This is a genomic window from Microbacterium enclense, from assembly GCF_001456955.1.
GTDB lineage: Bacteria > Actinomycetota > Actinomycetes > Actinomycetales > Microbacteriaceae > Microbacterium > Microbacterium enclense.
The window spans coordinates 113,949-169,739 of the sequence record NZ_KQ758467.1; the positions used below are offsets into that span (position 1 = coordinate 113,949).

The 55,791-nt window shown below is 70.7% G+C and carries 57 protein-coding genes (2 of these 57 running past the window's edge); 24 read left to right on the plus strand and 33 right to left on the minus strand.

The features are described 5' to 3' along the window. The 5 genes from AS029_RS00505 to purS all read right to left on the minus strand — a co-directional run. Positions 1-1,317 carry the 5' portion of an FAD-dependent oxidoreductase gene (locus tag AS029_RS00505; RefSeq protein ID WP_194293687.1) on the minus strand. It extends 123 nt beyond the left edge of the window, so the window shows 1,317 of its 1,440 coding nt (coding positions 1-1,317); the start codon lies at positions 1,315-1,317; the stop codon falls past the left edge of the window. 2 nt (positions 1,318-1,319) lie between these two features. After that, positions 1,320-1,814, minus strand: a complete 495-nt coding sequence (locus tag AS029_RS00510) for an ureidoglycolate lyase (protein WP_058230667.1) — start codon at positions 1,812-1,814, stop codon at positions 1,320-1,322. A gap of 474 nt (positions 1,815-2,288) precedes the next feature. Continuing rightward, entirely contained in the window at positions 2,289-3,002 is a 714-nt protein-coding gene (locus tag AS029_RS00515) for a GntR family transcriptional regulator (protein WP_058230668.1), read from the minus strand. 162 nt (positions 3,003-3,164) lie between these two features. After that, positions 3,165-3,872 (minus strand): phosphoribosylformylglycinamidine synthase subunit PurQ, encoded by a 708-nt coding sequence (gene purQ, locus AS029_RS00520; RefSeq protein WP_058230669.1) that lies wholly within the window; start codon positions 3,870-3,872, stop codon positions 3,165-3,167. Next, a complete protein-coding gene (purS, locus tag AS029_RS00525; RefSeq protein ID WP_058230670.1) occupies positions 3,869-4,117 on the minus strand; it encodes a phosphoribosylformylglycinamidine synthase subunit PurS in 249 nt (82 codons plus the stop codon). Before purS ends, purQ begins: the two co-directional genes overlap by 4 nt. Before the next feature lie 627 nt (positions 4,118-4,744). On the opposite strand from purS, the gene AS029_RS00530 reads away from it, so the two are divergent. From AS029_RS00530 to AS029_RS00550, 5 genes are all read left to right on the plus strand, one after another. Continuing rightward, positions 4,745-6,022 carry an ABC transporter substrate-binding protein gene (locus tag AS029_RS00530; RefSeq protein ID WP_058230671.1) on the plus strand — a complete coding sequence of 426 codons (1,278 nt, stop codon included), beginning with the start codon at positions 4,745-4,747 and terminating at the stop codon, positions 6,020-6,022. Positions 6,023-6,117: 95 nt separating this feature from the next. Further along, entirely contained in the window at positions 6,118-7,230 is a 1,113-nt protein-coding gene (locus AS029_RS00535) for a carbohydrate ABC transporter permease (protein WP_058230672.1), read from the plus strand. Beyond that, positions 7,227-8,129 carry a carbohydrate ABC transporter permease gene (locus AS029_RS00540; protein WP_058230673.1) on the plus strand — a complete coding sequence of 301 codons (903 nt, stop codon included), beginning with the start codon at positions 7,227-7,229 and terminating at the stop codon, positions 8,127-8,129. The genes AS029_RS00535 and AS029_RS00540 overlap by 4 nt, the downstream gene beginning before the upstream one ends. Positions 8,130-8,158: 29 nt before the next feature. After that, positions 8,159-9,613 (plus strand): glycoside hydrolase family 1 protein, encoded by a 1,455-nt coding sequence (locus tag AS029_RS00545; RefSeq protein ID WP_058230674.1) that lies wholly within the window; start codon positions 8,159-8,161, stop codon positions 9,611-9,613. Between the two features lie 32 nt (positions 9,614-9,645). Further along, complete coding sequence (locus AS029_RS00550) at positions 9,646-10,659, plus strand: LacI family DNA-binding transcriptional regulator (protein ID WP_058230675.1); 1,014 nt, start codon at positions 9,646-9,648, stop codon at positions 10,657-10,659. Positions 10,660-10,998: 339 nt separating this feature from the next. On the opposite strand, the gene nhaA is transcribed toward AS029_RS00550, so the two are convergent. The 5 genes from nhaA to AS029_RS17460 all read right to left on the minus strand — a co-directional run bounded on the left by nhaA (position 10,999) and on the right by AS029_RS17460 (position 13,992). Continuing rightward, entirely contained in the window at positions 10,999-12,330 is a 1,332-nt protein-coding gene (gene nhaA, locus AS029_RS00555) for a Na+/H+ antiporter NhaA (RefSeq protein WP_058230676.1), read from the minus strand. 221 nt (positions 12,331-12,551) lie between these two features. Next, positions 12,552-12,785 (minus strand): hypothetical protein, encoded by a 234-nt coding sequence (locus AS029_RS00560; protein ID WP_058230677.1) that lies wholly within the window; start codon positions 12,783-12,785, stop codon positions 12,552-12,554. Between the two features lie 211 nt (positions 12,786-12,996). Further along, complete coding sequence (locus AS029_RS00565) at positions 12,997-13,374, minus strand: hypothetical protein (protein ID WP_058230678.1); 378 nt, start codon at positions 13,372-13,374, stop codon at positions 12,997-12,999. 76 nt (positions 13,375-13,450) lie between these two features. Further along, a complete protein-coding gene (locus AS029_RS00570; RefSeq protein WP_058230679.1) occupies positions 13,451-13,792 on the minus strand; it encodes a DUF7882 family protein in 342 nt (113 codons plus the stop codon). Positions 13,793-13,824: 32 nt separating this feature from the next. Next, positions 13,825-13,992, minus strand: coding sequence for a hypothetical protein (locus AS029_RS17460; RefSeq protein WP_167345212.1), 168 nt, complete (start codon positions 13,990-13,992; stop codon positions 13,825-13,827). Positions 13,993-14,180: 188 nt separating this feature from the next. Here AS029_RS17460 and AS029_RS00575 point away from each other — a divergent pair, with 188 nt between their 5' ends. Then, a complete protein-coding gene (locus AS029_RS00575) occupies positions 14,181-14,666 on the plus strand; it encodes a MarR family winged helix-turn-helix transcriptional regulator (protein ID WP_082642078.1) in 486 nt (161 codons plus the stop codon). On the opposite strand, the gene AS029_RS00580 is transcribed toward AS029_RS00575, so the two are convergent. From AS029_RS00580 to AS029_RS00620, 9 genes are all read right to left on the minus strand, one after another. After that, entirely contained in the window at positions 14,667-15,023 is a 357-nt protein-coding gene (locus AS029_RS00580) for a hypothetical protein (protein ID WP_074615788.1), read from the minus strand. Positions 15,024-15,199: 176 nt separating this feature from the next. Beyond that, the gene (locus AS029_RS00585) at positions 15,200-16,168 is read right to left on the minus strand and encodes a glycoside hydrolase family protein (protein WP_058230682.1); all 969 of its coding nucleotides are present in this window, start codon (positions 16,166-16,168) and stop codon (positions 15,200-15,202) included. Position 16,169: 1 nt separating this feature from the next. After that, complete coding sequence (locus tag AS029_RS00590; protein ID WP_058230683.1) at positions 16,170-17,108, minus strand: carbohydrate kinase family protein; 939 nt, start codon at positions 17,106-17,108, stop codon at positions 16,170-16,172. Further along, a complete protein-coding gene (locus AS029_RS00595; protein ID WP_058230684.1) occupies positions 17,105-18,076 on the minus strand; it encodes a carbohydrate ABC transporter permease in 972 nt (323 codons plus the stop codon). Before AS029_RS00595 ends, AS029_RS00590 begins: the two co-directional genes overlap by 4 nt. A 1-nt stretch (position 18,077) precedes the next feature. Continuing rightward, complete coding sequence (locus AS029_RS00600; RefSeq protein WP_139167975.1) at positions 18,078-19,019, minus strand: carbohydrate ABC transporter permease; 942 nt, start codon at positions 19,017-19,019, stop codon at positions 18,078-18,080. A 63-nt stretch (positions 19,020-19,082) separates the two neighbouring features. Next, positions 19,083-20,375, minus strand: coding sequence for a sugar ABC transporter substrate-binding protein (locus AS029_RS00605; RefSeq protein WP_058230686.1), 1,293 nt, complete (start codon positions 20,373-20,375; stop codon positions 19,083-19,085). Positions 20,376-20,438: 63 nt separating this feature from the next. Further along, positions 20,439-21,491, minus strand: a complete 1,053-nt coding sequence (locus tag AS029_RS00610; RefSeq protein ID WP_058230687.1) for a LacI family DNA-binding transcriptional regulator — start codon at positions 21,489-21,491, stop codon at positions 20,439-20,441. A gap of 531 nt (positions 21,492-22,022) precedes the next feature. Next, positions 22,023-23,360, minus strand: a complete 1,338-nt coding sequence (locus AS029_RS00615; protein WP_058230688.1) for a uracil-xanthine permease family protein — start codon at positions 23,358-23,360, stop codon at positions 22,023-22,025. 200 nt (positions 23,361-23,560) lie between these two features. Next, entirely contained in the window at positions 23,561-24,493 is a 933-nt protein-coding gene (locus AS029_RS00620) for a phosphoribosylaminoimidazolesuccinocarboxamide synthase (RefSeq protein ID WP_058230689.1), read from the minus strand. 110 nt (positions 24,494-24,603) lie between these two features. Here AS029_RS00620 and AS029_RS00625 point away from each other — a divergent pair, with 110 nt between their 5' ends. From AS029_RS00625 to AS029_RS00655, 7 genes are all read left to right on the plus strand, one after another. Continuing rightward, the gene (locus tag AS029_RS00625; RefSeq protein WP_058230690.1) at positions 24,604-26,325 is read left to right on the plus strand and encodes a BCCT family transporter; all 1,722 of its coding nucleotides are present in this window, start codon (positions 24,604-24,606) and stop codon (positions 26,323-26,325) included. A 512-nt stretch (positions 26,326-26,837) separates the two neighbouring features. Next, complete coding sequence (locus AS029_RS00630; protein WP_058230691.1) at positions 26,838-27,461, plus strand: PadR family transcriptional regulator; 624 nt, start codon at positions 26,838-26,840, stop codon at positions 27,459-27,461. Continuing rightward, positions 27,458-29,002, plus strand: a complete 1,545-nt coding sequence (locus tag AS029_RS00635; RefSeq protein WP_058230692.1) for a DHA2 family efflux MFS transporter permease subunit — start codon at positions 27,458-27,460, stop codon at positions 29,000-29,002. Before AS029_RS00630 ends, AS029_RS00635 begins: the two co-directional genes overlap by 4 nt. 167 nt (positions 29,003-29,169) lie before the next feature. Further along, on the plus strand, positions 29,170-29,832 hold the full coding sequence (locus tag AS029_RS00640; RefSeq protein WP_058230693.1) for a hypothetical protein: 663 nt from the start codon (positions 29,170-29,172) through the stop codon (positions 29,830-29,832). Between the two features lie 10 nt (positions 29,833-29,842). Next, the gene (locus AS029_RS00645) at positions 29,843-30,472 is read left to right on the plus strand and encodes a TetR/AcrR family transcriptional regulator (RefSeq protein WP_058230694.1); all 630 of its coding nucleotides are present in this window, start codon (positions 29,843-29,845) and stop codon (positions 30,470-30,472) included. 49 nt (positions 30,473-30,521) lie between these two features. Further along, positions 30,522-31,526 carry a glycosyltransferase gene (locus tag AS029_RS00650; RefSeq protein ID WP_139167976.1) on the plus strand — a complete coding sequence of 335 codons (1,005 nt, stop codon included), beginning with the start codon at positions 30,522-30,524 and terminating at the stop codon, positions 31,524-31,526. 6 nt (positions 31,527-31,532) lie between these two features. Continuing rightward, positions 31,533-31,808: a glycosyltransferase gene (locus AS029_RS00655; RefSeq protein WP_414683031.1), complete on the plus strand. Its 276-nt coding sequence runs from the start codon at positions 31,533-31,535 to the stop codon at positions 31,806-31,808. A gap of 131 nt (positions 31,809-31,939) precedes the next feature. On the opposite strand, the gene AS029_RS00660 is transcribed toward AS029_RS00655, so the two are convergent. The 3 genes from AS029_RS00660 to purD form a co-directional block, all read right to left on the minus strand. After that, positions 31,940-32,536, minus strand: a complete 597-nt coding sequence (locus tag AS029_RS00660) for a class I SAM-dependent methyltransferase (protein WP_058230697.1) — start codon at positions 32,534-32,536, stop codon at positions 31,940-31,942. A gap of 9 nt (positions 32,537-32,545) precedes the next feature. Next, positions 32,546-32,887 (minus strand): hypothetical protein, encoded by a 342-nt coding sequence (locus tag AS029_RS00665; protein ID WP_058230698.1) that lies wholly within the window; start codon positions 32,885-32,887, stop codon positions 32,546-32,548. Between the two features lie 186 nt (positions 32,888-33,073). Further along, complete coding sequence (gene purD, locus AS029_RS00670; RefSeq protein WP_058230699.1) at positions 33,074-34,345, minus strand: phosphoribosylamine--glycine ligase; 1,272 nt, start codon at positions 34,343-34,345, stop codon at positions 33,074-33,076. Positions 34,346-34,662: 317 nt separating this feature from the next. Here purD and AS029_RS00675 point away from each other — a divergent pair, with 317 nt between their 5' ends. Next, positions 34,663-35,019: a sterol carrier family protein gene (locus tag AS029_RS00675; RefSeq protein WP_058230700.1), complete on the plus strand. Its 357-nt coding sequence runs from the start codon at positions 34,663-34,665 to the stop codon at positions 35,017-35,019. A gap of 176 nt (positions 35,020-35,195) precedes the next feature. Here the strand turns inward: AS029_RS00675 and AS029_RS00680 are convergent, their stop codons facing one another. The 6 genes from AS029_RS00680 to AS029_RS00705 all read right to left on the minus strand — a co-directional run bounded on the left by AS029_RS00680 (position 35,196) and on the right by AS029_RS00705 (position 42,230). Beyond that, positions 35,196-36,128 carry a sugar kinase gene (locus AS029_RS00680; protein ID WP_058230701.1) on the minus strand — a complete coding sequence of 311 codons (933 nt, stop codon included), beginning with the start codon at positions 36,126-36,128 and terminating at the stop codon, positions 35,196-35,198. A gap of 148 nt (positions 36,129-36,276) precedes the next feature. Then, positions 36,277-36,909, minus strand: coding sequence for a bifunctional 4-hydroxy-2-oxoglutarate aldolase/2-dehydro-3-deoxy-phosphogluconate aldolase (locus AS029_RS00685; protein WP_058231159.1), 633 nt, complete (start codon positions 36,907-36,909; stop codon positions 36,277-36,279). After that, positions 36,899-38,125, minus strand: a complete 1,227-nt coding sequence (gene manD, locus AS029_RS00690; RefSeq protein ID WP_058230702.1) for a D-mannonate dehydratase ManD — start codon at positions 38,123-38,125, stop codon at positions 36,899-36,901. The genes AS029_RS00685 and manD overlap by 11 nt, the downstream gene beginning before the upstream one ends. A 125-nt stretch (positions 38,126-38,250) precedes the next feature. Beyond that, on the minus strand, positions 38,251-39,651 hold the full coding sequence (locus AS029_RS00695; RefSeq protein WP_058230703.1) for an MFS transporter: 1,401 nt from the start codon (positions 39,649-39,651) through the stop codon (positions 38,251-38,253). Between the two features lie 35 nt (positions 39,652-39,686). Next, positions 39,687-40,691 (minus strand): zinc-binding dehydrogenase, encoded by a 1,005-nt coding sequence (locus AS029_RS00700; RefSeq protein WP_058230704.1) that lies wholly within the window; start codon positions 40,689-40,691, stop codon positions 39,687-39,689. A 42-nt stretch (positions 40,692-40,733) separates the two neighbouring features. Continuing rightward, a complete protein-coding gene (locus tag AS029_RS00705) occupies positions 40,734-42,230 on the minus strand; it encodes a mannitol dehydrogenase family protein (RefSeq protein ID WP_058230705.1) in 1,497 nt (498 codons plus the stop codon). A gap of 148 nt (positions 42,231-42,378) precedes the next feature. Between AS029_RS00705 and AS029_RS00710 the strand changes: the two genes are divergently transcribed. After that, the gene (locus tag AS029_RS00710; RefSeq protein ID WP_058230706.1) at positions 42,379-43,350 is read left to right on the plus strand and encodes a LacI family DNA-binding transcriptional regulator; all 972 of its coding nucleotides are present in this window, start codon (positions 42,379-42,381) and stop codon (positions 43,348-43,350) included. An 87-nt stretch (positions 43,351-43,437) separates the two neighbouring features. Further along, positions 43,438-43,773 (plus strand): hypothetical protein, encoded by a 336-nt coding sequence (locus AS029_RS00715; protein WP_058230707.1) that lies wholly within the window; start codon positions 43,438-43,440, stop codon positions 43,771-43,773. A 3-nt stretch (positions 43,774-43,776) separates the two neighbouring features. Here the strand turns inward: AS029_RS00715 and AS029_RS00720 are convergent, their stop codons facing one another. After that, on the minus strand, positions 43,777-44,388 hold the full coding sequence (locus AS029_RS00720) for a hypothetical protein (protein ID WP_058230708.1): 612 nt from the start codon (positions 44,386-44,388) through the stop codon (positions 43,777-43,779). Positions 44,389-44,802: 414 nt separating this feature from the next. Between AS029_RS00720 and AS029_RS00725 the strand changes: the two genes are divergently transcribed. The 5 genes from AS029_RS00725 to AS029_RS00745 all read left to right on the plus strand — a co-directional run bounded on the left by AS029_RS00725 (position 44,803) and on the right by AS029_RS00745 (position 51,554). Continuing rightward, positions 44,803-45,657 carry an endonuclease domain-containing protein gene (locus tag AS029_RS00725; protein ID WP_058230709.1) on the plus strand — a complete coding sequence of 285 codons (855 nt, stop codon included), beginning with the start codon at positions 44,803-44,805 and terminating at the stop codon, positions 45,655-45,657. A gap of 413 nt (positions 45,658-46,070) precedes the next feature. Next, complete coding sequence (gene purM / locus AS029_RS00730) at positions 46,071-47,213, plus strand: phosphoribosylformylglycinamidine cyclo-ligase (protein WP_058230710.1); 1,143 nt, start codon at positions 46,071-46,073, stop codon at positions 47,211-47,213. A gap of 6 nt (positions 47,214-47,219) precedes the next feature. Beyond that, positions 47,220-48,695 carry an amidophosphoribosyltransferase gene (gene purF, locus AS029_RS00735; RefSeq protein WP_058230711.1) on the plus strand — a complete coding sequence of 492 codons (1,476 nt, stop codon included), beginning with the start codon at positions 47,220-47,222 and terminating at the stop codon, positions 48,693-48,695. Beyond that, the gene (locus AS029_RS00740; protein ID WP_058230712.1) at positions 48,692-49,909 is read left to right on the plus strand and encodes an MFS transporter; all 1,218 of its coding nucleotides are present in this window, start codon (positions 48,692-48,694) and stop codon (positions 49,907-49,909) included. Before purF ends, AS029_RS00740 begins: the two co-directional genes overlap by 4 nt. Positions 49,910-50,165: 256 nt before the next feature. Further along, positions 50,166-51,554: a hypothetical protein gene (locus AS029_RS00745; protein WP_058230713.1), complete on the plus strand. Its 1,389-nt coding sequence runs from the start codon at positions 50,166-50,168 to the stop codon at positions 51,552-51,554. A gap of 170 nt (positions 51,555-51,724) precedes the next feature. Here the strand turns inward: AS029_RS00745 and AS029_RS00750 are convergent, their stop codons facing one another. Further along, positions 51,725-51,907, minus strand: coding sequence for a DUF3073 family protein (locus tag AS029_RS00750; RefSeq protein ID WP_058230714.1), 183 nt, complete (start codon positions 51,905-51,907; stop codon positions 51,725-51,727). Positions 51,908-52,070: 163 nt separating this feature from the next. On the opposite strand from AS029_RS00750, the gene AS029_RS00755 reads away from it, so the two are divergent. After that, on the plus strand, positions 52,071-52,583 hold the full coding sequence (locus AS029_RS00755; RefSeq protein WP_058230715.1) for a universal stress protein: 513 nt from the start codon (positions 52,071-52,073) through the stop codon (positions 52,581-52,583). A gap of 4 nt (positions 52,584-52,587) precedes the next feature. Here the strand turns inward: AS029_RS00755 and AS029_RS00760 are convergent, their stop codons facing one another. From AS029_RS00760 to AS029_RS17465, 3 genes are all read right to left on the minus strand, one after another. After that, complete coding sequence (locus tag AS029_RS00760; protein WP_058230716.1) at positions 52,588-53,193, minus strand: PadR family transcriptional regulator; 606 nt, start codon at positions 53,191-53,193, stop codon at positions 52,588-52,590. Further along, on the minus strand, positions 53,193-54,038 hold the full coding sequence (locus tag AS029_RS00765) for a DUF4097 family beta strand repeat-containing protein (RefSeq protein WP_058230717.1): 846 nt from the start codon (positions 54,036-54,038) through the stop codon (positions 53,193-53,195). The genes AS029_RS00760 and AS029_RS00765 overlap by 1 nt, the downstream gene beginning before the upstream one ends. A gap of 400 nt (positions 54,039-54,438) precedes the next feature. After that, entirely contained in the window at positions 54,439-54,603 is a 165-nt protein-coding gene (locus tag AS029_RS17465) for a hypothetical protein (protein ID WP_167345213.1), read from the minus strand. 194 nt (positions 54,604-54,797) lie between these two features. On the opposite strand from AS029_RS17465, the gene AS029_RS00770 reads away from it, so the two are divergent. Then, positions 54,798-55,067, plus strand: a complete 270-nt coding sequence (locus AS029_RS00770; RefSeq protein ID WP_058230718.1) for a DUF7218 family protein — start codon at positions 54,798-54,800, stop codon at positions 55,065-55,067. Positions 55,068-55,071: 4 nt separating this feature from the next. Then, on the plus strand, positions 55,072-55,791 hold the 5' portion of the coding sequence (locus AS029_RS00775; protein ID WP_058230719.1) for a DNA topoisomerase IB. The gene runs 246 nt beyond the window's last position; only the first 720 of its 966 coding nucleotides appear in the window; its start codon is at positions 55,072-55,074; its stop codon lies beyond the right edge, outside the window.

Below are 55,791 nucleotides of genomic sequence, written 5' to 3' on the forward strand. Positions count from 1 at the left end.
GGCGAGCTTCGTCGCTCCCCCGACGAGACCGGGGATCTGGTGACTCAGCATGCCCTGGCTGATGCGCGCGCCGTGGTTGAACATGTGGATGCGCGACATCGCCTCCCCGCCCCGGCGGTCGACGAGCCCGAAGTCGTCATCGAGGTACGGGAAGGCAGCCAGCCCGGGGTTCTGCGCGGCATCGGCCGGGGTCAGACGGTCGCTCCAGAGCACGGCATCCCGAGCCACCGTCGCCAGCTCGGGGCGGCGAACGAGGTCGGCGGCGATCCCCGTCGCGGCGAGCACGACGTCGTAGCGATGGATGCCATGCGGCGTCGTCACGGCGATCTCGCCTCCGGTCCACTCGACGTGCTGCCACGGTGATGCGGTGAGGAAGCGGAACTCGTCGAACGCGTGCGCGCGCCACAGGGCGTTCTGGGTGGCGGGCTGATCGACGGCCGACAGGTGCACGTTGAACGCCCACTTCTGCGCATCGGTGAACGAGCCGTAGTTCTCGATCAGACCGGCGAACTCCATCCACCGGTACGGGCTGATCTGTGGCATGGCGGGACGGCGCATGTGCACGTCGACGCTGGCCGCCCCGTGTTCGAGCGCGGTCGCGGCGTTGTCGAACGCGCCGGTGCCCGCGCCCAGGATGCCGATGCGCCGTCCCGCGAGAGCGGCGAAGTCGATGTCGTCGTGCGTGTGGTGCACGCGGTCGGCGGGGAGCCCGTCGAGGAGGGCCGGAATGTGGCGACCGCCGGCACCCTCGATGCCAGTGGCCAGCACGACGTGACGGGCGGGGAGCAGCCACTGTCCGTCGGGGCCGTCGAGGTGCAGCTCCAGGGGAGCATCGTCGGTCGTGGTCAGCAGCCGCGTGACGCGGGTGGAGGGGACGACGGTGATGTCGGACACCTCGCGGTACCACTGCAGGAAGCCCTGCCACGCGGTGGTGGGGAAGTACTCGATCGCGTCCCACGCCTCCGCGCCGTACACCGCTTCGAACCAGGCGCGCGGGCTCACCGCGGGGGTTCCCCAGGTGGGCCACGCGATGTCCTTCGGGGTGCGCAGCGTGTGCATCCGGGCGTAGGTGGTCCAGGGGCCGGCGGCGCCCGCGGGTGCGGCGTCGAGCACGACGACGTCGTCGATCCCGCGGCGACGCAGGCCGCGGGCCAAGACGAGCCCGGCCTGCCCGGCGCCCACGATGACGACGGGCCGCACACCGTCGCGGGCGGACACCCACGATCGCCCGTCGCCGGCGCTGAGCGCGGCCTGGTGCGCCGCCTCGCGCTCGAGGGCCGCGAGGCGGGCGGCGGCGTCGGGCAGCTCGGACAGCACGTTCACTCCCCGTCGATGACGACGCGCACGCCGAAAGCGTCGTCGAGCCGGTGGTTGTGGTGGTCGGTCACGTTGGTGTCGTCGAGCTCGAGGTTGACGAAGTCCATGCTCGGCTCGGCGAAGAAGGGCCCCGCGTGCCAGGTGCCCTTGCGCATCGTGATGGCGGTGCGCGGCGGGATGCGGAACGCGCGCAGGTCGTCGAGCCCGGGCTCGTCGATGCCGGGCGCAGCCACGGCGATCGTCCACTCGACGTCGCCGACCGCCATCAGCGTCTGCGTGGTCTCGAGGTGGCGCGTCACGCGGACGAACGTGGCCGGCTTGTCTTCGAGGTGCATGAGGTAGAAGCGCGGGATGCCGTTCGACACGTCGAGCACGGCCTCTTCGGCGGTGAACGGGGTGCCGTCCTCCATCGGGGTCAGCACGACACCGTAGGGCTCGAAGCCCACGGGGGTGACGGTGTCGGAGGTCAGGGCGTGGGCGGTGAGGGTGTCGGACACGGCGGCTCGCTTTCATCGGGTGAAGCGATCGTATGCTTGTCCAACAAGTTTGCCGCGTCTTGTTGGACATGTTTACTCCGGCGTTACGATCGCGAAACGCTGCCGCGAGCCCCGTCGGCTCTCTGCTGCCCGGCGCGTTCCTGCCACTCCCCTCGGGGTTCGCCCCGACTCGTCGCGGCGTGACTTGCGCCTTGTGCTCGCGCGACGGGGCGCGAGGCGCGCGTAAGGCGCGAGTCACCGGGGTGGGTGGGCGCGCGGCGGGGGAGTTGGCTTCGACTTGTTGTGGCGTGACTTGCGCCTTGTGCTCGCGCGACGGGGCGCGAGGCGCGCGTAAGGCGCGAGTCACCGGGGTGGGTGGGCGCGCGGCGGGGGATTTGGCTCCGACTCGTTGTGGCGTGACTTGCGCCTTGTGCTCGCGGGGCGGGGCTTGGGGCGCGCGCAAGGCGCGAGTCACCCGGGTGGGCGGGCGCGGGCTCAGGAGCGGACGCGGCGGATCAGCGCGTTGCGCAGCCCCGCAGGCGCGGGCAGCTGCACCTCGCGCGACCAGTACCCGATGCGGTCGTCAGCGCCGTATCCGCAGTAGGTCATCTCGATCACGGGGGTGCCGGTCTCGGCATCCAGGATCTTCGCGCGCTTCGCGTCGAGGCGGATCGCGTCGATCCACATGGTCTCCCAGGCGACCCGGATGCCGTTGGCGGTTTCGGCGAGATCGAACACCGGCCGGCGCGGGTCGAGCTCGACGTCGCGGGCGAGGGGCACGAGGTCTTCGGCGAGAGCGTACGGGGCGCCGTCGACGCGCCACATCTTGCGCGTGCGCAGCACCTCGGTGCCGTCGGGCAGGTCGTCGTATCGAGCACCGTCGGGTGCCAGGGCGAAGCGGTCGGCCGCGACGACCTCGAGGGTGGGCTCATAGCCGGCGGCGCGGATCGACAGGGAGTGATCGAACTGCTCGTCGATGCGCCGGCCCACCCCCGGCAGGCGCCGGTTGGGCGAGGTGCGCGCGCCCTGCGTCCGGTGCACGTACCCGCGCTCCTCGAGGCGGATCAGCGCCTCGCGCACGGAGTTCCGGCTCGCGCCGGTCAGCTCGGCCAGACGCGGTTCGGACGGCAGCGTTTCGGCATCCGCTCGCCAAAGGTGCAGGATGCGGTCGATGAGCGCGTCCTGATCAGGGGCGCGCTCGTCGGTCACGTGCTCACGCTACCGCGCGGGCTGCGGGTCACGGCACGGGCCGCGGCGAGGACGCGAGATCCCTCGACGATGTCGAGATCACCCCGGATTCGACGGCATCGCGGGTCATCTCGGCACGGGCATGATCTCAGCGCCGGCAGGCGGGCCGCGAAAGGAGGCGCGTCAGGCCGCGGCGCCCACCACGGCGGCGATCGCCGAGGTGAAGAAGCCCAGACCGTCGACGCCCGAGCGCATCGCGGCGCTCGTGCCGGGACCGAAGCCGGGCTCGACCGCGTGCTCGGGGTGCGGCATGAGGCCCACGACGTTGCCGCGCTCGTTCGTGAGGCCGGCGATGTCGTCGAGCGAGCCGTTGGGGTTCACGCCGAGGTAGCGGAACGTCACCAGGCCCTCGCCGTTCACGCGGGCCAGGGTCTCGGCATCCGCAATGTAGCCGCCGTCGGCGTTCTTCAACGGGATGACGATCTCGTCGCCGGCGGTGAAGTCGCTCGTCCACGCGGTCGAGGCGTTCTCGACGCGCAGGCGCTGGTCGCGGCGGATGAACTGCTGGTGCGCGTTGCGGATGAGGCCGCCGGGCAGCAGGTGCGCCTCGACGAGCATCTGGAAGCCGTTGCAGATACCGAGCACGGGCATGCCCTTGGCTGCGGCGTCTTTGACCTCGGCCATGATCGGCGCGAACGCGGCGATGGCGCCCGCGCGCAGGTAGTCGCCGTAGCTGAAGCCACCGGGCAGAACGAGGGCGTCGACGCCCTGGAGGTCGTGCTCGCCGTGCCAGAGGGCGACGGGCTCGCCGCCCGCGAGACGGATCGCGCGCTGCGCGTCGCGGTCGTCGAGCGAACCCGGGAAGGTGATGACGCCGATGCGGGCGGTCACTCCACGACCTCGATGTTCACCACGTCTTCGATGACGGCGTTCGAGAGCATCTCGTCGGCGAGCTCGCGCGCGCGGGCGAGGGTGGCGTCGTCGACCTCGCCGTCGACGGTGAGCTCGAAGCGCTTGCCGATGCGCACATCGGAGAACCGCTGCTCACCGAGACGCGACAGGGCGCCGGCCACGGCCTTTCCCTGCGGGTCGAGAAGCTCGGCCTTGGGCATGACGTCGACGACGATGGTGGGCACTGCAGCTCCAGGGAGTCGGGTGGCGTTGTGCCCCCAGTCTACGCGAGCGGGCCTTCGCGCACCGTCGCAGTAGGGGCGCTTCCTGCGCTCTGCGGTCCCGCGCCCCGCGCCCCGACGGTCGAGCTCGTGCCGGCCGAGCCCGTGCCGGCCGGGCCCGTGCCGGCCGAGCCCGTGACGGCGGCGCCGGCCGCATTCCGCGATAAACGCGATTCACTGGGGGAAACGCTTTGTCCCCGCGTTTGCTCCCGCGGAAAGCGTTTATCGCCGAGACCCCGCCCGGCCGGCCGCACCCCCGCGACGGCCCCACCCCCGCGACGGCCCCACCCCCGCGCCTGCCCCACCCCCGCGACGGCCGCATCCCCACGCTGCCCGCGCCCGCGCGCGCCGCGCCGGCCCCACCCCCGACAAACGCGATCCGCAGCGAAAAACGCCTCGCCCCCGCGTTTGCTCCCGCGGGGAGCGTTTGTCGCCGACACGCCGCACCGGGGCGCACCGTATGGGAGCGCTCCCTTGACGCCATGGGAGCGATCCCATACAGTCGGTCCCGATCGGTTGGGAGCGCTCCCACACACGCTCAACGTATGGGCTTCGCCGCGCCGATCCACAGCCACCACAAAGGAGTGAACCGTGAATTCTCGTGCCCTGCGTCGGACCGCGCTCGTCGCCGCCGTCGCCTCCACCTCCGCCCTCATGCTCGCCGGCTGCTCCGGCGCCGGGGGGTCCGCCTCGGGCGGTTCCGACGGCGAGGTCACCCTGACCATCGCCACCTTCAACGACTTCGGGTACACCGATGCGCTCCTGCAGGAGTACATGGACGCCCACCCGAACGTGAAGATCGTGCACAACAAGGCCGCGACCAGCAACGAGGCGCGGGAGAACTACTTCCAGAAGCTCGGCAAGACCGGCCTCGCCGACATCGAGGCCATCGAGGTCGACTGGCTGCCCGAGGTCATGGAGTACGCCGACCTGCTCGCGCCCGTGCCCGACGACCTCAAGAGCCGGTGGCTCGACTACAAGGTCGAGGCCGCCACCAGTCCCGAGGGTCAGCTCGTCGGCTACGGCACCGACATCGGCCCCGAGGGTGTCTGCTACCGCTCCGACCTGTTCGCGGCGGCGGGCCTGCCCACCGACCGCGCGGAGGTCGCCAAGCTGCTCGAGGGCGATTGGTCGACGTACTTCTCGGTCGGCGACCAGTACGTCGCCGCGACCGGCAAGGCGTTCTTCGACTCCGCCGGCGGCACCTACCAAGGCGCGATCAATCAGGTCGAAGCGGCCTACGAGAACCCCGACGACGGCAGCATCATCGCCACGAAGAACCGCGAGGTCAAAGACATCTACGACGAGGTGCTGAAGGCCAGCGCCACGCAGTCGGCGCACCTCGGACAGTGGTCGGACGACTGGTTCGCGGGGCTCTCGAACGGCGCCTTCGCCACCATGCTCTGCCCCGGCTGGATGCTCGGCGTCATCGAGGGCAACGCCCCCGAGGTCACCGGTTGGGACATCGCGAACGTCTTCCCCGGCGGCGCGGGCAACTGGGGCGGGTCGTACCTGACCGTCCCCGGCAACGGCGCCAACGTCGAGGCCGCGCAGGAGCTCGCCGACTGGCTGACCGACCCCGAGACCCAGGTCAAGGCGTTCGAGAACGCCGGCACCTTCCCGAGCCAGACCGACGCGCTGAGCGCCGCGGCCCTCACCGGCAGCACCAACGCGTACTTCAACGACGCCCCCGTCGGCGAGATGCTCTCCGAGCGCGCGCAGGCCGTGAAGGTCTCGCCCTTCAAGGGCCAGTTCTACTTCCAGATCAACGACGCGATGCAGAAGGCCCTGACCCGCGTCGAAGACGGAACCCAGGATGCCGCGACCTCGTGGCAGCAGTGGGCGTCCGAGGTCGACGCCCTGTCCTGACGACCGTCCTCTCGCGTGAGGGGTCGAGGAACGTCGCCCAGCGGAGGCCGAGGCGACAGATTCCGACCCCTCACGCGCTCGGAAAAGGAGACACCGTGACCAGCACACTCGAGCGGGCCGCGACGACGACGCCGTCGACGGCGGAGCGCGCGCCGCGCCGTCTCGGCTTCGGCCGGCGCCGCAGCGCGTGGGACCTGAAGCTTTCGCCCTACCTCTACATCTCGCCGTTCTTCATCCTGTTCGCGATCACGGGGCTGTTCCCCATCGCCTACACCGCCGTGATCTCGTTCATGGACTGGGACCTGGTCCGAGGCTCCGGCGAGTTCATCGGCTTCGATCAGTACGCCTGGGTGCTGTCGCAGCCCAAGTTCTGGATCGCGCTGCGCAACACCTTCAGCATCTTCCTGCTCTCGAGCGTGCCGCAGCTGATCGTCGCGATCTTCATCGCCGCGATGCTCGATCAGAACATCCGCGCCAAGACGTTCTGGCGCATGAGCGTGCTCGTGCCGTACGTCATGGCGCCCGTCGCCGTCGCCCTCATCTTCAGCAACATGTTCGGCGACCAGTACGGCGTCGTGAACACCACGCTGCAGAACCTCGGCCTGCCGGCCGTGCCGTGGCACTCCGACGCCTTCGCCAGTCACCTCGCCATCGCGACGATGGTCAACTTCCGCTGGACCGGCTACAACACCCTCATCCTGCTCGCCGCGATGCAGGCCATCCCGCGCGAGTACTACGAGGCTGCGACCGTCGACGGTGCCGGCAAGATCCGTCAGTTCTTCTCCATCACCCTGCCGAGCCTGAAGCCCACCCTCGTCTTCGTCATCATCACCGCCACCATCGGCGGCCTGCAGATCTTCGACGAGCCGCGGATGTACGACCAGTACGGCACGGGCGGCGCCGACAACCAGTGGCTCACCGTCACCCTCTGGCTCTACAACATCGGCTGGGGCGAATGGAACTTCGGCCGCGCCGCGGCCCTGGCCTGGATCCTGTTCCTGCTCATCCTCGCGATCGGCGCGATCAACCTGTTCATCACGCGTTCGCTCGTGCGTGACGAGGGCGGTCGCGGCGACGCCCGCTCCCGCCGCGAGATCCGCGCCCAGGCGCGTGCCGCGAAGAAACGTCTGGCGATGGATGCCGAGCCCTCGCCGTCGCGCCACGTGCCGGCATCCACGTCCCCGAGTCGAGAGGAGACGGGCCGATGACCGCCGTCACCGCCGCCCCCATCCCGGTCGCCGACCGCGACCCCGCCGGCCGCCCCCGTCGCCCGCGCCCCGTGCGCGGCGCCCGTCCCGGGTGGATCGTCTACGCCTGCCTCGGCGCGGTGCTGCTGGCGAGCCTGTTCCCCTTCTACTGGTCGCTGCTGATCGGTTCGGGCGACTCGTCCACCATCCGCGACGCCGAGCGCTCCTGGATCCCCGGCGGCAACTTCTTCGCCAACGCCGCGTCGGTGATCGGCGATCCGGCCGTGAATTTCTGGCCCGCGCTGCTGAACTCGATCGTCAGCTCGGGACTCATCGCGGCATCCGTCGTCTTCTTCTCCACCCTCGCCGGGTGGGCGTTCGCGAAACTGCGGTTCCGCGGCGGACCGTGGCTGCTCGTCTTCGTCGTGGGCACGATGGCCGTACCGACGCAGCTGGGTGTCGTGCCGCTGTACATCCTGTTCAGCGAGCTGGGGTGGACCGGCCAGCTCGGGGCGATCATCGTCCCCGCGCTCACGAGCGCCTTCGGGGTGTTCTGGATGACGCAGTACCTGCGCCAATCGGTGCCCGACGAGCTGATCGAGGCCGCGCGCGTCGACGGGGCGAGCTCGTTCCGCACGTTCCTCACCGTGGGGGTTCCGGCCGCGCGCCCCGCCGCCGCGATGCTCGGCCTGTTCACGTTCGTCAGCGCCTGGAACAACTTCTTCTGGCCGTTCATCGTGCTCGACCGCCAGAACCCGACGCTGCCGGTGGCCCTGTCGCTGCTGCAGTCCAACTACTTCGTCGACTACTCGATCGTCCTCGCGGGCGTGCTGCTGTCGACGATCCCGCTGCTGCTGCTGTTCGTGTTCGCGGGCAGGCAACTCGTCAGTGGCATCATGCAAGGGGCGGTCAAGGGATGACCCTCGCGCCCACGGAAGGAACCCGAACCATGTCCCAGTCCCGTTCGTTCCCCGAACGCTTCCTCTTCGGCGCGGCCACCGCCGCCTACCAGATCGAGGGCGCCGCCTTCGAGGACGGCCGCACGGCATCCATCTGGGACGCGTTCAGCCGCGTGCCCGACGCCGTCATCAACGGCGACAACGGCGACGTCGCCTGCGATCACTACCATCGCTACGCCGGCGACGTGCAGCTCATGAAAGAGCTCGGGCTGCAGACCTACCGCTTCTCGACCTCGTGGTCGCGCGTGCGTCCCGACGGCGGCGCCCTCAATCCGAAGGGCGTCGACTTCTACAAGCGCCTCGTCGACGAGCTTCTGGATGCCGGCATCCTGCCCTGGTTGACGCTGTATCACTGGGACCTCCCGCAGGCGCTGCAGGAGAAGGGCGGCTGGACCGTCCGCGAGACGAGCGAGCGCTTCACCGAGTACGCGCTCGACATGCACGACGCCCTCGGCGATCGCGTCGACGTGTGGACGACACTGAACGAGCCGTGGTGCTCGTCGTTCCTCAGCTACACCGCCGGTGCCCACGCGCCCGGGCATTACTCGCAGGCCGAGGGCATGCTCGCCGCCCACCACCTGCTGCTGGGCCACGGCCAGACCGTGCGGGAGCTGCGCGCCCGTGACTCCTCGGTCAACCTGGGGCTGACGCTGAACCTCACGGTGGCGGATGCCGTGGATCCGGCGAATCCCGCCGACCTCGACGCCGCGCGCCGCATCGACGGGCAGTTCAACCGGTGGTTCCTCGACCCGGTGTTCCGCGGGCAGTACCCGGCCGACATCATCAAGGACTTCCGCGACACCGACGCCGAGGCCGTCGCCCGCTGGCAGGACGCCGTTCAGCCCGGCGACCTCGACATCATCTCGACCCCCATCGACTCGCTCGGTGTGAACTACTACCACGGCGAGCTCGTCGGCGGCACGCCGCCGGAGGTCGACCCGCCCGCCGGCGATGCCCCCACCCCGCGCCCGATCGGCAAGCCCTTCCCCGCGCACGAGAACCTCTACTGGCACGACCGGGGACTCTCGCGCACGAACATGGGCTGGGAGGTGCAGCCCGAGGGGCTCACCCGCCTGCTCGAGCGGGTGAGCGAGGAATACGCCGCCCCGGTCGGCACCGCGCTGTACGTCACCGAGAACGGCGCGTCGTACGACGACGAGGTCGTGACCGACGACGGCGAGAAGCGCGTGCACGACACCGAGCGCGTCGAATTCGTCGAGGCGCACCTGGCGGCGGTCCTGGATGCCGTGGAGAAGGGCGTCGACGTGCGCGGCTACTTCTACTGGTCGCTGCTCGACAACTTCGAGTGGGCGTGGGGCTACGCCAAGCGTTTCGGGATCGTCGCGGTCGATTACCAGACTCAGGAGCGCACCATCAAGGACTCCGGCCGGCAGTACGCTCGCATCATCGCCGAGCGCGCACTGGCCACCGAACCCGCGGTGTGACCTTCGCGCGAGGGCCCCGAGGAGGCAGCGCGATGGAACTCGCACCCGTTCGAGGTACCGCAACGATCGAAGAGGTGGCGGCGCGCGCCGGCGTCTCGAGATCGACTGTCTCACGTGTGGTCAACGGTTCCACCGCGGTCTCGCCCGCGGCCCTCGAGGCGGTGCGCCGCGCGATCGACGAACTGCAGTACGTCCCCAATCGCGCGGCGCGCTCGCTCGCCAGCAGACAGACCCGCGCCATCGCGCTGGTCATCCCCGAGCAGACCGACCGGTTCTTCGGCGACCCGTTCTTCGCGTCGATCGTCGCCGGGATCGGCGAGGTGATCGGCGAGAGCGACTACATCATGAACATGCTGATCGCGAGCGACGACGCCAGCGCGAAGGCGCTCGCGTACCTGCGCGGCGGCAGCGTCGACGGCGCGATCGTCGCCTCGCACCACACCAGTGACACCTTCCTCGATCGCCTGGCCGACGTGGTGCCCGTCGTCTACGGCGGGCGCCCGGCGCGCGTGCGCGCCGAGGACTACTACGTCGACGTCGACAACGTCGCGGGCGGCCAAGCGGCGACCGGGTATCTGATCGCCCGCGGGCACCGCCGCATCGCGACCGTCTCGGGACCGCCCGACATGCCGGCCGGCATCGATCGCCTGCAGGGGTTCCGCGATGAGATGGCCGCGGCCGGTCTCGAACCCGTCGCCGTCGAGAACGGCGATTTCACCGAGATGGGCGGGGCGCTCGCGATGAACCGCATCCTCTCGACCGGAGCCGAACTCGACGCGCTCTTCGTCGCGAGCGACCTCATGGCCCGCGGGGCGTACACCGCGCTGCGCGAGAAGGGGATCGAGCCGGGGCGCGACGTCGCCGTCATCGGCTTCGACGACTCTTCGGTGTCGACCGCCCTGACACCCGCGCTCACCACCGTGCGTCAGCCGTCGCTCACGCAGGGGCGACACATGGCATCCGTTCTGCTCGACATGCTCGCCGGACGGCCGGCGGTGCACGCGACGATCCTGCCGACCGAGATCGTGGAGCGCGCGTCGGCCTGATGCGACGCCCTGGTGGGGCGGGGCCCAGCACGCTGCCGCGTCGGGCGGGCGACCCCGCGGCGCTTCGCGCTGCCACGAGAACAGGGGGATGCAACGAGAACAGGCCGTTGCGGCGGCGATGGTCCTGTCCTCGGGCGCGCAGCCTGTTCTCGTGACGCTCACACCAGAAAGCGGAGTCGCCCGTCTCGCCGAGCAGGGGGGGTGCCCGCCGGCGAGCCGACGTCGGGTGAGCGGTTCCGGCCGGCCGCCCCGAGAACAGGGGATGCCACCAGTACAGGCCATCAGCGCTCGGATCCTCCTGTTGCGGGCGCATCGCCTGTTCTCGTCGCGGCGGGCGGATCAGCGCGGGCCGGGATGCGGCTGCTGGTACACGTCGGGAACGTCATCGCCGTCGGCATCCACGTTCTCGGCGAGGGCGAGATGCTTGTAGCGACGGTTGCGCACGAGCAGCACGCACGAGGCGAGCACGGATGCCAGCAGTGACGCGACCATGATCGCGATCTTCGCGTCGTCGGTGTGGGGCGAGCCGGCGGGGAAGCTGAGCTCGGCGATCAGCAGCGAGACCGTGAAGCCGATGCCGGCGAGCAGGCCGACGCCGGCGAGGTCGATCCATTTCAGCGCCGGGTCGAGCCGCACCTTCGTCAGGAGGGTGAGCAGGCGCACCCCGAGCAGGATGCCGATGGGCTTGCCCAGCACGAGGCCCGCGACGACGCCGATCGTGACCGGATCCGCGACGGCACGCAGAAGCCCCTCGCCGCCTTCGACGGGGACGCCCGCGGCGAAGAAGGCGAACAGCGGCACGGCGATCCCGGCCGACAGCGGGCGGTAGCGGTGCTCGAACTGCTCGGCGAGGTCCATGCCCCGGTGCACCGGCTGCCGACGCGAGGGGGCGACCGGGATGGTGAACGCCAGCGCGACGCCGGCGATCGTGGCGTGGACCCCCGACGCGTGCAGGAACGCCCACGCGGCGAAGCCGATCGGCAGGAGCACGACCCACGCGGCCCACCCGTTGCGGGCGAACCAGGCCCGACCACGGTGCGCGACGGCGCCGTAGACGACGACGATGACGGCGAAGACGCCGAGCGGGAGCAGGTCGATGTCGCTGGTGTAGAAGATCGCGATGATCGCGATCGCGATGAGGTCGTCGACCACGGCGAGGGTCAGCAGGAAGATGCGCAGCGGCCCGGGCAGGTGCGAGCCGACGAGCGCGAGCACGGCGACGGCGAACGCGATGTCGGTGGCGGTGGGGATCGCCCATCCCGCCAGCAGGCTTGGCTGCGTGTGCACGACGGCCACGTAGATGAGCGCCGGCACCGCGACGCCCGCGAAGGCCGCGGTGACGGGCACGATCGCCGTGTTCAGCCGGCGCAGGCTCCCCGAGACGATCTCGCGCTTGAGCTCGAGACCGACCATGAAGAAGAAGACGGCGAGGAGCCCGTCCGCCGCCCACGCGCCGACGCTGAGCTCGAGGTGCCACGGCTCGTAGCCGAACCGGAAGTCGCGGAGCGCGACGTACGCGTCCGACGCGGGCGAGTTCGCCCACACGATGGCGGCGATCGCGGCGACCACCAGCAGCATTCCGCCGACGGACTCCCGACGCAGCAGCGTGGTGACGCGGTGCACCTCGGCATAGCCGGGCCAGCTGGGCGCGCGGACGGTGTCGTTGCTCATGGAGCTCCTCAGGGGTCGATCGACAGAATGTCGACCAGACTTCCCGACGCACCGGCATCCACTCTACCGGCGGGCCCGACGGCTTCGACCGCCTCGGCCTCCTCTGTCGCGCCACGCTCGGCAGCCCATCGACGTGACCGGGGCGGACGGGCGTCCGCGGGGTCCGCCTCCCTGAACCCGGGCGGTCCCGGAGCCTGCCGACGCGTCCGGGACCGGAACCCTCAGTCCTCTTCGGGGTTGAAGTGCGATGCGGTGTCGGAGTGGCCCGCGGCGACACCGTCGGGGTCGTTCGGAATGGTGCCGTCGGCGCCGAGTCCGCCGGGCTTCTCTTCGCCGTCGGAGTCGTTCGCTGCGGCGGCGGGCGCGTCCTCAGCGGGGGAGACCTCGACGTCGGCGCCTTCGTAGGCGTTCTCGTCCGCGGCGGCCTGCGAGGGGTCGGAGATTTCGAATGCCATGAGCGTGCCTCTCGTCGTCGGTGGCGGGGCGCCGGTCGGTGCCCGCCGGAGGGCCGACGTTACCGACCGGCCGGGACGCGGCATCCCCGCTTGCGGCGGCGATGCGGGGTGTGCTGCGGGTCGCACCACCGCGCGGAGGTGCGGTGCGCCGCCCCCAATACGGCGCACCGCACCCGAACGTCACGACCGAGGAGAATCGTCGACGAATCGACTAGTCCGCCGTCGACGACTCGGCCTCAGCGGTGGGTTCGGCTTCCGAGTCGAAGTAACCGAGCGACTTCTCCTGGAGGAACGCGCAGAGTTCCGCGGCGATCTGCAGCTCGTGCGTGAGGGCGTTCAGCTCGAAGCTGCTGAGATCCAGCACGCCATCGGATTGTTCGATGACGACGTGCCAGTCCATTTCATCGCCGTCCGGCTGCGGTTCGATCCAGACGGTGTTGGGGGCGTTCTCGAGCGGCACCACCACCAGGCCGGCCTCGCGCCCGCTCCCGGCTTCTTGCACAACCACGCGTACGGCTTCCGCCCCACCGCGGGCTGCGGCGAACTCGGCGACCCAGTGGTCGAGCGTCTTCTTGCTGTGGACGGGCATCACAACCTCCTGTGCCGATGCGGTCGAACGAAGAGCCCGCCCCGAGCGGGGCGGGCTCATCCGGGGGTCGGTCTGCTCAGGCCGCGGCGGCGAGGTGGACCCGGTGCGAGTCCTCCTGCTGGCGCCATGTGGCCGCGTTCAGCAGGAGTCCCGACGACATCGCGGCCTGATCGGCCAGGTGGCGCAGGTAGCCCCCCGAGAGGCGCTCGGACTCGGCTGACGAGTACTGGAACCGCAGCGAGATGGCCGGCTGGATCCACAGCGTCGTGCGGCTGTGCGCGGCGTCCGTATCGGTCCACGTGATCGTGAACGACTCGCTGCGGCGCAGTTTCGTGGACAGGACGACCTGCAGGTACTGCAGCAGGCGGTCGTCGATGTCGATCGGCTGGGGGTCGGAACCGTAGAAGAGCTTTCCCATGATGACTCCTGAGGGTGGGAGGTGCGGGTGATCTAGAAGACGAGGGGGGCGATGGCGCCGACGGCCGTTGCCGACACGAGCGCGGCGGTGACGGTCACCGCGACGTAGATCCGCCGTGCGCCGGCATCGGCGGGCGTAGCGACGAACGTGGTGCGGCGGAGGGGGGTGGGCTGCGCCCAGGCGAGCACGTTGCTGGTCATCACGATCGTCCTTTCGGCTGGGCCGAACAATCACTGCCCGGTGATGATCAAGCTAGCAGATAGTCAACCGACTTAGGTAACTGAGTTGAGTGTCAGGGTTACTGAATGTCACGATTGGTGAAGGTCAGCCTCGGAACTTTACGGAGCTAGGTATAGTTGGAGGCGACATACGAAACCGAGGGAGCGCGATGATGAACGCAGAAACGGGTGAGACCTCCCCCCTGATGGCGGCGCTTGCGCTGTACAGCTGGGAGCGAGACGACGCCGCTGCGCGGGCGCGGAAGCAGCTCGGGGTCAATGAACTCGACGCCAAAGCTCTGGCCTACATCAGCCTCAACCCGGGTGTGCGGCCCTCAGAGCTCGCCGGTCACCTCGGTGTGACCTCCGCCGGCATCACCACGCTGGTGGAGCGTCTCGTGCGTCGCGGCATCATGCGCCGCGAAGCCGACGAGAACGATCGGCGCGTCAGCCACATCCACCTCGCGATCGACCTCGAGAAAGAACCCTGGTCTCAGCTCGCCCACTTCCAGAACACGTTCCGAGGCGTCGTCGAACAGCTCGACCCTGAAGTCGAGCAGGACTTCGCGACGTTCCTGCGGCACGCGACCCTCGCCGCCAAAGAGCAGGCTGCCAGCGTCGACCGCGCCGCGGTCACCGGCGTCCCCGCGGCGTAATCAGTTCTGCGCGTCGGCGGCGAGCTGAGCCATGTGCTCCACCGACTTGCGCTGGAGGAAGGCGCACAGGTCGGCGGCGTGCATCAGCTCGCTGCTGAGCTCGTAGACCGCCTCAGGTGACAACTCCGTCACCTCGGGTTGCGCTTCGAACGTGACCCTCCAGTCGGGTTCACCGACGGCCCGCGGAGCCAGGTACACCGACGTGGTCGCGTTGGCCAGGGGGAAGATGACGAGCCCGCTGTCGACGCCGTCGACCGGATCCTGTTCGGCGACGAACGCGACGCCCCCGCCGGCGGCGCCGCTCGCGTCGAACTCCGCGAGCCACGCCTGCAACGTGTCTTTACTGCGAAACGGCACCCTCGCACCCTCTCGTGGTCTCGGCGGGCGGCATCCCGCCCTCAGAATCGTACGGCACCGCCGCTCATCCTCCCGGAGCGCGCGGAGCGGCTCCGCCCGCCGCGAGCGCGAGCACCGTCGCACAGACGCGGAACGCGCACGCCCCGGTGGGACGTACGCGTTCCGCGTCTCAGCTCTCAGCGTGAGAGGGCCGGCTGCTTTACGACGAGGCGGTCGCCGTCCCAGCCCACGGGCATGGGGTCGGTGATGCCGCCGACGAAGCCGCCGTCGGGGCCGACGTTGCGGAACGCGAGCAGTTGCCAGGCGCCCGCGCGGTCCTGGATCAGGCGGCCGACGTACAGGTCGTCGTCGGTGATCGGCGTGGCGGTGCCGATGTCGAACGGGCCGAGCACGCTGTCGGCGGCCACCGCCCACACCGCACCGCGCGGGTGGCGCTCGCGCACGGCATCCATCGCCTGGGCGGTCATGCACGAGAACAGCAGCACGGCGCGACCGTCGACCTCTTCGACCTGGGTCACCTCGAGCTGACCGAAGCCCTGCTCGCTGGGCTCGCTGACGGGAGCCTGCAGCGTCCACGTCTCGAGATCGGGCGAGGTCGCGTGGGCGACGACGCCGCTGCCGTTCAGCGGACCGCGCGGCGTGCGGGCGGTGACGTACATGTGCCACCCGTCACCGGCGGGGTCGGCGAAGACCCACGGGTCGCGGAAGGCCTCGTCGTGCCAGGCGGTGGTGGCCAGGCGCTCGTAGATCTCGCCGTCGGCCTCCAGCACCGGGTTCGCCGGGTTCTTGTGCCAGGTGTACAGGTCGTCGCTGGTGGCGTAGCCGATGCGCTGCACGTTGCGTCCGTCGTCGCCGAGTCGGGAGCCCGTGTAGAAGAGGAACCAGGTGCCGTCTTCGCGCCGCACGGTCGAGCCGGTCCAGGTGGCGAGCGCGTCGAAGTCGTCGGCCCCGCCGCGCACGAGGGCGTCGGCGACGCGCTCCCACGACACGAGGTCGGTCGAGACGGCGTGGCCCACCGAGGCGCGGTAGTGGCGGTCTTCCGGGTCGTGCAGTGCGCGCGAGGCGTACAGGAAGAACAGGTGGTAGGTGTCACCGTCGTCGGCGAACCAGAAATCCCACACGTAGGAATCGGCGAGGTCGAACACGTCAGGCACTCTCTTTCGATGCAGCGGATCGCTGCAGGTCTTCTCGGGTCGGGGGGTCCATACCCTCGCGCCCGACCGTGATCGCGGCGGCTGCCGCGGCACGATGGAGGAGGGGAGGCAGGGTGGCGTCGTCGAGCGCGCGTACGGCCTCGCGCAGCTCGGCGGTGTCGCCGGAGATGTTCAGGATGCCGTCGAGCAGCGTCCCCATGAAGGTGTCGCCGGCGCCGACGGTGTCGACCACGAGCGTGGGGACGGCGGGGATCTCGACCGTGGCGTGCGCGGTGACGCCGAGGGACCCGGCATCCCCGTCGGTGATGACAACGAGACCGGCGCCCAGCGCCACCCACTCGCGGGCGACCTCGACCGGCGCGACGCCCGGGTACAGCCACGCGGCGTCCTCGGCGCTGGCCTTTACGACGTCGCTCAGCGCGACGATCGCCTCGACGCGGACGCGGGCGTCGGCGACGCCGCCGGTGAGCGCGGGGCGGATGTTCGGGTCGTAGCTGATCAGCGCCGTGGCGCGGGCGCGCTCGACCGCCGCGCGGACCTCGTCGGCGCCGGGTGCGAGGGTCGCCGCGACCGATCCGGTGTGGAAGATCCGCGCGGCCGGGATCTCGACGGGCGAGGGCAGCGTCCAATCGATGTCGAAGTCGTAGGTCGCGTTGCCGCGCTCGTCGATCATCGCGCGGGCGGTGGCGGTGCGCTCCGGGTCGCCCGCGGTGTGCAGGTCGACTCCGGATGCCGAGAGCCACGCGCGCAGTACGCCTCCGCGGTCGTCGTCGGCGACGCGTGCGACGAGGGCGGCATCCCGACCCAGGCGCCCGAGCGCGACGGTGACGTTCGCGGGGCTTCCGCCGGGGCGCTCGGCCGCCCCGGCGGAAGTGATGACGATGTCGATGAGTGCTTCGCCGAGCACCACGACATCGAGCTCACGGCTCATCCCTTGACTCCCGAGGCCGCGATGCTGCTGACGAACGCGCGCTGGAAGACGAGGAACACGATCAGCACGGGCAGGGTGATGAGCGAGGTGTAGGCCATGACCTCACCCCACGCGGTGTTGAGCTGGAAGAAGTACTGCATACCGACCATGACGGGTCGCAGCTCCTCCTTCTGCACGACCATGAGGGGCCACAGGTACTGGTTCCACGCCGGCAGGAAGGTGAGGATCGCCACCGTCGCGAACGCCGGGCCCGACAGCGGCACGATGATGCGGCGGTAGATGGTGAACCAGCTCGCCCCGTCGATGCGGGCGGCCTCGTCGAGCGACTGGGGGATGGTGGAGAAGTACTGCGCGAACAGGAAGATCGAGAACGCGTTCGCGATGAACGGCACGATCTGCACCTCGTAGGTGTTCAGCCAGCCGAAGTCGTACTTCAGCACGCCGCCCTCCATCACCAGGGTCGGCAGCTGGTTGACCCAGTAGACCATGGGCACGGCGATCGTCTCGAACGGGACGATGAGGGTCGCGATGATCAGGGCGAGCACGACGACCCGGCCCTTCCAGCGCAGGCGGGAGAGGGCGAAACCGGCGAGGGAGTTCACGATCAGACCGAGACCCACGGTGAGGACCGTGACGAGGATCGAGTTGAACAGGAACTGCGCCACCGGCACGCGATCGAAGACGCCGAAGTAGTTGTCGAGGCTGATCTCGCCGGTGGGCAGGAACGCCGCGGGCGAGTTGATGTCACGGAGGATCTGCGCGTCGGGCTTGAGGCTCGAGACGAACATGAAGACCAGCGGGAAGAGGAAGAACACCGCGAGGATCGACATCGACACGTACGTGAGGATGCGGCCGTTGCGGCCCTCGGAGGAGCGGGTGCGCGTGCGGCCGGACGAGGCCTGACGTGCGGGGCGCGCGGGGCGCGCGGCGCGGGCGGCGCCGCCGGGGCGCTCGAGGGTGCTGGTCATGTCAGTTCTTCTCTCGGGTCAACCAGCGCTGGATGAGCGCGATGATGAGCACGGCGACGAAGAACAGCAGGGAGATGGAGGCGGCGTAGCCGATCTCCTGCTGCTCGTAGCCCTTGCGCACGGCGTGGAACACGACGGTCGAGGTCGAGTTCAGGGGACCGCCCTGGGTCATCACGTCGACCTGCACGAACAGGCCGAGGGCGGCGATGGTGATCGTGACGAGGACGAACACCATGGTGGGACGAAGACCCGGCCAGGTGACGTTGGTGAACTGGCGCCAGCGGCTGGCGCCGTCCATGCGAGCGGCCTCGTACAGCTCTTCGGGGATGGTCTGCAGGCCCGCGAGCCAGATGATCATGTGGAAGCCGACGGCCTGCCAGATCGACAGCACGATGATGGCCGGCAACGCGGTGCTCGGGTCGTTCAGCCAGTCCGCGCCCTGCAGGGCGCCGAAGGTGAGCGTGTCGATCATCGAGTTGATGAGGCCGTCGCTCTGGTACATGAAGCGCCACAGGATCGACACGACCACGATCGAGGTCACGACCGGGATGAAGAAGACGACCCGGAAGAACGTCGTGCCGCGCAGGCGCTGGTTCACCAGCACCGCGAGCAGCAGCCCGAGGCCCGCCTGGACGGGGACCACGACGATCGCGAACAGGAACGTGTTGAGCGCCGACTGCAGGAACACCGGGTCGGCGGTGAAGGCCCGGAAGAAGTTGTCGAGACCGACGAAGCGCGGCGGGTTCGGCGAGATCAGACGGGCGTTGGTGAACGACAGCGTGAAGGCCAGCAGCACGGGGACGATCAGGAAGAGCAGGAGCAGGAGGGCTGCGGGGGCCATCATCGCCAGGCCCGCCCACGTCTCGCGTCCGCGGGACGAGCGGAAGCGGCTGAGGGATCGGCGCGGCTGCTTCGCCGCGGCGACCGGAGGAGACACGGTCATCAGGTTCTTCTTTCGCGGGTCGCGGCGGGGGCCCGGGAAGGGCCCCCACCGCTGGGCGCGGCGTTACTTCGCGCCGTAGCCGTCGTTGGACTCGATGTTGGTGTCGATCTCGGTGACCGCGGCATCCAGGGCCGACTGCACGTCGGCGCCGTTCATGATGTCTTTGGCCGCCGTCTCGAACGTGGTCGAGATCACCGCGTAGGCGGGGGTCTCGGGACGAAGCACGGCGTACTCCTTCGAGAACTCCGCGAACGGACGCAGGGCGCCGTCGGTGGAGTTGAAGTACTTCGACGCCTCGGTGGCCGCCTCGGTGGCGGGGATCACGAGCTGCTCGTCGGCGAACTGGGTGATGTACTTGTCGTCGAAGCTGAACTCCAGGTACTCACGCGCGCCCTCGGGGTCGCTGCACGAGGCCGAGATGCCCCACTGCCACGAACCGCCACCGATCTTGGGGCCGTTGCCGAGGTCCGGCGGCGGGAGGATCAGCAGGTCGTCGCCGACGGCATCCACCGACGCGAGACCGTTCCACACGCCGGTGTAGCTGAGCGCGACCTTACCGTCGACGAACTCCTGGTTGCCCACGGTTCCGCCGCTGTTGGCGTAGCCCTTCTTGAACAGGTCCTGGAACCAGGTGCCCCACTTCACGGCATCCGGTCCGTTGAGGGCACCGTCGGCCGAGAGCATGGTGTCGCGGTCGATGAGGTCTCCGCCGAAGCTCTGCAGGAACGGGGAGTAGGCGTAGGGCCACCACTCGCCCTTGTCCTCGGCGCCGAGGTCGATGGGGGTGTCGTAGCCGGCGGCCTTGAGGGTCGCCAGTGCCGCGTCGAACTCATCGGCGGTCCAGGGCTGCTCGATGGTGGGGATGCGGATGCCGTTGGCGTCGAGCACCGACTTGCGGGCGAAGATGCCCAGTGCGGCATCCCAGTAGCCGGCCGAGTAGATCTCGTCGTTGTACTTGCCGACCGCGGTCGGAAGGAGCTTGTCGGTGATGTCGCTGGAGATGTTCAGCGGCTGCAGGTAGTTCGCCCACGCCCAGTTGGGCATGATGGGGCCGTCGAGGTCGAGCAGGCAGGGCAGGTCGCCCGAGGCCGCCGCCGCCACGATCGCGTCGTTGTAGGCGCCCTGCGGGAACGACTCGGTCTTCACCTCGTACTTGTCCTGCGAGGCGTTGTAATCGCTGATGATCTGCTGGTAGACCGCGAGCTCGGCGGGGTTGCCGGCGGAGTGGGTCCACATGGTGAGCACGGTCCGACCGTCTTCGGTCGTCGCACCACCCTGGCCGGCCTGGCCGCAGCCGGTCAGCGCGAGCGCTGCGACGACACCGGTCGCCGCGAGCGGGATGAAGGACTTCTTCATCGTGTTCCTTTCGAGTGGGCGGCGACATCGCTGTCGCCGGAGAGGGGGCCGCGTGGTGCGGCGTCAGTCCGTGACCCGGGTGTCCCGCGCGCTGCCGAGGGGCGCGGGAGGGCCGACGGAAGCCCGACGGACGATCGGGCAGTCCATGAGGTGGGGGGATTCGGTGTCCGCCTCGCGGAGGCCGAGGGCGACCTCCATGGCCCAGCGGCCCATGGCCGCGTGGGGGAGCGAGACGGTGGTCAGGGGCGGATCGAGTTCCGCCGCGACCAGCTGCTGGTCGTCGTAGCCGACGATCGACAGGTCTTCGGGGATCCGGATGCCGCGGCGGTGCGCCCACATGACGACACCCGCGGCGATGCGGTCGTTGAAGGCGAAGATGCCGGTGGGCCGCTCGTCTTCGGGGAGGGCCATGAGCTCGGCGATCGCGAGCTGTCCGCCGGCGGCGGCGGTCTCGGCGAACACGTGCAGCGAGGCGTCGGGTTCGACGCCGGCCTCGGTGAGCACGTCGATGTAGCCCTGCAGGCGCAGCTGGGCGGCGACGGGACGGTCGGCGTCGCCGTCGTCGATGTACGCGATGCGGGTGTGACCGGCGTCGACGAGCTCCTGCGTCGCGGCGCGGCCCCCGGCGTAGTCGTCGGGGACGACGGCCGGATACCCGCCGCCCTCGGGGCGGCAGTCGAGGAAGACGGTGCCCGCGGGGAGCCCGGCGGGCGCCGGCATGACGCGGTGGTACATCGAGGCGTAGACCATGCCGTCGACGCGGTGGTTGACGAGGGTCGAGATCGCGTCGGACTCGATCTCCGGGTGGCCGTCGGTGTCGACGAGGATGACGAGCCGGCCGTTCTCGCGGGCCACTTCCTGCGCACCGGCGAGCATGCGGCCGGCGAAGGGGGTGGTGGCGATGCGGTCGGAGACGAGGCCGATGGTGCCGGTGACGCGGGTGCGCAGGCTCCGAGCGATCGGGTTGGGCAAGTAGCCGACCTCGTCGGCGACGCGGCGGACCCGCTCCTTGGTCTCGTCGGAGATGCGGGACTCGGCGTCGTTCAGCACGAGCGAGACGGTCGCGGGAGAGACTCCGGCCGCTTTCGCGACGTCGGCGAGACGCACTCGAGTCATCGCTCCACCCTCCATTGGATAATCGATTTACCTTGCCGATAAAACGATTTATCAGCGACCGAGATCAGTGTGGGGTCTCGGATGCCACGGTGTCAAGTAACAGAACGGCAACGGTAGTGGCGGGGTGGTGGCGGGGCGCCGCGAAGTGGACGCGCGGAGGTGCGCGGGGTGCGCGGGGTGGGGTTTCAGTGCGCGCTGTGGCTGTGGATGTGGGGGTGGGGGTGGCGTCGAGGCAGCGGGGCCGGGGCAGCGGGGCCGGGGCGGCGGGGCCGGGGCGGCGGGGCCGGGGCGGCGGTGTGTGTCGCGGAGGGTGCGCGAGGCCGGGGCGGCGGGGTGTGTTGCGCGGTCGGGGCGCGGGGCCGCGTCGCTACCCGCGAGGCCGTTCATGATCGCTGAGGCCGCACGCGATTGTCGAGGCCGCATGCGATGGACGTCAAACGGGTGCGTCTTCGACGAACGAGTGCGGCCTCGGGTTGGATGCCGGGCCGCCGCCCGCCGGACGCCCGCCCCGTCCCGACGCCGCCCCGGGCGTCAGGCGGGGTCGCCGCCCAACGGACCCACGGCGGGGATCGGCCCGCCGTCGTCGGCGCCGGTCTTGCGGGCGCGGGCGATGGCGTTGCCGAGGTGGTAGATCACCAGGGCCGCGACCGAGCCGAGCACGATGGCGCCGAGCTGGAACTGCCCGAACTGCATCGAGAAGCCGGCGATCGCCATCACCAGCGACACGGCGCCGGTGTATTGGTTGACCGGGCGCGAGAAGTCGACCCGGTTGTCGACCCAGATCTTGATGCCGATGATGCCGATCAGGCCGTACAGAGCGGTCGTCACGCCGCCGAGCACCCCGGGCGGGATGGTGTTGAACACCGCGCCGACCTTGGGCGACAGGCTGAGCAGGATCGCGGTGAGACCGGCGACCCAGTAGACGGCGGTCGAGTAGACGCGGGTGGCCGCCATGACGCCGATGTTCTCGCCGTACGTGGTGGTGCCCGAGCCGCCGAACGAACCAGCGAGCGTCGTGGCGACACCGTCGGCGATGAGCGCGCGACCGGTGGAGCGGTTGGCCGTGGCATCCGTCATCGCGGCGACTCCGCGCACGTGACCGACGTTCTCGGCCACGAGCACCAGCACCACGGGCAGGAACATCGCGATGACCGACCAGGTGCCGGCCGAGGCGAAGTCGGGGAAGCGGAACTCGGGCAGTCCGACCCACGGGGCCGCCTCGACCGCCGCGAAGTCGATCAGCTGCTCACCCGTCGCGAGCTGGATCAGCACGGTCGCGACGTATCCGACGATGACGCCGAGGAAGATCGAGATCCGCCCGAGGAAGCCGCGGAACAGCACGCTGAACAGGATGACGGCGATCAGCGTGATCGCCGCGGGCAGGGGCTGCACCTGGAAGCTCGACCAGGCCACGGGCGCCAGGTTGAAGCCGATCAGCGCCACGATCGCGCCGGCGACGACGGGCGGCATGACCCGGTCCACCCAGCCGAGACCGACGAACTGCACGAGGAAGCCGACCGCCGCCAGCAGCACGCCGACCGCGACGATGCCCGCGAGCGCCGAGCCCGTGCCGGCCATGGTCGTGGCGGCGGTGATCGGCGCGATGAAGGCGAACGACGAGCCCAGGTAGCTGGGGAGGCGGTTCTTGGTGATGAGCAGGAACAGCAACGTGCCCACGCCCGAGAACAGCAGCGTCGTCGACACCGGGAAGCCGGTGAGCACCGGCACGAGGAAGGTCGCACCGAACATCGCGACGACGTGCTGCAGGCCGATCGCGACCGTCGCGCCCCAGTTGAGCCGTTCGCCGGGGCCGACGACGGCCCCGGGTTCGACGGTGCGGCCGTTGCCGTGCAGTTTCCAGCGGAACATGGGGCTCCTCGGTGGGGGTAGTGGGTCGGGGTCCCTTCGACAGGCTCAGGGACCGGTGCATAGGCTCAGGGGCCGGTGCTCAGGCTCAGGGACCGGTGCTCAGGCTCAGGGACCGGTGCTCAGGCTGCGGGACGGGGCTCGGGCTTCCTCGTTCGCGGCGCGGAGCGGTGGCTGAGCCTGTCGAAGCCTCCGCGGGCGGATCAGGATGCCGTGAGCAGGCGCAGCAGATCGGCGTAGCGCTCACGAGTGCGCTCGACGATCTCGGCGGGCAGCGCGGGCGGGTCGCCCTGCTTGTCCCAGTTCGCGGCGAGCCAGTCGCGCACGATCTGCTTGTCGAAGCTCGCCATGCGCTCGGCGGGCGTGGTGCCGGTGCGCCAGGCTTCGGCATCCCAATATCTCGACGAGTCCGAGGTGAGCACCTCGTCGGCCAGCGTCAGCACGCCGTCGGCGTCGAAGCCGAACTCGAATTTCGTGTCGGCGAGGATCAGGCCGTGCGCCTCGGCGGTGGCCGACGCGCGGCGGTAGATCTCGAGCGACGCATTGCGCAGGGCCGCAGCGGTCTCGGCGCCGACGAGCTCGACCGAGCGCTCGAACGTGATGTTCTCGTCGTGCTCGCCCATCGGTGCCTTGAACGCGGGGGTGTACAGCGGCTCGGGCAGGCGATCGCCGTCGTTCAGGCCTTCGGGGAGCGGGATGCCGCACACCGTGCCCGCCGCGCGGTACTCCGCCCAGCCCGAGCCGGTCAGGTATCCGCGCACCACGCACTCGATCGGCTGCATGTCGAGGGAGCGGACGAGCATCGCGCGTCCCTGCACGGCATCCGGGATCAGGGTCACGGCGTCATCGCCGTCGAGCGCGTGATCGGGCACGAGGTGATTCGGGATGCCGCGCCCGCCGTCGGCGCCGGCGAGCTGATCGAACCACCACAGGCTCAGGGTCGTCAGCAGCACGCCCTTGTCGGGGATGCCGGGCGAGAGCACGTGGTCGAACGCGCTGACGCGGTCGCTCGCGACGACGAGCAGGTGCACGGGAGGCGCACCCTCGGCCGTGTCGGCGGGGACGTAGAGGTCGCGCACCTTGCCGGAGTAGATGTGGCGCCAACCGGGAAGCTCGAGCGGGGGAGCGGAGGTCACCCGCTCATTATTGCGGGTGCGACCGGCGCGCGTCGGCGCTGATTGTGTCACACGCCGCCCTCCGGCGCCTGCCCCCTGGCGGCGGGCCGACCGTGACTACCCTGGATCAGATGACCGAGGCATCCTCAGACTCCACGGCATCCATCGATCCCCATCTGGGCAGTCGCCACAAGACGATCCGCGGGTGGGTGTTCTGGCCCGCAGCCGCCATCGCTCTGGCGTTCATCGCGTTCGCGATGCTGTTCCCGGCTGCCGCGGAGGCGACCTTCGGTGCGGTGCAGACCACGATCGTCTCGGCGTTCAACTGGTACTACGTGCTCATCGCGGCGTTCTTCGTGGTGTTCGCCCTCACGATGGGCTTCAGCCGCTTCGGGTCGATCAAGCTCGGCAAGGACGAGGATGAGCCCGAGTTCTCGACGATGTCGTGGTTCTCGTTGCTGTTCGCCGCCGGCATGGGCATCGGACTCGTCTTCTACGGTGTGAGCGAGCCGCTCAGCCACTACGTCGAGCCGCGACCCGGCGTGGAGGGGACGCCGAACCAGCTGGCGCAGCAGGCGATGTCGCAGACGTTCCTGCACTGGGGCGTGCACGCGTGGTCGATCTACGTCGTCATCGGCCTGGCGCTCGCCTACGCGTTCCACCGGCGCAAGCGCCCCCGCACGATCCGCTGGGCCCTCGAGCCCATCCTCGGCGCCCGTCTCGTGCAAGGGGCGTGGGGCAACGCGATCGATGTCGCGGCCCTCGTCGGAACCCTCTTCGGCGTCGCCACCTCGCTCGGCCTCGGCGTGATCCAGATCAGCGCCGGGCTCGACTATCTGAACGTCGTCTCGCCGTCGGTCATCAGCGAGGCGATCATCGTGGGCATCATCACGGGTTTCGTGCTCTTCTCGGTGCTCTCGGGTGTCGGCAAGGGCATGAAGTGGCTCTCGAACATCAACCTCGTCCTCGCCGGGGTGTTGATGCTCTACCTGCTGTTCACCGGACCCACCGAGTTCCTCCTGCGCGACGTCGTGCAGTCGATCGGCAACTACATCCAGAACTTCGTGGGCCTGTCGTTCACCACGAGCGCCTACTCCGGCGAAGACGGCGTCGCCTGGCAGGGCGCGTGGACCGCCTTCTACTGGGGGTGGTGGATCTCGTGGGCGCCCTTCGTCGGCATCTTCATCGCGCGCATCTCGCGCGGCCGCACGGTGCGCGAGTTCGTCACCGGCGTGATCCTGGTGCCCACCCTCGTCGGCATCCTGTGGTTCACCGTGCTCGGCGGCACCGCGATCTACGGCGAGCTGACCGGGACCGTCTCGCTGGTCGGTGCCGACGGATCCGTCAACGTGTCGACGGCCCTGTTCCAGATGCTCCAGGGCGTTCCGGGGTCCGTCGTGCTGTCAGTGGGGTTCCTCATCCTCATCGGGATCTTCTTCGTCACCTCGGCCGACTCCGGCGCGCTGGTCATGGGCATGATCGCCACGGGCGGCGAAGAGGAGCCCAAGCGCTGGGTGCGCATCTTCTTCACGCTCGCGACCTCGCTCATCGCCTTCGCCCTTCTGCTCGCGGGCGGATTGACGGCGTTGCAGACGGCCGCGATCAGCATCGCACTGCCGTTCAGCATCGTGCTGCTCGCCATCTGCGGGGCGACGGTCGTGGCGTTCCGCCGCGAGTTGCGCGCGTACGACAAGGCCGAACGCGCCCAGCTTCGCGCCTCGATCGGTGAGCATTACGGCCTCGAGGTCGAGGAGCCCAACCAGCGCGGCATCTTCGGCATCCCCGTGCGGTGGGGGCGGCGCCTCGTCGTTCCGCCGGCGACCCCGGTCGAGACCCGGTCGGACGCGGATTAGCAGACGCCGCGCGCGCCCGGGGAGGGTGGTCGCCGGTGGGTGTGTCGGCTGCGCGTCCGGTGGGTGTGGCGGCTGCGCGTCCGGGCGAGGCCCTCCATCGATAAACGCCCTCTCGTGGGGGAAACGCCTTACCGACGCGTTTCTTCCACACGAGGGCGTTTGTCGGTACGTGTGGCGGCTGCGCGTCGGGGTTGGGGATCGTCGGCGGTGCACCGGCGGCTGCGTGCCGGCGGCGGTACGTCGGTGGCGGTGCATCGGCGGCTGCGTGCCGGTGGGGCACGTCGATAAACGCCCTCGCGTGGGGGAAACGCCTCGTCGGGCCGTGTCCTCCGCGCCGGAGCGTTTCTCGGTGGCGGTGGCGGTGGCGGTGGCGGTGGCGGTGGTGGCGGTGGCGGTGGCGGCGCCCCGGCCGCGCCGCGGCGGCGCCCCGGCCGCGCCCTCGCGTGACCCGCGCGGGTGTATAGTCCATGTGGACTAGTCGACACGGACCAACCGCTGAAAGGGGGGATCGGATGCTGGACACCAGCCGCCTCACCCCGATCGCGGTCATGATCCTCGCTACTCTCCGCGAAGCCGACATGCACACCTACGAGATGGTGCGACTGCTGAAGGAGCGGGGCGACGACCGCCTCGTGCCCCTGCAGAAGGGCACGATCTATCACACGGTCGCGCGCCTCGAGCGGGACGGACTGCTCGCCGAGGTCGGCGTCGACCGCGACGGGAACCGTCCCGAACGGACGACCTACACACTGCTTCCGGCCGGTCACCGCGCCGTCGAGGCATGGGTGCGTGCGGAGCTTCCGCAGATCGACCGGGCGAGCGACTTCCGCGTGGCGCTGTCGGAAGCGCACAACCTCGACCGCGACGAGGTCGTCGCGCTGCTCGATCGGCGCCGCGACCTTCTGCTGGCCTCGCGCGCCCAGCACCGGGCGGGCCTCGAAAAGGCCGCCGAGCGCGAGACGCCCGAGCAATTCCTCGTCGAGCTGCAGCGGCAGTCCGCTCTGCTCGACGCCGAACTCGCGTGGCAGGACTCCCTGCGTGCGCGCCTCGTCGATCGCTCCCTCGCCTGGGGCATCGCCGAGATCCCCGAACACATCAAGAAGAAGCACCACGTCTCGAGGGAGACATTCGCATGACCGACGCCCGCGCCGCCTCCGCGGCATCCACTTCGACACCCGCCCGCAGCCCCTGGCCCGCCCTGTGGGCGTTGGTGATCGGCTTCTTCATGATCCTGGTCGACACCACGATCGTCTCGGTGGCGAACCCCGCCATCAAGGCGGCACTCGACCCGGACACCAACAATCTCGACAACGTCGTGTGGGTCACCAGCGCCTATCTGCTGACCTACGCCGTGCCGCTGCTGATCACCGGCCGCCTCGGCGATCGCTTCGGCCCGAAGAACATCTACCTCACGGGCCTGGCGATCTTCACGATCGCCTCCCTCGCGTGCGGTCTCGCGCCGAGCCTCGAGGTGCTCATCGCCGCCCGCGCCGTGCAGGGTCTGGGCGCCGCGCTGATGACGCCGCAGACCATGGCCGTGATCACGCGCACGTTCCCGCCGCAGAACCGTGGCGCCGCGATGGGCCTGTGGGGCGCGACGGCCGGTGTGGCCACCCTCGTCGGCCCGCTCGCGGGCGGCCTGCTCGTCGACGGCCTCGGCTGGGAGTGGATCTTCTTCATCAACATCCCCGTCGGCATCATCGGCTTCATCGCCGCGGTCGTGCTGGTGCCCCAGCTGCCGCGCACCGCACACAAGTTCGACATCCTCGGCGTCGTGCTGAGCGCCGTGGGTCTGTTCCTCATCGTGTTCGGCCTGCAGGAGGGCGAGCACTACGCGTGGGCGGCCTGGATCTGGGCGATGGTCGCGGCCGGCGTCGCCGTGATGGCGCTGTTCATCTGGACGCAGGCGCGCAGCACCGGCGAACCGCTCGTGCCGCTCGATCTGTTCCGCGACCGCAACTTCTCGATCGCGAACCTCGCGATCGCCGCCGTGGGCTTCACCGTGACGAGCATGGCGCTGCCGCAGATGTTCTACCTGCAGCTCGCGCGCGGTCTCACCCCGACCGAGTCGGCGCTGCTGCTCGTGCCGCTCGCGATCCTCTCGGGCGTGCTCGCGCCGTTCGCCGGCAAGCTGCTCGACCGCACCGACCCGCGGTTCCTGCTCGTGCCGGGTCTGCTGCTTGTCGGCGGGTCGCTCGGCCTCTACGTCGCGCTGATCCTGAACGACGCGCCGATCTGGACTTTCCTGATCCCCTCGGCCCTCATGGGCGTCGGGAACGCCGGCATGTGGGGTCCGCTCGCCACCACGGCCACCCGCAACCTCCCGCCCCGTCAGGCGGGCGCCGGGGCCGGCATTTACAACACCACCCGCACCGTCGGCTCCGTGATCGGCTCGGCATCCATCGCCGCCTTCATGCAGGCGCGCCTCGAGGCGAACCTGCCGGGGGCAGCGGATGCCGGGGCGAGCTTCGGATCCGGAACGTTGCCGCCGCAGATCGTCGGCGGTTTCTCGCAGGCGATGGGGCAGTCGCTCGTGCTGCCCATCATCGTGATCGGCGTGGGCCTGATCGCCGTGCTGTTCATGCGGCGCCCGTCGATGATCCGTCCCCACGGCGCCCCGCGCGAGACCGCATCCGCCGCCCAGGCGCAGGCCGCGCCGGCCGCCGCCGGCGAGTAGCCGACGCGACACGCGAACGCCGTCGTCCCCGTGCGGGGCGGCGGCGTTCGTCGTTCCCGCGTCGACTCGGCCCGTCGAATATTGACTTATACGCAGCTATAGTCAATATCGGGGACAGGCGCCGCGCCGCGGTCGTCCCTCTCGCCCGACGCCCCGAGGAGCCCTCGATGACCGCTACCGCCACTCCCACCGTCACCCCGTCCGTCCCCCGGCGTCACGCCGCCCCGGTCGCACCGCGATCGCCCTCGTGGCCCCGCGCGGCCGGCATCCTGATCCTCGCCGGAGGGGTCATGCTGACCGTCGCCACCGGCCTCGAGGTCGGCACCGACGTGGCGACCGATCCGGCGCCGGCGGCCGCCTTCTGGGTGCTGTTTGTCGGCAGCGTGCTCGCCCAGGTCGCCGCGATGTTCCCCCTCGCCCTCGGGCGCGGTGACGGCCACGGCGCCGTGGGCTCGTCGCTCGTCGGCAAGCTCGCGCTGCTCGGCTTCGGCGCGTTCCTGCTCGCCAACCACAGCCTGTACCTCGTCGTGACGTACCTCCTGCCGACCGCCACGCCCAGCGTCGGTGCGATGGCCTTCGTGCTCGGCGTCAGCGCCGTGCAGGGGATGCTGCTCGTGCTCGGCGGCGTCGTCATCGCCCGGGCGGGGGTGCTTCGCGGCGCGGCGCGCTGGGCGATCCTCGTCCTCTCGCTCGTCGGCTTCGCCCTCGGCGCCGTCGTCTCCGATCCCTCGAACGGGGTGCTGACCGACGTCATGTACTTCGTCTCGACCGGGGCGCAGATCGTCGCGGGCATCCTCATCGCGCGGGCGACCCTCAGCGCCGCGAAGTAGCGTTTGCGACGTGCCCCGCAGCTATCACTCCCCCCGGCGGCAGGCGGATGCCGCCGCCACCCGCGCGAACATCGTCGATGCGGCGGCCCGTCTGTTCATCCGCGACGGATACGTGGCCACCTCGATCAAGGCGATCGCCGCCGAGGCGGGGGTGTCGGTTCCGACGGTGCACCTCAACGGCCCCAAGCACTCGCTGCTGATCGCCGCTTTCGAGCGCACATTCGCGGGCGATGAGGGACGGCATTCCCTCGCGGAGCGGCCCGAACTCGTCGCGATCATGGGCGAGTCCGACACCGACACGGCCATCGCGCGATACGTCGAGTTCCTCATCGACGCGAATCACCGCTCCGCCGCCATCGTGCGGGCCATGCTCGCCGCCGCCGACAGCGACGAGGAGGTGCGCGCGGCTTACGAAGATCTCGAGCAGCGCCGCCACCGCGACATGACCATCGCGGCCAGCTGGTTCCTGCAGCGCGACCGCATCCGCGTCGACCAGGTCGCTCTCGCGGCCGATGTCCTGGGGCTCATCACCGGACCCGACCCCTGGACGCACTTCACCGTCGCCCGCGGGTGGCCCGTCGACGCCTACCGGTCGTGGCTCACGGCCCAGCTGATCCGCCTCTCCGACAACCTCGAGTAGTCGTCCTCCGTCGCCCGGCGGAGGGCCTCCTCCCCGAAAGACAGAAGACATGACCCGATCCGCCCTGCTTTGCAGCATGCCCGCCGTCGGCCACGTCGGCCCTCTCCTCGTCGTCGCGACAGAGCTCCAGCGACGCGGATGGCGGGTGCGGATGCTCACCGGCGCCCGCTATCGACGGATGGTTCAGGATGCCGGCATCCCTTTCCTCCCGCTTCCGCCCGAGGCCGACACGCTCGACGGGATCGGCGCCGGCGACGACGAGCGCGACCGCGGCCTAGCCACCATCAACCGTGGGGTCGAGCGCGCGTTCGTCGACCCCGCCGCGCCGGCGGCGGTCGCGCTCGACGAGATCCTGCGTCACGAGCCCGCCGACGTCGTTCTGCACGACATGACCTTTCTCGGTGTGCAGACGCTGTTCGCGCGCCACCGGGCCGAACGTCCGCTCACGGTCCTGTGCGGCATCGGCCCCGCCGGGTTCTCCAGTCGCGACACGGCACCCTACGGGCTCGGCGTCACGCCGCTCGCCACACCCGTGCTCAACCGGCTCCGCAACCGCATCCTGGGCGTCACGGCGAAGGCCGTGCTGCGACCGGTGCACCGCTCGCTCGACGAGTTCCTCATCGGAGTCGGCGCGCCGCCCCTCGGCGGCGCCTTCTTCATGGACGCCCTGTCGCGCAGCGACCTGCTCGCCCAGTTCACGGTCGCGGAGTTCGAGTACCACCGCAGCGACGCGCCCGCCCACCTGCGCTTCTACGGGCCCATGGCCACCGCCGCTGCGGCCCCCACCCCCGCACCGGCGTGGTTCGACGAGCTCGACTCCGCTCTCCCTCTCGTGCACGTCACGCAGGGCACGGTCGCCAACACCGACTACAGCGAGGTGATCGAACCGACTCTCACCGCCCTCGCCGACCTGCCCGTGCAGGTCGCGGTGACGACGGGCGGGCGTCCCGTCGACACGCTGCCGGAGCTTCCCGCGAATGCGTTCGCCGCCAGCTACCTGCCCTACGACGACCTGCTCGCCCGCACCAGCGTGCTCGTGACCAACGGCGGCTAAGGCGGGTTGCACCACGCGATGCGTCACGGAGTGCCGATCGTGATCGCGGGCGACTCGGAGGACAAGGTCGAGACCTCCGCCCGCGTGCAGCACGCCCGCGTCGGGGTGAACCTGCGCACCGGGCGCCCGACTCCGGATGCCGTGCGCTCGGCCGTCCAGCGCATCCTCGCCGATCCGGGTTACCGCGCCAGGGCGAGACGCATCGGCGACGCCATCGCCGTCGCGCCGGGGGCCGCCGGTCTCGTCGACGACATCGAGGCGATGCTGGTGGCTCGGGAGTGACGTACCGGTGACGCGATCGCCGTCGCGCTGAGGTTCGCGGCCTCGTCGCCGTAATCGAGGCGAGGCTCGCGGCTCATGGCCGACCACCAGGCGTCGTGGCATCCGTCCCGGATGGGGAGCCCCGGCCGCCATCACCCCCGGCGCACGCACACCAGCGCGTCGACGGGTCGCGCGCCGCGCGTCTCTCGCGTGCGGGTCTCGACGACGTCGAAGCCCGCGGCATCCACTCGCCGTCGCAGGTCCGCAACCGGCCAGCGAAAGGCTTCGGCGACGGCGTGGTCGAACGCCTCGACCTTCGAACCCGTGAAGAAGCCGACCAGCAGACCGCCGCCCGGCCGCACGACGCGGGCGAACTCGCGGAGTGGTGTCTCGATCGAGGCGGGGTCGTGATGGATGGTCGAGAACCACGACAGGATGCCACCGAGCGATGCGGGTGTCTCCTGGAGATCGTCGATGCTGCCGAGGCGGAAAGGGATGCCGGGATGCGCCGCCGTCGCATGCGCGATGAACCGCGGCACGAGGTCGACGCCGCGCGCGTCGAGGCCCCGAGCGGCCAGGTGAGCGGTCCAGTGGCCCGGTCCGCATCCCGCGTCGAGGACCGGCCCGGTGAGGGTCGACGCCCACGTGTCGACGAGCTGGCGATCGGAGGGGTGGACGGCCGCCATCGACCCGAGCAGGTCGATGTACTCGGCGGCTCGCGCGTCGTACGCAGCGGCGGGGGTCGGCACCGGTCGAGGCTACGGCGTGATCGAGTCGACGAAGACGCGCGCCTCGTCGATGAGCTGCATCCAGCGGTCCGCCCCGGCGTCGAGCGGGATCTCCGCCCACTCGCGCATCGGCCTGCCGCGCATGACCATGGGGGCGCCGACGCCCTCACCGATCAGCTCGCCGACCCGTCGCTCATGCAGCTTCACCACGAGGGAGCCGTTGTGCACCACGAAGGCGAAGACCTTCCCGCGGATCCGCAGGCCTTCGGTACCGAACATCCGGCCGATGTCGACGCCGGGCAGCCCGCACGCACGCGCCGCGATCGGGTCGAACACCTCGCGGCCGCGTGCCATGGCATCCCTATCGACCATGGCCGCCACGTTAGCGGCGCGAGCGGGGGTGGGGCCAGGGTTGGGGATGCCGGGGGTGTTGGGGAGGCGGGGGTGCGGGGGCTTCGCGGGGTGCGCGGTGCGGGGGCGTGGTTGCCGGGGCCGCGGGAGGCCGCTCCTAGGGCGAGGCCGGGTCCACCACCGCGAGCGGCCGGGGCGACGCAGCGACTAGCTCAGCGCTACCCGGGCGGCGATGTCGGTGCGGAACTGCCCGCCGTCCAGGCCGATGCGATCGAGCCCCGCGTACGCGGCGGTGCGCGCCTCGGCGAAGGTGGTGCCCGTGGCGACGACGCTGAGCACACGCCCCCCGGTGGCGACGAGCTGGCCGTCGCGCAGCGCCGTCGCGGCGTGGGCGACGTGCACGCCGTCGACCTCTTCGGCCTCGTCGATGCCCGTGAGAACGCGGCCGGTGACCGGGGCTTCGGGGTAGCCCTCGCTCGCGAGCACGACGGTGACGGCCGTGGCGTCGGCGAAGGCCGGACGCGGCTCGTCTTCGAGGGTGCCGGATGCCGCCGCCAGCAGCAGACGCGACAGCGGGTCGACGAGGCGGGGGAGCACGACCTGCGTCTCGGGGTCGCCGAAGCGGGCGTTGAACTCGATGACCTTGACGCCCTGCTCGGTGAGGATGAGCCCGGCGTAGAGGAGTCCGATGAACGGGGTGCCCTCGGCATCCATCTGCTTGATGACGGGCTCCGCGATCTCGCGCGTCACCTGCGCGACGAACTCGTCTTCGCCGCCGAACCGCTCGCTCAGCCACGGCAGCGGAGAGTACGCGCCCATACCGCCGGTGTTCGGGCCGTCGTCGCCGTCGCGGAGGCGCTTGAAGTCCTGCGCGGGGCTGAACGGAGCGACGTGGTCGCCGTCGCTGAGGAAGAACAGTGACACCTCGGGGCCCGAGAGGAACTCCTCGATCAGCACGGCGCCGGTCGGCAGATAGGTCTCGGCGTGGGCGATCGCGGCGTCACGGTCGGAGGTGACGATGACGCCCTTGCCCGCGGCCAGGCCGTCGGCCTTCACGACGTAGGGGGCGCCGTAGGCGTCGAGCGCCTCCTCGACGGATGCCACGTCGTGCGCGCGCGCGGAGCGTCCGGTGGGCACGCCCGCGGCATCCATGATGCGCTTGGCATAGGTTTTCGAGCCCTCGAGCTGGGCGGCGGCCTTGCCCGGACCGAACACGGGGATGCCGTGGGCGCGCAGTGGGTCGGCGACGCCGGCGACCAGCGGGGCCTCGGGGCCGACGACGACCAGGTCGACGGCCTCGGCCTTGGCGAATTCGAGCACGGCGTTCGGGTCGAGCGGATCGAGGTCGACCAGGTGGGCCTCGCGGGCGATGCCGGCGTTGCCAGGGGCGGCGAAGATCGCGTGCGTCTCCGCTTCGCTGCGGAGGGCGAGGATGATGGCGTGCTCGCGCGCGCCCGAACCGAGGACCAGGATTCTCACCGGCTTAGCCTACCGACCACGGGATCGGGCCTCCGGCGTCGGACACAACGCAGGTGTTTCCGTCCGGGCCCGGGGTTGTTCCGGCGTCCGGCGTGCGGCGGGGCGGCGAAATTCCTGCGTTGTGTCCAACCGGGCCACGGCTTCGGGTCGCCGCCATTTGCCCGAGCCAACCTCACGTTGCCGCGGGTCCGTACACAACGCAGGAATTCCGTCGGTCGCTCGAGCAGCTCCCGCCCCGGGGTGCGGTGAACGGAGCGGATCTCCTGCGTTGCGTCCGGCGGGTCGTCGAGCCGCAGCCCGCGGGTAGCGTGGATGCCATGCCTCCCCGCCGCATCGAGACCGGAGACGGCCGCGCCGCTCTCGCCGCCGTGGCCGCGGGTGACGCCCCGCGTCCGGCGACCGCCACCGCCGTGCGCTATCTGCTGCAGCTGCTCGTGGAGAAGGCGCCGGGCAACTCGGTCGAGATGCGCGTGCCGCCCTTCGGCGCCGTGCAGGTCATCGAGGGCCCGCGCCACACGCGTGGCACCCCGCCCAACGTCGTCGAGACCGACGCCGCCACCTGGATCGCCGTCGCCACCGGTCAGGAGCAATGGGCGGATGCCGTGACTGCGGGCCGCATCGTGGCATCCGGTGTCCGCGCCGATCTCAGCGCGCTGCTGCCGCTGCGGCCGTAGCTTCGGCGGCGACCGCCGAGCCGGAGCGTCGAATCACACGTGCGCTATCGGCCGGTCTGGTGGCAGCCGTTCGTCGAAACCGCACTCGCTTGCCGAGACCGCATCCGATCGCGGCCGAACGGGTACGGTCTCGGCGAACGACTGCGTCCTCGCTGTGGCGCGTCGAAAGGCCCGCGTCAGCGGCGGACCGGGTCGCCGCCGCCGGCGAGGAACCGCTCGAGATCGCGGCGGGTGGGGGCCGCTTCCCAGTCGCCCGGCACGAGGCAGGCCATCGCGCCGCAGGCGTTGGCGCGCACGAGGGTGTCAGCGGTGTCGAGGCCCTCGAGGTGCGCGCTGAGGTATCCGGCGACGAAGGCGTCGCCCGCGCCGACGGTGTCGAGCGGGTCGATGACGAAACCCGCGGCCTTGATCACCCCGGTGGCGGTGAAGACGGCCGCGCCGTCGGGTCCGCGCTTGACGACCACCTGGTCGACACCGCGCGCCAGAAGGTGCTCCGCGGCATCCGGGGAGAGCAGGTCGAGCTCCTCCACCCCGCCGAACACCAGCGTCGCGCGCTCGGCGATCTCGCGCAGGATCGGCCCGGCGACCTCGGACGCCGCAAGCGCTGAGCGGTAGTTCACGTCGAAGCTCACTGGAACACCCGCAGCTCGCGCGCGGTCGACGGCGTCGAGCACGGCCGCCCGCGCCGTGTCGGAGAGCAGCGGGGTGATGCCGGTGACGTGGAGCAGGCGGGCATCCTCGATCCATCCCGCCGGCAGATCGGCGGGCTCGAGCCGCGAACCCGCCGAACCGCGGCGGTAGTAGTGCACGGCGGTGGATGCCGCGGACGGACGCTCCTTCAGCATCAGGCCCGTGGCCGCGCCGGCGTCGACGATCGCGCGCACGTCGAGGCCTTCGCCGCGGAGCTCGCGCGTGATCCGCTCGCCCAGGGGATCGTCGCCGACGCGGCCGAGCCACGCGGTGCTCACGCCCAGGCGCTGCAGCCCGACGGCGACGTTGCTCTCTGCCCCGCCGATGCCCAGGGTCAGGCCGGACGCGTGCCGCAGCGAGCCGATCTCGGTCGTGCGGGCGAGCGCCATCGTCTCGCCGAAGGTGACGACGCGGGTCATGAGCGGCCTCCCCGACCGTGCTCTGCGACCCCGGCGCCACGAGCGGGGGGACGGGTGACCCCGGCGTCACGTCGAGCCGCGGACGGGGTGACAACGCTGCGAGGAGCCGGGCGCAGTCGGGCGCCGCGACGAGCCGCGACCACCCCGGTCACGTCCCGACCCCCGCGCACACCGCAACGAACCGTCCCGCCCGCTCGCGCAGTGCCCCGAGATCGCCACCGCGGAACGCGTCGCCGAGCAGCGGTCCGCCCACGCTGACCGCCACGGCGCCCGCCGCGAGCCACGCGGCCGCGCTGTCGGCATCCACTCCGCCCGAGGGGACGACGGCGATGTCGGGGAACGGTCCGCGCAGATCCTTCAGGTAGCCGGGACCGACCTGGCCGGCCGGGAAGATCTTCACCGCCGAGGCGCCCGCCGACCACGACGAGAACAGTTCGGTCGGAGTGATCCCGCCGGGGATGATCGGCATGCCGGCCGCCACCGCCCGCTCCACCAATGCGGAAGAGGTGATCGGCGTCACGACGTAGTCGGCGCCGACCTCGATCGCGCGCTCGAGCTGGTCGAGGGTGGTGACGGTGCCGATGCCGAGATCGCCGTCGAACGACGATCGCAGCGCGGCGAAGGCGTCGAAGGTGCCGGGCGTCGTGAGCGTCAGCTCGACGCTCTGCACGCCCGCCTGAGCGAGGGCGCCGAGCACCGACTTGTAGTCCGCGGCCGCGGAGGCCCGGGCGACAACGACGAGCTTCGACGACAGCGTGCGGGCGGGCAGCTCACCAGTCATGGACGGTCCCATCGAGCAGACGGTTCACCGGCAGGTAGGCCTTCGTGTACTCGAACGCGCTCGCCGCGTCCTCGTCGAGCTCGACGCCGAGACCGGGCTGATCGCCCGGGTGCAGGAAGCCCTTGTCGAAGGTGAAGGAGGTCCGGAACACCTCGAGCGTCTGCTCGTTGTGCGGCATGTACTCCTGGATGCCGAAGTTGTGGATCGCCAGGTCCAGGTGCAGGGCCGCCGCCATGCCGACGGGCGAGATGTCGGTGGGGCCGTGGATGCCGGAGCGGATGCCGTAGATCGCGGCGAAGTCGAGCAGCTTCTTCATCGCCGTGATGCCGCCGGTGTGGGTCACGGCCGAACGCACGTAATCGATCAGGCGCTCGGTGATGAGCGTCTGATAGTCGTAGACGGTGTTGAACACCTCGCCGATGGCGAGCGGGGTCGTGGAGTGCTGGCGGATGAGGCGCAGCGCCGTCTGATCCTCGCCGGGGGTGGCGTCCTCGAGCCAGAACAGGTCGTACGGCTCGACGTCTTTCGCGAACCGCGCGGCCTCGATGGGCGACATGCGGTGGTGACCGTCGTGCAGGAGGCGCAGGTCGGTGCCGAACTCCTCGCGGATCTTCGCGAACACCCCGGGCATGTGGTTCAGGTACTGACGCGTGTCCCACTGCTCCTCGGCGGGGCGGTCGCCCGAGCGCTTGGCGGGCTCGTAGTCGTAGCGCACGCCCGGACCGGCGGCCGAGACGCCGTAGATCTGACCGAGGCCGGGGACGCCGGTCTGCACGCGCACGGCGGTGAAGCCGAGCTCGCGGTATCCGGCGATCGCGTTCGAGAGGGCGGCGAAGTCGGTGCCCGAGGCGTGGGCGTAGACGCGCACGCCGTCGCGGCTCGCTCCTCCCAGCAGCTGGTATAGCGGCATCCCGGCCTTCTTGGCCTTGATGTCCCAGAGCGCCATGTCGACGGCGGCGATCGCGGCCATGGTCACCGGCCCGCGACGCCAGTAGGCGCCCCGGTAGAGGTACTGCCAGGTGTCTTCGATGCGGTCCTCGTCGCGGCCGACCAGCATCGAGGCGAGGTGGTCGGAGAGGTACGACGCGACCGACAGCTCGCGGCCGTTGAGGGTGGCATCCCCCCAGCCGACGACGCCGTCGCTGGTGGTGACCTTCAGGGTGACGAAGTTGCGGCCGGGGCTGGTGACGATGACGTCGACGGAGGCGATGCTCATGGGGGACTTTCTGGTCGAAGGGGAGGGCGCGCGGGGGATCGTGGCCGTCCAAGGAGCGGAGAAGGATGCCGGGCGGGTCCGCCGTCACGGGCCCGCCCGGGGTGCGGGGCGTCGAGCCCCGCGGTTCACATCGCGGCGCGCGGGTCGGTCAGGTCGCGACCGGTCCACTCGGGCGCCACGATCGCGGCGACCAGCGCCGAGGCCGTGAAGATGCCCATGAGCACCATGATCGGCACGATGCTGCCGGTCGCGGCGGCCACCCAGGCGGCGGCGACGACCGGGCCGATGCCCGTGGCGATGATGGCCGCGATCTCACGCACGACCGCGGTGAGGGTGTAGCGGTTACGGGCACCGAAGATCTCGGGGATCGAGATGTTCTCCATGGATGCCAGACCCAGCACCGAGATGTTGTGGATGAGCGCGTAGCCGACGAAGATCCAGCCGACTTCGCGCGAGTTGATCAGCAGCAGGGTCGGGACGATGAGCAGCAGCGACAGGGCCGACATCACGATGTACATCCGACGGCGGCCGAACTTATCGCCGAGGAAGCCGACGAGCGGGATCGTGATGAAGCCGATCAGCGACGACACGATGACGATCTCGGGACCGACCTCCTTGGAGATGGCGAGGGTGATCGTGATGAACGAGATGAGGTAGGTCTGCACGAGGCCGGAGTTGCCGGCCTGACCGAAACGGAGGAAGAACGACACGAGAACGGCCTTCAGAGGCTTCTTCTGCAGCGACTCGAGCGTGCGGATGTCGTTGGTCTCGGTCGCCACCTTCTGCAGTTCGGCGCGCGAGAGAGCCTTGCCGTCGACGACGTCGGTGCGCTCTTCGAAGACCGGGCTCTCCTTGAGGTTGAAGCGCACCCACAGGGCGAAGAGCATGATGACGGCGCTGCCGATGAACGGGATGCGCCAGCCCCACGCGATGACGTCGCTCTCCATCATCACGGCGAGCAGGATCGCCCAGATACCCGAGGCGAACAGCGTGCCGCAGTTGGTGCCGAGGGCGACCAGCGAGGCGACGACGCCGCGACGGTTGTCGGGGGCGTACTCGGCGAGCATGACGCCCGCGCCCGAGATCTCGGCTCCCGCGCCGAAACCCTGCGCCAGGCGCAGGATGACGAGGAGGATCGGGGCCAGGATGCCGACCTGCTCGTACGTGGGCAGCACACCGATCAGCGTGGTCGCGGCCCCCATGAGCAGGATCGTGTAGAACAGCACCTGCTTGCGGCCGATCTTGTCGCCGATGCGGGCGAAGAAGAACGCACCGACCGGGCGGGCCACGTACCCCACGCCGTAGGTCGCCATCGCGAGGACGACCGCCATCGCGGCATCCCCTCCGGCGAAGAAGATCTGGCTGAAGACGAGGGCCGCGGCGAGCGAGTAGAGCTGGAAGTCCATGAACTCCAGCGCGGTGCCGAGCCAGCCCGAGACGGCGGCGCGGGCGAGGTCGCCGACCGATCGTTTGGCGACGGGCGGCGACGTCGAGGCGTCGACGCCGGGGGCGGAAGAGCTGCTCATCGGATTACTCCTTCGTAGTGATGATGTGTCGGGTGTCAAAGGGAGAGGAGGACCTTGGCGGATGCCGAGGAGTCGCGCGCCGTGGCGAACGCGGCCGCGGCGTCGGTGGCGGGGACGACGTGCGACACGACCGCGTCGAGGGCATCGGTGGATGCCAGGAGGGAGATCGCGTCGTCGATCTCGGTCGAGAAGCGGAACGCACCTCGAAGCGTCAGCTCCTTGGCGAGCATCGGGGCGAGGTTCACGCCGATCTCGGCGTCGGGGAACATGCCGACCTGCACGACGGTGCCGGCGCGACGGGCGGCGCGCACGGCCTGGGTGAGGGCGACGCCGACGCCGGAGCACTCGAAGACGACGTCGAACGACTCGGGGTCGATCGTGTCGGTGTCGACGAGGAAGGTCTCGGCCGCGCCGAGCGACCGCGCCCGCTCGAGCGGTTCGGGGCGGACATCGCTCGCACCGACCACCGCGGCACCCGCGTTGACCGCGGCGGCGACGACGAGCAGACCGATGGGACCTGCGCCGATGACGAGGGCGCGCTTGCCGGTCAGATCGCCCGGGAGGCCGACCGCGTGGATCGCGACGGCGAGGGGCTCGGCGAGTGCGGCGCGCTCGAGCGGAAGGCCCTCGGGCAGCACGCGCACCATGTGCTCCTCGACGACGAGCAGTTCGGCCGCCCCGCCCTGGCGGTGCGGGAAGCCGGCGGCGCTGCCGAGGTAGTCGCCGCCCGTCCGAAGGTGCGGGCGCTCCTCGAGGCCCGGCACCGACGGCCCGAAGCGCGCGGGGTGCACGGTGACGGGCGTACCCGGCGCGAGGCGGCCGGAGGGGTCGAGGTCGACCTCGGCCGACAGCTCGTGGCCGGGGGTGAGCGGCTCGCGCACCGCATACTCGCCGTTCTTGCCGTGGAAGTAGTAGTGCAGGTCGGAGCCGCAGATGCCGACGTAGCGCACGCGCAGCCGCACCTCGCCCGCACCGGGTTCGGGGGCGGGGTGGTCTTCCCAGCGGAGGTCTTCCGCGCCGTGGATCGCGAGAAGCTTCATCGCGTCTCCTTCGTGTTCTCGCGCCGTGTCGGCGCAGGGTGGTCAGGGGGTGGTGGTCGCCAGGGCTCGGGATGCCGCGAGGGCATCGGCGATCGCGCTGTCGACGCCGCGCTGCACGATGGTGTCGAGCAGATCGCCGACCCGGTCGACGAAGGCCGTGCGATGGGCGAGGTCCTCGCCGAACAGGTGCAGGTCGACGATGGCGCGAGCGGCCAGGTCGCGGCCGCCGCGGGTGGCCCCCGCGGTGAGGCGTTCGCGGGCGGGGTCGGTCATCGCCGCCGCGTGCGGGCCCGGGTCGAAGCCGGCGGGCGGGGCGATGCAGGCGAGGTAGGCAGCGACCGTGAGGGCGATGAGGTGCGGGAAGTCCCCGGTGTCGAGCGCGTGCACGACCGGACCGGGGATGCGCTGGCCGAGCTTGACCGACCCGTCGGAGCCGACCTGGCTGGTGCGATGGCCGAGCGCGCTGTTGCCCCAGCGGGCGAACAGCTCCCGCTCGTACTGCTCGACGTCGACGCCCGCGGGGGCGGTGACCGACGGCTCGTACTCGTGGCGCAGCACGGCCGCGGCAGCGGCCTCGATGTCGGCTAGGGCGATGGCGTCCGGGATCGTCGGAACACCGCGCAGGGCGCCGAGGTAGGCGATGAGCGAGTGCGTGCCGTTGAGCAGGCGCACCTTCAGCTGCTCGTAGGCGCCGACCTCGTCGGTGAAGACGGCGCCGCCGGCCTCCCACGCGGGGCGGCCGCCGGCGAAGCGGTCCTCGATCGCCCACATCGTGAACGGCTCCGCGGGGACCGGTGCGTCGTCGCGCACGCCCAGTAGCGCCGCGACCCGGTCGGTGAACTCCGGCGTCGTCGAGGGGACGATGCGGTCGACCATGCTGGAGGGGAAGCTCACCGCGCGGTCGAGGTAGGCGAGAGCGTCGGCGCCCTCGGCATCCGGAAGCTCCTGCAGGAACGCGCGCACGAGCTTCTCGGTGTGCGATCCGTTCGACAGCAGGTTGTCGCAGCTGAGGATCGACAGCGGCTCCCCGCCCGTCGCGGCGCGGCGCTGCAGGCCCCGGGCGAGCTGCCCGATGGTCGAGCGCGGGTCGCCTCCGCGCAGGTCGGCGGCGACGACGGGATCGCCGACGTCGAGGCGCTGGGTCGAGGGCGAGTAGCTGTAGCCGTTCTCGGTCACGGTGAGCGTGGCGATGCGGATGCGCGGGTCGGCGAGATCGGCGACCACCCGCGCCGGATCGTCGGCGGCGACGTAGGAGTCGGTGTGCACGCCCGGGACCTCGAGCGAGGTGGTCTCGGGCGAGATCGTGGCGACGGCGTAGAGGTGGTCCTGCGCGTGCAGGGCGTCGACGATGCGACGCGATCGCGAGGCGACGCCCACGATGCCCCAGTCGCCCCCGGCGGCACGCAGCGCCGCGGCCGTGTAGACGGCCTGATGCGCGCGGTGGAAGCTGCCGAGCCCGAGGTGCACGATGCCGGCGGCCACGGGCGGCGTCGGCGCGGCAACGGACGTCGGCGTGTGACGGCTGAGGTGGGCGGTCATGCGCGGGCTCCGTCGGATGCGGCGGGGCGCGCGCTGCGGGGATCGTCGATGATCGGCATGAAAACAGTGTGCGTTAGTTTGTACAAACTTGTCAAGTGTTTACACGAGGCGATGAAGGATGATGGAGACACGGCGACGGGAGGCGGAGATGGCGGCGAACCTCACAGAGGTGGCTCGGCACGCGGGCGTGTCGATCGCGACCGCATCGCGCGCCTTCGGCGAGCCCGACCGACTCGCGCCGGCCACGCTCGAACGCGTGCGCAAGTCCGCGGTCGAGCTCGGCTACGCGACGCCCCAGGTGGCGACCGGCACCCGCACGATCGCGGTGGTGGTCCCGGATGCCGCGAACCCCGTGTACGCGACCCTCCTCAAGGCGATCCAGGGGCAGGCGTGGCATGGCCGGCACCGCATCGTGCTGTTCGACGCCGACGAAGACCTGCGCCGCGAGCGCGAAGCCATCGAGCTCGGGTGCCGCACCGACGGACTGGTGCTGTGCTCCCCGCGCCTTCCCGAAGCCGAGGTGCTCGCCCTGGTCGGCGACACCCCGCACGTCGTCATCAACCGGGTCCTGCCCGGCGCATTGTGCGTGGTGATGGATGCCGAGCGAGGACCGACGCAGGCCGTCGAGCATCTGTCGGCCCTCGGTCACGACCACGTCGCGTACGCGTCCGGCCCGCACGGCTCGTGGGCCGACGAGCAGCGCGCCGACGCCGTGCTCCGCGCGTGCGAGCGCTTCGGCATCCGCCTGACCCGGCTCAGCCACCACGCGGCATCCATCCAGGGCGGCCGAGCGGGGGCGGCCGCTGCGGTGGCCAGCGGCGCGAGCGCCGTCATCGCCTACAACGACCTCGTCGCGCTCGGGCTCGAGGCGGGCATGGCCGAGCTCGGCCGCGTGTGCCCCGACGACATCAGCATCGTCGGCATCGACGACATCGAGCTCGCCGGCGCCGTCACGCCGAGCCTGACGACGGTGCGCATGCCCATCGCGCGCTCGGGCGCCCTGGCCGTCGACCTGCTGCTGCAGGCGATGGTCGGCACCGCGCCGACCGACGACACCGTGCTGCCTTCGCAGCTCATCGTGCGCAGTTCGACCGCGCCCCCGGGCGGCGCCCGGGCCTGAGCCGCCGTCGGCGCCTGCCCCATCGCGCCTGCCTCGACGCCGAAAGGTCACGACCCGTTCCGACCCCTGCGGTGGGAGAATAGGCCTATGGCCGAGCAGCCCGCCCCTCAACGACCGGTGTACGTCCGCGACGATTACGAGACCGCGACCGTCCGCCGCGCGCCGAAGTACGGCGTGTTCCTCGCGGCGGGCGCCTCCCTCGGCATCCTCGTCGCTCTGCTGCTCACGGTCGTGATCGACGGATCCGACATCAGCCCCTATACGCAGGTCGTGTACTCCGAGTTGCAGGTGTTCGGCTTCACAGCGCTCATCTGCGTCGTCGCCGGCGTCGCCCTCGGCGCGATCGTCGCGCTGGTGTTCGAGCGGGTGCTCGGCCGCCGCACCCGCCAGGTCACGGTCGATCACGAGCAGTACGAGGTCTGAACCTCAGGCCAGCTCCGCGATGATCGGGTGGATCGCGGAGTCGAAGGCCACGACGTCGCTGCGCAGGCCATCGGTCACCGCCACCGTCAGCGATCCGATCCACCACACGCCGCGCTGCGTGAGCGGCAGCACCTGCACGTTCAGCTCGAACGAATGCGCCCGCCGGCCCACCGCCCGTTCGTGGGCCGCGATAGCGCTGGCGTAGGCGCGGTACGACACCCCGGGGCGCGCCGCCGACTCCCGCGCATAGCGATCATGCGCGAGCCGGGCGAAGTCGACCGCGTCGTCGGCGTGCGCGGTGATGGCCTCGCGCAGCGCGTCCGCGCCGTCCACGGGTAGCGCGATGAGGCCTTCGAAGCCGTCGACGAGTTCCAGGGGGACGGGCGACGGGTGCGCCTGCGGTTCGACGGTCATCGCCCAGAAGCCGCGCCACTCGCGCTCGAGCTGCGCGTGCGCGGCATCCGTCTCATTGCGGACGACCGGCGGGGGCACGCGCCGCAGGGCCGGGAGCTCCTCGGGAGAGCGGATGCCGAGCACCTGCCGCAGATACAGCGCGACCAGCACCGACTTCGCCGCGTCCTCGCGGATCACCCACTCCGGCTGGCCGCCCGTCATGGCGTCATTGTAAGGACGCGCCGCGGGCCGGGCGATGGCCCTTGCGCCCCGTGTGTCGGCAGTGGCGGGGGTCGTGCCGCGGAGGTGCCGTATCGCCGGGCGGGGCGTGGGCGGAAGGGAGGGGATCGGCGCGGGGGAGGATGCCGGGACCTCGGTCGGTCCTCCCGTCGCGGATTCTCCTCCGCTCGCGTGGTCCGGCGGTGCTGCGCGCGCGGGGTGGGGCTGATTCGCGGGGGAGGGGATCGGTGGAGGGGAGGATGCCGGGACCTCGGTCGGTCCTCCCGTCGCTGATTCTCCTCCGCTCCCGGGTGGGGCCGGCGAGGGGGCTTCCCGACCGCTCCTCCCCACCCGGTTCTCCACAGGTGATGGCGCCGGCTCCTGCATCCGTTCGAGCCGGTCGGGCACGCTACTGCGATGAGCGCACCCCTTCCACGACGCATCGACGCCCTCGTCAGCCGTGTGCGCGTGCTCGACGGGGTGGCCTCCTCCGCCCGGCTCCAGCGGGAGGGAGCATCGGCCGCCACGATCGCGGCGGCCGTTGCTCGCGGAGATCTCGTGCGGCTCCGCCGTCGGTGGCTTGCGCTCCCCGATGCCGATCCCCTCCTCGTCGCCGCGGCGCGGGCGGGGGTGACGCTCGCGTGCTGCACGGCGGCCGTCCGTCACGGGCTGTGGGTTCTCGACCGCGACGTTCTCCATGTCGCGGCGCCCGCGCACGCGGGGCGCATCACTGTCGCGGGGGGAACGCGTGTCCATCGCGCGCAACCGCTGCTTCCTCGGCATCCGGAAAGCCTGATCGACGAAGTCGTCAACGTTTTGGGGCTCGTGAGCGTGTGTCTTCCGGTGGAGGAGGCGTTGGCCGTGTGGGACTCGGCGCTGAACAAGAAGCTCGTCACCCTCGACGAAATGCGTCGATATCCCCTCGGCGCACGGGCGCGCCGGCTCGCCGATCTGGCAACGCCCCTGCCGGACTCCGGACTCGAAACCTTCTTGATCGTCCGGTTGCGATGGCTGGGCGAACGGCTTTCGCCGCAGGCGTGGATACTCGGTCATCGCGTCGATCTGCTGATCGGCGAGAGGCTCGTCCTTCAGGCCGACGGCGGGCATCACGTCGGCGCGCAGCGCGAGGCCGACATCCGCCATGACGCCCTGCTGGCACTCAACGGCTACCACGTCATTCGCGTCGGGTATCGCCAGATCGTCGATGACTGGCCCTCCGTCCAGCTGCTCATCACGCAGGCCATCGCGCAGGGCTTGCATCGCGCGCACTGACGCCCGCCGCGTGGGCCGCCCGAGTTCGTGGGAAGGAGGAGATTCGTGCGGGGGAGGATGCCGCGGAGCCGGTTCGTCCTCCCGTCGCTGTATCTCCTCCCGCCGTCGCCAGAGCCGTAGCCGTCGCGCGGCGCGCATCGCGTCGGTCTCGGGTCTGTTGCTGCGGTCGAGGTGCGCCGGGCGGGCTGCCGGGTCTGTGGGAGCGGAGGAGATTCGTGCGGGGGAGGATGCCGCGGAGCCGGTTCGTCCTCCCGTCGCTGTATCTCCTCCCGCCGCGAGCTGCCCCCGGCCGGAGCTGCCCGCCCCGCCCCGAGCGGATGCGACCCGCCGGAGCCCCGCGCGCCGCGCCCCGCACCGGCGCCCGTGCCGGCTCCCCGCGCGACGCGCGTGTCGACCCCGGGTAGTCTGTTGCGGTGGCCTCAGCTCCCCACGAAAACCCGTACTCCGCCGCAGGCGTCGACACCGCCGCCGGAGACCTCGCCGTCGAACTGATGAAGTCGGCCGTGCGCCGCACCCACGGACCCGAAGTGCTCGGGGGAGTGGGCGGCTTCGCCGGGCTCTTCGACGCCTCGGCGCTGCGCGACTTCGCCAAGCCGTTGCTCGCGACGAGCACCGACGGGGTCGGCACGAAGGTCGCCATCGCGCAGGCCATCGACAAGCACGACACCATCGGCGAAGACCTCGTCGGCATGGTGGTCGACGACATCGTCGTGGTGGGCGCACGTCCGCTCTTCATGACCGACTACATCGCGTGCGGCAAGGTGGTGCCGCAGCGCATCGCCGACATCGTCGCGGGGATCGCGCGCGGCTGCTCCCTCACGGGCACGGCGCTCGTCGGCGGCGAGACCGCGGAGCACCCGGGGCTGCTCGGCGTCGACGACTACGACGTCGCAGGGGCGGCGACCGGCGTGGTCGAGGCCGACCGCGTCCTCGGCGCCGACCGCGTGCGCGGCGGCGACGTCGTGCTGGCGCTGGCTTCGAGCGGCCTGCACTCGAACGGCTACTCGCTCGTCCGCCACATCATCACCGGCGCCGGCATCGCGTACGGCTCGGCCTCCGCCGACCTCGGCGGCACCTGGGGCGAAGCCCTGCTCGAGCCCACGCGCCTCTACACCTCGCCGCTGCTGCGTCTGCTCGACGACGCGGCCACCGGGTCCGGCATCCATTCGCTCAGCCACGTCACCGGGGGCGGCATCGCGGCCAACCTCGCGCGCGTGCTGCCGCAGAACACGTGGGTCGACGTCGATCGCTCGACGTGGAGCCCGTCGCCGGTGTTCCGCGTGCTCGCCGACATCGGCGGGCTCGAGCTCACCGCGACCGAGGGCACGTGGAACCTCGGCATCGGCTTCCTCGCCGTCGTCGCTCCCGAGATCGCGGATGCCGCGACTGCGGCGTTGACGGCCGAGGGCATCGCCACGTGGCAGGTGGGCGTCGTCCGCGACGACGCGCGCCCCGAGGGCGACTACGAACAGGGCGCGAAGGGCGTCGACGGAGGCGCCGTGCGCCTGGTCGGCTCGTACGCGGATGCCGGTCACCCGGCGAACGGAGCGAACTAACACCCCATGTGCGGCATCGTCGGCATGGCCGGGCAGGGCCCGGTCAACCAGGAGATCTACGACGCGCTCCTCCTTCTCCAGCACCGGGGACAGGACTCCACGGGCATGGCCACGGCCGAGTCCACCGGCGTCTTCCACATCCACAAGGCCCGCGGTCAGGTGCGCGAGGCGTTCCGCACCCGTGACATGCGCGCCCTTCTCGGCGACATCGGCCTCGGCCACGTGCGCTACGCCACCAAGGGCACCGCGTCGAACGAAGAAGAGGCGCAGCCCTTCTATGTCAACGCCCCGTACGGCATCGTGCTGGTGCACAACGGCAACCTCACGAACACGCGCGAGCTGACCAGCGAGCTGTTCAGCAAGGACCGCCGGCACCTCAACACCAGCAGCGACACCGAGCTGCTCGTGAACATCCTCGGCTCCGAGCTGCAGTCCGAGATCACCGGACCCGACCTCGACCCCGCCCAGGTCTTCCGCGCCGTGACGCGCGTGCACGAGCGCGTCGAGGGCTCCTACGCCTCGATCGCCCTCATCGCCGGCTACGGCCTGCTCGCGTTCCGCGACCCGTTCGGCATCCGTCCGCTCATCCTCGGCAAGCGTCCCGCGCCCGAGGTCCCCGGCGGCGAGCCGCGTGACGAATGGATTGTGGCATCCGAGTCGCTCGTGCTCGAGAACGGCGGCTTCGAGGTCGTGCGCGACGTCGAGCCCGGAGAGGCCGTGTTCATCGCCCTCGACGGCACGCTCCACGCGCAGCAGTGCGCGGCGAACGCGACGCTCGCGCCGTGCTCGTTCGAGTACGTCTACCTCGCCCGTCCCGATTCGGTCATGAACGGCGTCTCGGTCTACGAGACGCGGCTCCGCATGGGCGAGCGCCTCGCCGACACGGTTGCGAAGTACACGCCCGCCGGATCCATCGACGTGGTCATGCCCATCCCCGACTCGGCGCGACCGGCGGCGATGCAGGTCGCTCGCAAGCTCGGCATCGAGTACCGCGAGGGCTTCTACAAGAACCGGTACGTCGGCCGCACGTTCATCATGCCGGGGCAGGCGGTGCGCAAGAAGAGCGTGCGCCAGAAGCTCAACGCCATGTCGACCGAGTTCCAGGGCAAGAACGTCCTGCTCGTCGACGACTCCATCGTGCGCGGCACGACCAGCCGCGAGATCATCCAGATGGCTCGGGATGCCGGGGCCACGAGCGTGACATTCGCGTCGGCCGCGCCGCCGGTGCGCTTCCCGCACGTGTACGGCATCAACATGCCCTCGCGGCACGAGCTCGTCGCCCACGGCCGCACGATCCCCGAGATCGCCGAAGAGCTGGGCTGCGACTACCTCGTCTATCAGGAGGTCGACGACCTCAAGGCCGCCATCATGGAGGGCACCGACCTGGTCGACCTCGACATGAGCTGCTTCGACGGTCGGTACGTCACGGGCACCGTGTCGGAGGAGTACCTCGCCTGGGTCGAGGGCAGCCAGGAGTCTTGACCCGCCGCGCGGCGGGGCACGTCGCGCTCGCCGCGGCGGCCGTCGTGCTGCTGGCGTTGACGCTGCGCATCGCGGTGGCATCGCTGTCGCCCCTGTTGACGGTCATCGGCCGCGACTTCGAGGTGCCGGCGGCCGTCGTCGGGCTCATCGGCATGGCTCCGCCCGTGGCCTTCGCGCTGTCGGGCATGGTGACCCCGGCGATCGAGCGCCGGCTCGGGCTGGAGCGCACGGTGCTCATCGCCGCGTCCGTCGGTGCCGTCATGCTCTGCCTGCGCGCCGCCGCCGTCGACGCCTGGATGCTGCTGGGGGCGACCGCCGGTGTCTTCGCCGCCGTCGGCGTGGCCAACGTGCTGCTGCCCACCGTGGTCAAGAAGTACTTCCCCGCCCGCATCGGGCTGATGACGACGGTGTACACGACCACGATGGCGGTCGCAACCTTCACCCCGCCACTCGTGGCGGTGCCGCTGGCGGGGGCGGTGGGCTGGCGGGGATCGTTCGTGACGTGGGCGGCGGTGGCGGTTGCGGCGGTCGTGCCCTGGGTCGCGATGAGCCTTCGCTCCCGCGCCTCGCGCGCCGACGTGCTCGCCGAGCCCCGGGCGTCGGTGCTGTCGCGCATCGTCCGCGTACCGCAGACGTGGGCGCTCGTGATCACGTTCGGGGTCAACTCCGCGGTGGCCTACGGGATGTTCGCGTGGCTGCCGCTGCTGCTGATCGATGTCGCCGGGGTGGATGCCGCCGAGGCGGGCGGCCTGCTGGCGCTCTTCTCGTTCATGGGGCTTCCGGTGTCGCTGCTGGTCCCCGTGCTGGTCGCACGACTCGGGCGCACCACCCCGTTCTACGTGGTCGCCGTCCTCGGCGGCCTGACGGGCGTCGTGGGGCTGCTCGTGGCGCCCGCGGCGGCGACGGCGCTGTGGGTCGTGCTGATCGGCATCCCTCCGCTGATGTTCCCGCTCGCGCTCGTGCTGTTCGGCCTGCGCACGCGCTCGCACGAGACGGCCGTCGCCGTCAGCGGCTTCGTGCAGAGCGCCGGCTACGGGTTCGCCGCGCTGATGCCCCTCGCGATCGGGGTGACGCACGAGCTGACCGGTGGGTGGACCGCCGGGCTGATGCTGCTCGGCGCGGCGCTGCTGCTGGTCGTGCCGGCGGCGATCATCATGGCGCGCCGGGAGTCCATCGAAGAAGCGTGGGAGCGGCGCACAGGCTCGACCTGGTGAGGGTGACCCGTCGCCGATAGCGGGTGAAGCGCGGCGTGAAGCGCCATGCCGGCGTCCTCGGGAGGCGGCCGGAGGAGCGAGAGGATCCGGTCGTCGAAGCCCTCCGGAGCAGGCGCTTTCCGTGTGGTACGCCGCCCCCTGGGAAACGACGGCGGCGGTGACGACGCACCTGTGCGTCGAACGTCTGCGTGCGCCGATGTCATCGTGGCATGACTCGGGCACTCGCCCATGTGCCCACCCGCCCCCGAGGTAACCGATGCCCGATCTCACCCCCGCCGCTCCGCTGCCGCTCCGGCGACGGACGGTGCTGCAGGCGACAGCCTGGACCGTTCCGGCGATCCTCGTGACGACCGCCTCACCCGCTGTCGCGGCGTCGGGTGACCGCATCGCTTTCATCTCCGTGCCATCCACGACCGCGGCGTGCGCGCCGACGACCGAGGTGCTCGTCCTCCGTCTCAGCGGCTCTTCTCCCGTTGCGGGACAACTCGTCGACCTTTCGCTCTCCGCCGGCTGGTCATGGGGACGGGGCGGCGGAACGTACATCTCGGATGCCGACGGAACGGTGACGGTGCCGGCAGGCGACATCGTGGCCGGGGGGACGGATGCCACCCTGACGGCCATGTGGGCCGGCGCGCGCGCGTCGACGACCCTCGCCGCGACCAAGACCGGCGGCCTCTCCTCCGACCGGCCGGCAACCCTGTCGAGCCTGCCGGATGCGGACAACGCCGACATGATGCGGCTGTCGTCGACCGGGGACACCCTCGTCGCGGTCACCTCGACGGGCGCGATCTGGAGTATCGACGGGTCGGGCTCGTGGACGGCGGTGGGAACGGGAGCGGCGAGCGGACCCGATCAGGCTGCCTTCCTCGTGACACGCTGGAATCGGGCCGCCTGGTGGATCAACGACGGCCGGCTGTTCTTCGGCGGCTCGCAGGCGAGCATCGACCCTCGGGCGAACAGCGATTTCGTGCGGTTGTATGCCCTCGGGGCGATCGGTGTCGCCGTGCGCGCGAACGGCGACGTGTGGAAGTGGGACGACGACAACGGCTACACCCTCCTCGGGCGCGGCGCGGCGACCGGCCAGAGTCAGCTCGCCGTCGCGGCATCCCCGGCGACGGGGGCCGGCTCGGCGGCGGTGTGGCTCAGGGCCGGCGTCGTGTTCGTCGATTCCGCCCCCGCGGATCTCCCCGCGGGGACGAACGAGGGGTTCGAACGCGTGTACTCGTGCCCCGGCGGTGTCGCCGCCGTCACATCGGGAGGAGTGCTCTGGACCTGGACGGCCGCGGCGGGGTGGAGCGCCGTCGGCACGGGAGCGGCGACCGGTGCAGGCCAGGCGACCTACCTCAAAGACGACGTCAACGACGGGCCGGTGTGGATCCGAAATGGTCGGTTGCGGTACCGGGACGAGTGGGCGAGCATCCCCTCGACGACCGAGAACCACGACTTCGTCTCGCTGACGGGGTGCGCGGGAACGGTTCTCGCCGCGAAGAGCACCGGAGATCTCTGGATGTGGAATCAGTGGCCGGGCTGGATCCGGCTGACCTCGAACGTCGCACCGGGGGCAGGACAATTCGCCTACCGGACCGACGACGGCGATCGCGACGCGAATTCGGCGTACTGGATCACCCCGCGGAGCTCTTGCTGATGCGGTTCCGCGTCGGGGTCGCCGATGCGCGGCGACGCACCGACGCGACGCTCGTGATCGCCGCACACGGCAATGGCGGTGACGATCACGTCACCGCCATGTCGCGTGTCAGCGGGGATGAGTCACGTCGCCGAGGTGCCGGATCGCGAGCCGCGACGCGCGGGGAGGCCTCAGGCCTTCTCGTCTTCGTACTCGTCGCTGTACTGGTCGGCCCACTTGTCGACGTACGCGTCTTCACCCGCTTCGGGTGCGCCCAGTTCGCGCTCGAGAGCCGAGTAGTTCACCGAGTAGGTGTCGTACTTCAGCTCACGGGCGATCTTGGTGTTCTTCGCCTTCTGACGGCCACGCCCCATGCGAGACCCCCTCACGATCGACGTCGAGGGCCGACGATGGGCCCTGCGTATTGCGGTTCCGGACCGAGCCGGTAAGAGTAACACCCAGGATATCACGGCGCATTCCGGCCCAGCCGTCGCGCGGTGTCCGCCCCGCGCCGCGGGCCGCCCGAGAGGAGTCACCATGACCGATCAGTCTGCTCGCACCGCCGCGGGGCCGGTGATCGCGGGCGTCGTCCCCGGACAGTCGACGCGGGTCGTTCGCGAAGCGGCGCGGCAGGCGGCTCTGGCGCATGTCGAGCTGATCGTCGTGCACGTCGACACCACGCGGTTCGTGGCGTTCGAAGACCCCGACGGCTACGTGCACTCCTCGACCGTCGACGTCGCCGGCGCGGCCGCGAAGGCGGCTCTCGACGAGGTCCGACGCGCTGCGGCGGAGGCGCTGGCGGGTGACCCGGTGGCCTGGAGCGTGCGCCAGGAGATCGGCGACCCCGCCCTCGCGCTCATCCGGTTGGCCGATGCCGTGCACGCCTCCGTGCTCGTCGTGGGCACGCGCAAGCGCGGCCTCGGGGAGTCGCTGCGGGAGTTCCTCACCGGCTCGGTCGCCGCGCGCCTCAGCCACCGTCAGCGCCGACCGGTTCTCGTCGTCCCGCAGGACGACCCGGTCGGCGCCGACGACCAGCTGCCGTGGGAGTGACGCGTCAGCCGCGCATGGCGTGAGCCACGGCGTCGGAGGCCTGGCGGAGCGCCGCCTCGATCTCGTCGACTCCGGATGCCGTGAGCTCGCCGCCGCGGGCGACGTGCGACCGCAGCTCCGAGCGCACGCGGCCACGGAACTCGGTGATCGCCGCGTCGGCGCGCGACAGCTGCTCGCGGCTGCGGGAGCGGGCGTCGTCGACGGGGGCGGTGTGCGCCTGCTCCCGTTCCTCGCGTGAGGCGGCGGCGAGGTCGGCCCGGAGGCTCCGCATGGCATCCCGCACGCTTCCGCGCACCTCGTCGGCGATGAGGCGGACGCTGTCGGCCAGACCGGCTTGGATGCCCTCGAGATCGCCCGTGCGGTTCGCGACCTCGGCCCGACCGGCATCCGTGATCTCGTAGACGGTCTTGCGTCCGTCGACGGTCTTGGTGACCAGGCCCTCCTCCTCGAGCTTCGACAGGCGCGGGTAGATCGTGCCGGCCGAGGGGGAGTAGGTGCCGCCGGTGCGCTCGGTGAGGGCCTGCATGAGGTCGTAGCCGTGGCGCGGAGCCTCGTCGAGCAGGCTCAGGATGTACAGGCGCAGGTCGCCGTGCGAGAAGACGGGGCTCATCACCACTCCTCCTCTCCGGCGAGCTCTTCGGGGCGCAGGCCCGAGATCCCGCGACGCAGCACCGTGATCTCGCCCGAGACGGTGTTGGCGCGCACATCGACGAACGAGCCGGCGAGGGCGCCGGTCGACCCGGTGTAGTTCGTGGGACCCGACCCCGACCGCACCTGGCCGTCGATCTGCACGCGGCCGCTGACCGAGCGCGAGACGTAGTTCGCGGGGAGCGAGCGGTCGAGGCGGATGGTGGCGGTGCCGCTGACGGAGTTCAGACTGATCGCCTGGGTGGCGCCGCTGGAGTCGACGAGCATCGCGCCAGAGACCGTGTCGATGGATGCCTTCGTGATGCGGCCCGTGGCCGCGACGTCGCCCGACACGCTGTTCGCGCTCAGGGCTCCGTCGAGTTCGCGCACCTGCACGTCGCCCGAGACGGCGTTGAGGTTGACGTCGCCGACGAGGCCGTCGACCATGATGTCGCCCGAGACGGTGTTCAGGCGCACGTCGGTGCGCAGGCCCGCGACCAGGGCGCTCGCGCTGACGACGCCGAGGGTCAGGGCGACGGTGCGCGGCACCGCGACGCTCACCTCGGCCTTGGGGCCGCCCGCGCCGAAGTTGCGGAACACCTCGAGGAAGTTGTCCCACCGCAGCTGCGGGTGGTCGATCTCGAGGCGGCCGTCGACGACCTCGATGCGCAGGTCTTTGACGGTGACGCCGTGCACCTCGATGCGGGTGTCGGTCTCGTCGTGGGCGATCACGTCGACCTGACCGCCCACGAGGCCGATCTTGAGTTCACGCACGGCATCGAGGTCGATGACGCGCGTCTCGCCGGGGTGGATGATCCATTTCTCCATTGCTGGGGCTCCTCACTCGCGATATATCGCGTTGACATGAGTATCGCGATATATCGTGTTTCCGTCAACCCCCCGACGACGGCGCGGCGCGCGCGTCGGTGGCTTCAGTGAGCGCAGCTAATCGCGGGCGGGGCTTTCGGCCGGTGGCTTCGACAAGCTCACCACCTGGGTGGTGGTGGCTTCGACGGGCTCAGTCACCTCGCGGCGAGGGTGGCTGCCTGGCTCAGCCACCTCGTGGCGCTGGCCGCCCGGACGAGAGAGGTTCCTGAGCCTGTCGAAGGAACCGGGACCCGCAGAAACACGGATGCCACGCACCAGAGCGGTGCGTGGCATCCGGGGCGGGCGAACCCGCCGGTGGGGAGGAGCGATGCGCACCCGAAACGCGTCGCTCCTCGGGGGGTCACACGGGCTTGCGGCCGCGGATCAGGCGGAACAACAGCACGATGAGAGCGATGAGGCCGACGATGATCGCGACCCACAGCAGGAAGTTCGCGGCCTGGCTCAGGCTGCCGAAGATCGCCAGCACGATCGCGGCGACGATGATGATGATCAAGAAGATGTTCATTGGGGGGATTCCTTACTCCCCGTGCCGGAACACGGGACCTGGCGAGTGGTGAAACCAACGTCCCATCCCCGTCGGCGTCCGCGCCCGGGGTTGACGACCGTCGAAAACCCTTGATAACCAGGCGCGTTGTCAACCCCGCGCGCGTGTGACGACTCCCGCCCGTAGCGTCGTCATCCCGACGGAAGGAGACGGCCATGCCCCAGGGACGCGGGTCGAACAGCCTGAAAGACCCCGAGCTTTACGAGGAACTACGCAAGCAGGGCGACTCGAAGGAGAAGGCGGCGCGCATCTCGAACGCCGCCGCGGCCCAGGGTCGCGAGAAGGTGGGTGAGAAGGGCGGGCACGCCGAGAACTACGAGGATCGCACCGTCGACGAACTGAAGAAGCGCGCCAAGGAGCTCGGCATCACCGGGTACTCCGGCAAGAAGAAGGCGGAGTTGATCGACCTGCTCCGCAACCACTGACGCGATGCCTCGACTGATCCGCGTCCGGCCGTACGAAGACCCCGGTTATCGCCGGGTGAGGTCGGGTTCGGGCTTCCGTTTCGTCGATCACACGGGCGCGTCCGCTCCCGAGCGCGACGCTGAGCGCGCGCGTGGTCTGGTGATCCCGCCCGCGTGGCGGGAGGTGTGGATCGCGAAGGAGCCGAACGCCCACATCCAGGCCGTCGGCACCGACGAGGCGGGTCGACGTCAGTACACGTACCACGCCGACTGGTCGAAGCGGCAGGACAAGGGCAAGTTCGCCCGCGCGCTTCAGCTCGCCGAGGCGCTTCCGCGGGCGCGCGCCCGCGTGACGCAGTCGCTGCGCCGCCCCGAGGCGGACCGTGAGCGGGTGCTCGCGGTGTCGTTCCGTTTCCTCGACCTCGTCGCCCCGCGCGTGGGCAATGCGCGCTACTTCGTCACCAACGGCAGCCGGGGCCTCACGACTCTGCAGAGACGGGATGCCACGGTCGAGGGCGACCTGATCCGTCTGTCGTTCCCCGCCAAGAGCGGCAAGCGCGCCGAGCTCTCGCTGCGCGATGCGGAGCTGGCATCCATCGTCGAGGAGCTCGCCCTGGGCCGCTCGCGCGCCGCGCTGCTGAGCTACAGACGCGGGCGTCGCCGCGTGCCCGTGACCCCCGGAGACGTCAACGGCTACGTGCGGTCGCTGACCGGCGGCCCGTTCAGCGCGAAGGATTTCCGGACG

Coding starts and splice junctions, on each gene's coding strand:
- AS029_RS00540 (WP_058230673.1), top strand. CDS start 7,227: ATGACCGCCGTCACCGCCGCCCCCATCCCGGTCGCCGACCGCGACCCC.
- AS029_RS00545 (WP_058230674.1), top strand. CDS start 8,159: ATGTCCCAGTCCCGTTCGTTCCCCGAACGCTTCCTCTTCGGCGCGGCC.
- AS029_RS00550 (WP_058230675.1), top strand. CDS start 9,646: ATGGAACTCGCACCCGTTCGAGGTACCGCAACGATCGAAGAGGTGGCG.
- nhaA (WP_058230676.1), bottom strand. CDS start 12,330: ATGAGCAACGACACCGTCCGCGCGCCCAGCTGGCCCGGCTATGCCGAG.
- AS029_RS00560 (WP_058230677.1), bottom strand. CDS start 12,785: ATGGCATTCGAAATCTCCGACCCCTCGCAGGCCGCCGCGGACGAGAAC.
- AS029_RS00565 (WP_058230678.1), bottom strand. CDS start 13,374: ATGCCCGTCCACAGCAAGAAGACGCTCGACCACTGGGTCGCCGAGTTC.
- AS029_RS00570 (WP_058230679.1), bottom strand. CDS start 13,792: ATGGGAAAGCTCTTCTACGGTTCCGACCCCCAGCCGATCGACATCGAC.
- AS029_RS17460 (WP_167345212.1), bottom strand. CDS start 13,992: ATGACCAGCAACGTGCTCGCCTGGGCGCAGCCCACCCCCCTCCGCCGC.
- AS029_RS00575 (WP_082642078.1), top strand. CDS start 14,181: ATGATGAACGCAGAAACGGGTGAGACCTCCCCCCTGATGGCGGCGCTT.
- AS029_RS00590 (WP_058230683.1), bottom strand. CDS start 17,108: ATGAGCCGTGAGCTCGATGTCGTGGTGCTCGGCGAAGCACTCATCGAC.
- AS029_RS00595 (WP_058230684.1), bottom strand. CDS start 18,076: ATGACCAGCACCCTCGAGCGCCCCGGCGGCGCCGCCCGCGCCGCGCGC.
- AS029_RS00600 (WP_139167975.1), bottom strand. CDS start 19,019: ATGACCGTGTCTCCTCCGGTCGCCGCGGCGAAGCAGCCGCGCCGATCC.
- AS029_RS00605 (WP_058230686.1), bottom strand. CDS start 20,375: ATGAAGAAGTCCTTCATCCCGCTCGCGGCGACCGGTGTCGTCGCAGCG.
- AS029_RS00610 (WP_058230687.1), bottom strand. CDS start 21,491: ATGACTCGAGTGCGTCTCGCCGACGTCGCGAAAGCGGCCGGAGTCTCT.
- AS029_RS00615 (WP_058230688.1), bottom strand. CDS start 23,360: ATGTTCCGCTGGAAACTGCACGGCAACGGCCGCACCGTCGAACCCGGG.
- AS029_RS00625 (WP_058230690.1), top strand. CDS start 24,604: ATGACCGAGGCATCCTCAGACTCCACGGCATCCATCGATCCCCATCTG.
- AS029_RS00630 (WP_058230691.1), top strand. CDS start 26,838: ATGCTGGACACCAGCCGCCTCACCCCGATCGCGGTCATGATCCTCGCT.
- AS029_RS00635 (WP_058230692.1), top strand. CDS start 27,458: ATGACCGACGCCCGCGCCGCCTCCGCGGCATCCACTTCGACACCCGCC.
- AS029_RS00640 (WP_058230693.1), top strand. CDS start 29,170: ATGACCGCTACCGCCACTCCCACCGTCACCCCGTCCGTCCCCCGGCGT.
- AS029_RS00650 (WP_139167976.1), top strand. CDS start 30,522: ATGACCCGATCCGCCCTGCTTTGCAGCATGCCCGCCGTCGGCCACGTC.
- AS029_RS00665 (WP_058230698.1), bottom strand. CDS start 32,887: ATGGTCGATAGGGATGCCATGGCACGCGGCCGCGAGGTGTTCGACCCG.
- AS029_RS00675 (WP_058230700.1), top strand. CDS start 34,663: ATGCCTCCCCGCCGCATCGAGACCGGAGACGGCCGCGCCGCTCTCGCC.
- AS029_RS00680 (WP_058230701.1), bottom strand. CDS start 36,128: ATGACCCGCGTCGTCACCTTCGGCGAGACGATGGCGCTCGCCCGCACG.
- AS029_RS00685 (WP_058231159.1), bottom strand. CDS start 36,909: ATGACTGGTGAGCTGCCCGCCCGCACGCTGTCGTCGAAGCTCGTCGTT.
- manD (WP_058230702.1), bottom strand. CDS start 38,125: ATGAGCATCGCCTCCGTCGACGTCATCGTCACCAGCCCCGGCCGCAAC.
- AS029_RS00695 (WP_058230703.1), bottom strand. CDS start 39,651: ATGAGCAGCTCTTCCGCCCCCGGCGTCGACGCCTCGACGTCGCCGCCC.
- AS029_RS00700 (WP_058230704.1), bottom strand. CDS start 40,691: ATGAAGCTTCTCGCGATCCACGGCGCGGAAGACCTCCGCTGGGAAGAC.
- AS029_RS00705 (WP_058230705.1), bottom strand. CDS start 42,230: ATGACCGCCCACCTCAGCCGTCACACGCCGACGTCCGTTGCCGCGCCG.
- AS029_RS00710 (WP_058230706.1), top strand. CDS start 42,379: ATGGCGGCGAACCTCACAGAGGTGGCTCGGCACGCGGGCGTGTCGATC.
- AS029_RS00715 (WP_058230707.1), top strand. CDS start 43,438: ATGGCCGAGCAGCCCGCCCCTCAACGACCGGTGTACGTCCGCGACGAT.
- AS029_RS00720 (WP_058230708.1), bottom strand. CDS start 44,388: ATGACGGGCGGCCAGCCGGAGTGGGTGATCCGCGAGGACGCGGCGAAG.
- AS029_RS00725 (WP_058230709.1), top strand. CDS start 44,803: ATGAGCGCACCCCTTCCACGACGCATCGACGCCCTCGTCAGCCGTGTG.
- purF (WP_058230711.1), top strand. CDS start 47,220: ATGTGCGGCATCGTCGGCATGGCCGGGCAGGGCCCGGTCAACCAGGAG.
- AS029_RS00745 (WP_058230713.1), top strand. CDS start 50,166: ATGCCCGATCTCACCCCCGCCGCTCCGCTGCCGCTCCGGCGACGGACG.
- AS029_RS00750 (WP_058230714.1), bottom strand. CDS start 51,907: ATGGGGCGTGGCCGTCAGAAGGCGAAGAACACCAAGATCGCCCGTGAG.
- AS029_RS00755 (WP_058230715.1), top strand. CDS start 52,071: ATGACCGATCAGTCTGCTCGCACCGCCGCGGGGCCGGTGATCGCGGGC.
- AS029_RS00760 (WP_058230716.1), bottom strand. CDS start 53,193: ATGAGCCCCGTCTTCTCGCACGGCGACCTGCGCCTGTACATCCTGAGC.
- AS029_RS00765 (WP_058230717.1), bottom strand. CDS start 54,038: ATGGAGAAATGGATCATCCACCCCGGCGAGACGCGCGTCATCGACCTC.
- AS029_RS17465 (WP_167345213.1), bottom strand. CDS start 54,603: ATGAACATCTTCTTGATCATCATCATCGTCGCCGCGATCGTGCTGGCG.
- AS029_RS00770 (WP_058230718.1), top strand. CDS start 54,798: ATGCCCCAGGGACGCGGGTCGAACAGCCTGAAAGACCCCGAGCTTTAC.